This is a genomic window from Streptomyces sp. NPDC051677, assembly GCF_044453465.1.
Lineage (GTDB): Bacteria > Actinomycetota > Actinomycetes > Streptomycetales > Streptomycetaceae > Streptomyces.
This window is the reverse complement of sequence record NZ_JBITCT010000055.1, coordinates 1213-58883: the sequence shown is the minus strand read 5'-3', so window position 1 is coordinate 58883 and position 57671 is coordinate 1213. Positions and strand designations below refer to the sequence as shown.

34 protein-coding genes and 1 pseudogene (1 of these 35 running past the window's edge) are annotated in these 57671 nt (G+C 72.7%); 21 read left to right on the top strand and 14 right to left on the bottom strand.

What is annotated here, in order from left to right:
• Positions 1 to 280, bottom strand: the start of a protein-coding gene (locus ACIBAF_RS41370; protein ID WP_399470575.1) for an SDR family oxidoreductase. 497 nt of this gene lie to the left of the window's left edge; 280 of the gene's 777 nt are visible here — the first part of the coding sequence; it begins with the start codon at positions 278 to 280; its stop codon lies beyond the left edge, outside the window.
• A 15-nt stretch (positions 281 to 295) separates the two neighbouring features.
• Positions 296 to 1474, bottom strand: coding sequence for a phytanoyl-CoA dioxygenase family protein (locus ACIBAF_RS41365; RefSeq protein ID WP_399470573.1), 1179 nt, complete (start codon positions 1472 to 1474; stop codon positions 296 to 298).
• A 142-nt stretch (positions 1475 to 1616) separates the two neighbouring features.
• Here ACIBAF_RS41365 and ACIBAF_RS41360 point away from each other — a divergent pair, with 142 nt between their 5' ends.
• Positions 1617 to 2651, top strand: coding sequence for a LacI family DNA-binding transcriptional regulator (locus ACIBAF_RS41360; RefSeq protein ID WP_399470571.1), 1035 nt, complete (start codon positions 1617 to 1619; stop codon positions 2649 to 2651).
• A gap of 81 nt (positions 2652 to 2732) precedes the next feature.
• Here the strand turns inward: ACIBAF_RS41360 and ACIBAF_RS41355 are convergent, their stop codons facing one another.
• Together ACIBAF_RS41355 and ACIBAF_RS41350 are read right to left on the bottom strand one after the other, a co-directional pair.
• Complete coding sequence (locus ACIBAF_RS41355; RefSeq protein ID WP_399470569.1) at positions 2733 to 3401, bottom strand: hypothetical protein; 669 nt, start codon at positions 3399 to 3401, stop codon at positions 2733 to 2735.
• Positions 3402 to 3549: 148 nt separating this feature from the next.
• On the bottom strand, positions 3550 to 4743 hold the full coding sequence (locus ACIBAF_RS41350; protein WP_399470567.1) for a Gfo/Idh/MocA family protein: 1194 nt from the start codon (positions 4741 to 4743) through the stop codon (positions 3550 to 3552).
• A gap of 121 nt (positions 4744 to 4864) precedes the next feature.
• Here ACIBAF_RS41350 and ACIBAF_RS41345 point away from each other — a divergent pair, with 121 nt between their 5' ends.
• The 8 genes from ACIBAF_RS41345 (at position 4865) to ACIBAF_RS41310 (ending at position 12619) form a co-directional block, all read left to right on the top strand.
• The gene (locus ACIBAF_RS41345) at positions 4865 to 5902 is read left to right on the top strand and encodes a LacI family DNA-binding transcriptional regulator (RefSeq protein WP_399470565.1); all 1038 of its coding nucleotides are present in this window, start codon (positions 4865 to 4867) and stop codon (positions 5900 to 5902) included.
• Between the two features lie 111 nt (positions 5903 to 6013).
• Complete coding sequence (locus ACIBAF_RS41340; protein WP_399470563.1) at positions 6014 to 6664, top strand: GntR family transcriptional regulator; 651 nt, start codon at positions 6014 to 6016, stop codon at positions 6662 to 6664.
• A 64-nt stretch (positions 6665 to 6728) separates the two neighbouring features.
• Complete coding sequence (locus ACIBAF_RS41335) at positions 6729 to 7484, top strand: PIG-L deacetylase family protein (protein WP_399470561.1); 756 nt, start codon at positions 6729 to 6731, stop codon at positions 7482 to 7484.
• Positions 7481 to 8212, top strand: a complete 732-nt coding sequence (locus ACIBAF_RS41330; protein ID WP_399470559.1) for a 4-carboxy-4-hydroxy-2-oxoadipate aldolase/oxaloacetate decarboxylase — start codon at positions 7481 to 7483, stop codon at positions 8210 to 8212. Before ACIBAF_RS41335 ends, ACIBAF_RS41330 begins: the two co-directional genes overlap by 4 nt.
• Positions 8209 to 9321: a 4-oxalomesaconate tautomerase gene (locus ACIBAF_RS41325; RefSeq protein ID WP_399470557.1), complete on the top strand. Its 1113-nt coding sequence runs from the start codon at positions 8209 to 8211 to the stop codon at positions 9319 to 9321. The genes ACIBAF_RS41330 and ACIBAF_RS41325 overlap by 4 nt, the downstream gene beginning before the upstream one ends.
• Positions 9318 to 10271, top strand: a complete 954-nt coding sequence (locus ACIBAF_RS41320) for a catechol 2,3-dioxygenase (protein ID WP_399470555.1) — start codon at positions 9318 to 9320, stop codon at positions 10269 to 10271. The genes ACIBAF_RS41325 and ACIBAF_RS41320 overlap by 4 nt, the downstream gene beginning before the upstream one ends.
• Positions 10272 to 10352: 81 nt before the next feature.
• Positions 10353 to 11702, top strand: a complete 1350-nt coding sequence (locus tag ACIBAF_RS41315; RefSeq protein WP_399470553.1) for an MFS transporter — start codon at positions 10353 to 10355, stop codon at positions 11700 to 11702.
• Positions 11703 to 11830: 128 nt separating this feature from the next.
• Positions 11831 to 12619: an alpha/beta fold hydrolase gene (locus ACIBAF_RS41310; protein ID WP_399470551.1), complete on the top strand. Its 789-nt coding sequence runs from the start codon at positions 11831 to 11833 to the stop codon at positions 12617 to 12619.
• A 15-nt stretch (positions 12620 to 12634) separates the two neighbouring features.
• On the opposite strand, the gene ACIBAF_RS41305 is transcribed toward ACIBAF_RS41310, so the two are convergent.
• From ACIBAF_RS41305 to ACIBAF_RS41275, 7 genes are all read right to left on the bottom strand, one after another.
• Positions 12635 to 13585 carry an alpha/beta hydrolase gene (locus tag ACIBAF_RS41305; protein ID WP_399470549.1) on the bottom strand — a complete coding sequence of 317 codons (951 nt, stop codon included), beginning with the start codon at positions 13583 to 13585 and terminating at the stop codon, positions 12635 to 12637.
• A gap of 100 nt (positions 13586 to 13685) precedes the next feature.
• On the bottom strand, positions 13686 to 14771 hold the full coding sequence (locus ACIBAF_RS41300; RefSeq protein WP_399470547.1) for a class I SAM-dependent methyltransferase: 1086 nt from the start codon (positions 14769 to 14771) through the stop codon (positions 13686 to 13688).
• Entirely contained in the window at positions 14768 to 15940 is a 1173-nt protein-coding gene (locus tag ACIBAF_RS41295) for a glycosyltransferase (RefSeq protein ID WP_399470545.1), read from the bottom strand. Before ACIBAF_RS41295 ends, ACIBAF_RS41300 begins: the two co-directional genes overlap by 4 nt.
• Positions 15937 to 16752, bottom strand: coding sequence for an alpha/beta fold hydrolase (locus ACIBAF_RS41290; RefSeq protein WP_399470543.1), 816 nt, complete (start codon positions 16750 to 16752; stop codon positions 15937 to 15939). Before ACIBAF_RS41290 ends, ACIBAF_RS41295 begins: the two co-directional genes overlap by 4 nt.
• A gap of 3 nt (positions 16753 to 16755) precedes the next feature.
• Entirely contained in the window at positions 16756 to 17082 is a 327-nt protein-coding gene (locus ACIBAF_RS41285; RefSeq protein WP_399470541.1) for an acyl carrier protein, read from the bottom strand.
• Entirely contained in the window at positions 17079 to 21545 is a 4467-nt protein-coding gene (locus ACIBAF_RS41280; protein ID WP_399470588.1) for a beta-ketoacyl synthase N-terminal-like domain-containing protein, read from the bottom strand. Before ACIBAF_RS41280 ends, ACIBAF_RS41285 begins: the two co-directional genes overlap by 4 nt.
• Before the next feature lie 80 nt (positions 21546 to 21625).
• Positions 21626 to 28636: an SDR family oxidoreductase gene (locus ACIBAF_RS41275; RefSeq protein ID WP_399470539.1), complete on the bottom strand. Its 7011-nt coding sequence runs from the start codon at positions 28634 to 28636 to the stop codon at positions 21626 to 21628.
• A 1083-nt stretch (positions 28637 to 29719) separates the two neighbouring features.
• Here ACIBAF_RS41275 and ACIBAF_RS41270 point away from each other — a divergent pair.
• Positions 29720 to 30991 carry an amidohydrolase family protein gene (locus tag ACIBAF_RS41270; RefSeq protein WP_399470537.1) on the top strand — a complete coding sequence of 424 codons (1272 nt, stop codon included), beginning with the start codon at positions 29720 to 29722 and terminating at the stop codon, positions 30989 to 30991.
• Here the strand turns inward: ACIBAF_RS41270 and ACIBAF_RS41265 are convergent.
• Complete coding sequence (locus ACIBAF_RS41265) at positions 30979 to 31737, bottom strand: SDR family NAD(P)-dependent oxidoreductase (RefSeq protein WP_399470535.1); 759 nt, start codon at positions 31735 to 31737, stop codon at positions 30979 to 30981. The two genes, ACIBAF_RS41270 and ACIBAF_RS41265, sit on opposite strands and share 13 nt — an antisense overlap.
• Before the next feature lie 36 nt (positions 31738 to 31773).
• Positions 31774 to 32265: pseudogene (locus ACIBAF_RS41260) on the bottom strand (acyl-CoA dehydrogenase family protein); the annotation flags it as partial.
• Positions 32266 to 32520: 255 nt separating this feature from the next.
• On the opposite strand from ACIBAF_RS41260, the gene ACIBAF_RS41255 reads away from it, so the two are divergent.
• Positions 32521 to 33237 carry a transposase gene (locus tag ACIBAF_RS41255; protein WP_399470533.1) on the top strand — a complete coding sequence of 239 codons (717 nt, stop codon included), beginning with the start codon at positions 32521 to 32523 and terminating at the stop codon, positions 33235 to 33237.
• A gap of 144 nt (positions 33238 to 33381) precedes the next feature.
• Here the strand turns inward: ACIBAF_RS41255 and ACIBAF_RS41250 are convergent, their stop codons facing one another.
• Positions 33382 to 34311: a LuxR C-terminal-related transcriptional regulator gene (locus tag ACIBAF_RS41250; protein ID WP_399470531.1), complete on the bottom strand. Its 930-nt coding sequence runs from the start codon at positions 34309 to 34311 to the stop codon at positions 33382 to 33384.
• A 194-nt stretch (positions 34312 to 34505) separates the two neighbouring features.
• Here ACIBAF_RS41250 and ACIBAF_RS41245 point away from each other — a divergent pair, with 194 nt between their 5' ends.
• The 10 genes from ACIBAF_RS41245 to ACIBAF_RS41200 all read left to right on the top strand — a co-directional run bounded on the left by ACIBAF_RS41245 (position 34506) and on the right by ACIBAF_RS41200 (position 57530).
• Positions 34506 to 34730: a hypothetical protein gene (locus ACIBAF_RS41245; RefSeq protein WP_399470529.1), complete on the top strand. Its 225-nt coding sequence runs from the start codon at positions 34506 to 34508 to the stop codon at positions 34728 to 34730.
• A gap of 170 nt (positions 34731 to 34900) precedes the next feature.
• The gene (locus ACIBAF_RS41240) at positions 34901 to 36184 is read left to right on the top strand and encodes a M18 family aminopeptidase (RefSeq protein ID WP_399470527.1); all 1284 of its coding nucleotides are present in this window, start codon (positions 34901 to 34903) and stop codon (positions 36182 to 36184) included.
• Positions 36185 to 36291: 107 nt separating this feature from the next.
• Entirely contained in the window at positions 36292 to 43494 is a 7203-nt protein-coding gene (locus ACIBAF_RS41235) for an amino acid adenylation domain-containing protein (protein ID WP_399470525.1), read from the top strand.
• On the top strand, positions 43494 to 44774 hold the full coding sequence (locus tag ACIBAF_RS41230) for an MFS transporter (protein ID WP_399470523.1): 1281 nt from the start codon (positions 43494 to 43496) through the stop codon (positions 44772 to 44774). Before ACIBAF_RS41235 ends, ACIBAF_RS41230 begins: the two co-directional genes overlap by 1 nt.
• Positions 44775 to 44891: 117 nt before the next feature.
• Positions 44892 to 46385: an argininosuccinate lyase gene (locus ACIBAF_RS41225; RefSeq protein ID WP_399470521.1), complete on the top strand. Its 1494-nt coding sequence runs from the start codon at positions 44892 to 44894 to the stop codon at positions 46383 to 46385.
• Positions 46382 to 47386 carry a kinase gene (locus ACIBAF_RS41220; protein WP_399470519.1) on the top strand — a complete coding sequence of 335 codons (1005 nt, stop codon included), beginning with the start codon at positions 46382 to 46384 and terminating at the stop codon, positions 47384 to 47386. The genes ACIBAF_RS41225 and ACIBAF_RS41220 overlap by 4 nt, the downstream gene beginning before the upstream one ends.
• 10 nt (positions 47387 to 47396) lie before the next feature.
• Entirely contained in the window at positions 47397 to 49679 is a 2283-nt protein-coding gene (locus tag ACIBAF_RS41215; RefSeq protein ID WP_399470517.1) for a pyridoxal-phosphate dependent enzyme, read from the top strand.
• Entirely contained in the window at positions 49676 to 50734 is a 1059-nt protein-coding gene (ltaE, locus tag ACIBAF_RS41210; RefSeq protein ID WP_399470515.1) for a low-specificity L-threonine aldolase, read from the top strand. Before ACIBAF_RS41215 ends, ltaE begins: the two co-directional genes overlap by 4 nt.
• Positions 50724 to 57275, top strand: a complete 6552-nt coding sequence (locus tag ACIBAF_RS41205; protein WP_399470513.1) for an amino acid adenylation domain-containing protein — start codon at positions 50724 to 50726, stop codon at positions 57273 to 57275. Before ltaE ends, ACIBAF_RS41205 begins: the two co-directional genes overlap by 11 nt.
• 60 nt (positions 57276 to 57335) lie before the next feature.
• Complete coding sequence (locus tag ACIBAF_RS41200) at positions 57336 to 57530, top strand: MbtH family protein (RefSeq protein ID WP_399470511.1); 195 nt, start codon at positions 57336 to 57338, stop codon at positions 57528 to 57530.
• Positions 57531 to 57671: the final 141 nt, after the last annotated feature.

Below are 57671 nucleotides of genomic sequence, written 5' to 3'. Positions count from 1 at the left end.
TGAGCCCGGCCGAGTTCACCAGGCAGTCGACCCGGCCGTACGCGGCGGCCGTCTCGGCCACCGACGCCTTCGCCTGCGCTGCGTCCGCCAGGTCGGCCCGGACGAAGAGCGCCTTGCCGCCCGTTGCGGTCAGCTCCGCCACCAGGGCCTCGCCCGGTTCCGGCCGCCGTCCGGTGACGGCGACGAGCGCGCCCTCCCGGATCGCGGCCCGCGCGATGGCCGCGCCGACTCCCTGGCTGCCGCCGTTGACGAGGACGACCTTGTCGTCGAGAAGTCCCATGTGCGGAGGTTCCTTTCAGCTGGTGCGCCGCATGGCGCCGGCCCGCAGCTCGTCGCGGAGCGCCTGCGGGGTCCACTCCTCGTGCAGCGCGCGCCGGACGACGTCCGCCTGCGAGGGCGGGGCCAGACCGTCGACGGGCGGGTCGCTGTCGAGGTTGGTGGGGAAGGGGTAGCCCTCGGCGCTCGCCGCGATCACGTGCTCCAGCCACTCCTCGCCCACGCCCTGTGCCCGGCGCTCCAGCAGCACGGGGAAGACCGCGTTGGCCACCGCCTCCCGGTCCACGGTCTCCATCGCCCGCCCGAAGGCCGAGGACACCTGGAGCAGGTTGGCCATCCGCCGTACGTCGGCGGTGCGGTTGGCGCCGGCGGCGTGCAGGACGGCCGGGTTGAAGAAGGCCGCGTCGCCCTTCGCCAGGGGCAGTTGGACGTGGTGCTCGTCGAAGTACTCCTGGAACTGCGGCAGCCGCCACGCCAGATAGCCGGGCTCGAAGGTCTGCGAGTACGGCAGATACAGCGTCGGGCCGGACTCCACCGGCATGTCGCAGTGCGCGACCGCACCCTGCAGCGTGAGCACCGGGGAGAGCCGGTGGACGTGCGCCGGGTAGGCGGCGGCCGCCTCGTCGGAAAGGAACCCGAGGTGGTAGTCGCGGTGCGGGCGCTGCGCCGCGCCGCCCGGGTTCACCACGTTGACCTGGGAGGTCACCTGGTAGCCGGGACCGAGCCAGGCCCGGGAGACCAGCGCGAGGACGTCGTTGGCGTAGTACTCGGCGAACGCCTCCGGGTCGTACCGGGCGGCCTTCTCCAGGGCGTTCCAGACGCGGTCGTTGGCGCCGGGCTTCGCGAAGTGGTCGCCGGCGGTCGCACCCGAGGCGTGCTGCTCGGCGATGAGCGCGTCGAAGACGGCACTGGTCCGGTCGACGACCGCCGGATCGGGGAAGGCGCCCCGGAAGACGACGACACCGGGGCCGTCGGTCAGGGCCCGCACCAGCTCGGCGCGCACCGCACGCTCCGCTCCGGCGGCGCGCAACCGCTCACCGTCGTAGACGAGGACGTTCTTCTCGACGGCAGTGGCGTGCGGGAAGTCGCGGGGGTCGGTTCCGCGCTCGACGAGCGGGCGGAACACGTCGAGGTCGCAGTCCTGCTCGGTCAGCCAGGCACGGTCCCCGGCACGGCCCTGCGCGGAGGAGAAGGACATCCTTGTCCCTTCGATGACAACGGCGGCTCAGCGCTGCCATTCTTGTCATGACAAAACCATCGAGCAACCAGCAGACAGCCATCAAAAACCCCTCAAGCAGACCTCTCGCCGAACCCTCCACCAGACCTCCCAGGAGCCTTCCGTGGGCCACCCCTTCCCCATCCGCGAGATCGCACGTCAGGCGGGTCTCAGCGAGGCCACCGTCGACCGGGTCCTCAACGGCAGGGGAGGGGTGCGCGAGTCCACCGCGCAGGAGGTCCAGCGGGCCATCGCCGACCTCGACCGCCAGCGCACCCAGGTCAGACTCGTCGGCCGCACCTTCATGATCGACATCGTGATGCAGGCGCCGGAACGCTTCACCACCGCCGTCCGGGCCGCCCTGGAGGCCGAGCTGCCGTCCCTGCACCCGGCCGTGCTGCGCTCCCGCTTCCACTTCCGGGAGACCGGACCGGTGCAGGAGCAGGTCGCGACCCTGGACCGGATAGCCCGGCGCGGTTCCCAAGGAGTGATCCTCAAGGCGCCGGACGTCCCCGAGATCGCCGCCGCCGTCGGCCGGCTGGTGGCCGTCGGCATCCCGGTCGTCACCCTCGTCACGGACCTGCCCGCCAGCGCCCGCCTCGCCTACGTCGGCATCGACGACCGGGCCGCCGGCGCCACCGCCGCCTACCTCATGGGCCAGTGGCTCGGCGACCGTCCCGGCCATGTGCTGACAAGCCTGAGCAGCGGGTTCTTCCGCAACGAGGAGGAGCGCGAGATGGGCTTCCGGAGTGTGATGCGGGCCCGCCATCCCGAGCGGGCGCTCGTCGAGATCACCGAGGGGCAGGGGCTGGACGCCACCCAGTACGACCTCGTCCGGGCCGCACTGGAACGCGATCCGGACATCCGCGCCGTCTACTCCATAGGCGGCGGCAACATCGCCGCCCTGCGCGCCTTCGCCGACCTCGGCCGCGAGTGCGCCGTGTTCGTGGCGCACGACCTCGACCACGACAACACCCGGCTGCTGCGCGAGCACCGGCTGTCCGCCGTACTCCACCACGACCTGCGCCACGACGTGCGCGAGGCCTGTCACACGGTGATGCGGGCCCACGGCGCGCTGCCGCCGGCCGGGCCCCTGCTGCCGTCGGCGATCCAGGTGGTCACCCCGTACAACATGCCGCCCCAGGCGACGGCCGGCTGACGCGGGCCGCCGCCTGGGGCGCGGGCTGTGCACTGCGCGGGGCTGTGTTGCCCGGTGCTCCTCGGTGCGGTGCTGATCCGATCAGTGCTGCAGTGCCGGCGCCTTGGCGGCCGGGGTGACGCGGGTCGCGCTGCGGTACGTCGAGACGCCCACGGCCAGCAGCCAGTAGCTGAGGACGGCCCCCATCAGCGCGGTCGTGCCCCAGCCGTTCGCCGCGTAGAAGAAGGCGGGGTCGTTGCCGAAGAACAGCGACGGCACGAACGCCAGGTTGATCCCGGCCAGGACGTACGCCGAGCGGCCGGTCCAGCGCGGCAGCAGACGGGTCCGGGAGACGGCGTACCCGAGGGCGGTCAGGAACAGCGCCAGCATGAGGCGGGAGATCGACCCGTACAGGATGTAGGTGCCGCTGACGTCGATGGTCGGATCGATGGGATGGTCGACGGCGATGACCGCGCCGGCCTCCAGGCCCATCGAGACCAGGGTGACCGTGGCGTAGACGAGACCGGTGGAGAAGGCGATCGAGCCGACCCACTCATGGGCGGGGCTGACCCGCCGCACCAGTTCGCGCAACGCCGTCACGAACACGACCAGCGCGGCCAGCGCGACGATCCCGATGAGCAGCCGGGACAGCACGTTGCCGTCCGGCGGCGGGCCGTCGTAGACGAAGTACAGCGGCACCTGGACGATGAGCGCGACCGCGGCGACGACGGCGGCGAGGCCGGTCAGGCGGCGGGCGACGACTTCGGACATGGGGCTCCCCCGAGTTCTCGGTGTGGCGGAATCGGTGTCGGCGTCCGCGTGTTCGTGCGCTCGCTCGCCGACCCTTGAAGCCTGCCGTCTTCGGGGCGCGCGGTCCCTGGGCCTGAGGACCGAACCGGGGGTGTTCCCAGGGCCACCCCTACGGGTGGACGTCCACCCAGGAGCCGCTCCGGGCGGACCGGGTCATCGCCTCCAGCACGGTCGCGCTGTGCACCGCGTCCGCGAGCGTCGCCCCGTGCGGGGCGCCCTCGGCGACCGAGCGCAGGAAGCGGTACGCCTCCACGACCTTCAGGTCGTCGTAGCCCATGGCGTTCGCCGCGCCCGGCTGGAACGCGCCGAACTCGCCGTCGCCCGGGCCGACGTACACCGTGCTGACCGGCTGGTCCTGGTACGTCGTGCCACGGCTGACGCCCAGTTCGTTCATCCTCCGGAAGTCCCAGAACACCGCGCCCTTGGTGCCGTGCACCTCGAAGCCGTAGTTGTTCTGCTCGCCGACCGAGACCCGGCAGGCCTCCAGCACACCCCGCGCGCCGGAGGCGAAGCGCAGCAGACAGTTGACGTAGTCCTCGTTCTCGACCGGGCCGAGCTCGCCGCCGGCGGCACGGCTGTGGCCCGCCGTCGCCCCTGTCGGGCGGGCCCGCTCGGGCACGAAGACCGCGGTGTCGGCCGTCAGGGACGTGATGTCGCCGAGCAGGAAGCGGGCCAGGTCGACGCCGTGCGAGGCCAGGTCGCCCAGGACTCCGCTGCCGCCCCGCTCCCGCTCGTACCGCCAGGTCAGGGCGCCGTCCGGGTGGGCCGCGTAGTCGCTGAAGAGGCGGATGCGGACATGCGTGACCGTGCCGAGGTCACCGGAGGCGATCAGGTCGCGGGCGGTCTCCACGGCGGGCGCGTTGCGGTAGTTGAAGCCGACCGTGCCCTGGACGCCGGCCTTGGCCACCGCGTCCGCCACGGCCCCGGCGTCCTGCGGGGTGAGGCCGACCGGCTTCTCGATCCAGATGTGCTTGCCGGCCTCGGCCATCGCGACACCGATCTCGCGGTGCAGGAAGTTCGGCGCGGTGATGCTCACGGCCCGCACCCGGGGATCGGCGGCCACCTCACGCCAGTCGCGGGTGGTGGCGGCGAAGCCGAACTGGTCGGCGGCCTCCTCCGCCCGGCCGGGCACCTCCTCGGCGACGGTCACGAGCTCCGGACGCAGGGCCAGCCGCGGATAGTGGTGCCGGACGCGGGCGTACGCCTGGGTGTGCACCCGGCCCATCCAGCCGAACCCGACGACGGCGACGCCGATCGAACCCACCGACCCCGCTGAACTCACCGAACCCACCGACCCGACCATTGACAGCCCCTCTTTGGACCGATCCATCTACTTTCCCGGCCACCCTGAGGGCGGTTCGCCAAGGGTGTCAAGCCTTGCGGGACCCTTTGACAACCGCTCAGCCGCATGGAACGGTCCAATCATGAGACCGCCGACCATCCGCGACGTGGCCGTCCGGGCCGGAGTGTCCAAGTCGTTGGTCTCCCTCGTGCTGCGCGGCTCCGGTCAGGTGCGCGCCGAGAAGCGGGAGGCCGTCCTGCGGGCCGTGCGCGAGCTGGGCTACCGGCCCAACGCGGCCGCGCGCAGTCTCAGCGAGCAGCGCACCCTCCCTCACTCCGGGCTGCGCTCAGGCGGGGGGACCCCCATGGTCGGCGTCCTCCTGCACGACCTGCGCAACCCCTGGTACGTCGATCTCCTGGACGGCCTCAACTCGCTGCTGCACGCCGCCGGCCTGCACATGCTGCTCGCGGACGCCCGGCTGAACCGCCGCGTCGGGCAGGACCCGGCCGGTCCGTTCCTCGAACTCGGCGCCGACGGCCTGGTCGTGGTGGGGACGCTGCCCGACCCGGCGGCGCTGGGCGCGGTCGCCGAGCGGATCCCGGTCGTCGTCGCGGGCGCCCGGGAGCCCGTCCCGGCCGGGGTCGACGTCGTCGCGGGCGACGACGAGCAGGGCGCGCGGCTGGTCACCGAGCACCTCCTCGGCCTTGGGCACCGCCGGATCGCGCACATCGCGGGCTACGGCGCGGTCGGCGAGCTGCGTCGGCGCAGTTTCGAGGCGGCGATGCGGGCGCACGGGGCGGGCGAGGCGCTGATCGAGCTCAGCGACATGACGGAGGAGGGCGGTCACCGGGCCGCCGTACGGCTGCTGAGTCGTCCGGACCGGCCCACGGCCGTGTTCGCCGTCAACGACATCGCCTGCGTCGGCGCCCTCTCGGCGGCCGAGGAGATGCGCCTGCGGGTCCCCCGGGACCTGTCCGTGGTCGGCTACGACAACACGAGCACGTCCCGGCTGCGGCACCTCTGGCTGACCACGGTCGACAACGCCGGCCACGAGGTCGGACGCCGGGCCGCCCGCTTCCTTCTGGACCGGTTCGAGGGGCACGGGGGAGCGGGACGCGTGCGGCTGGCCGCGCCCGTGCTGGAGATCAGGGACACCACGGCGCCCCCGCTCGGGGACTGAGCGCACACGCACACGGGGGACTCCCGTGCGCCGGACACGGCGGACAAAATTGTTGACAATCTTGTCTGGCTAGATTTAGGTTCGACACGCACTCACTCAGGGAGGGCAGCCATGCCGAAAGAAGCCCGTCCGAGCACCGGGGAGCAGGCCAAACAGCATGCGCTCGCGCAGCTGCGGCAGGCGATCCTGCACGGCGAGATGGCGCCGGCGCAGCGGTTGGTGGAGAACGAGCTCGCCGAGCAGTTCGGTGTGACGCGGGCCAGCATCCGCGCGGCTCTGATCGACCTGGAGTCCCAGGGACTCGTCGAGCGGATCCGCAACCGGGGTTCACGGGTGCGGCTGGTGACCGTGGACGAAGCGGTCGCCATCACCGAGTGCCGCATGGTCCTCGAAGGGCTCTGCGCGGCGAAGGCCGCCGTCGCCGCCAGCGACGAGCAGCTCGACGAGCTGACGGAGCTGGGCACGGCGATGACCAAGGCCGTGGCCGACGGTGAGCCGGTGACGTACTCCGAGCTCAACCAGGAACTGCACGCCAAGGTGCGCGAGTTCTCCGGCCAGCAGACCGCCGTGGACCTGCTGGAGCGGCTCAACGCCCAACTGGTGCGCCACCGCTTCCAGTTGGCGCTCAGGCCGGGCCGGCCGCAGCACTCCCTGAAGGAGCACCTGGCCATGATCGAGGCGATCAGGGCCAGGGACCCGCAGGCGGCCGAGACGGCCGTCCGCGCCCACCTCACCAGCGTGATCGAGGCGCTGCGCGACTGACAGCCGCGCGGCCGAGAGCCGCTGACAGGGCGGGCGTCAACCTGTCACCGAGGAGACCGCAGCAATGACCCAGGCCAACGCGCCCGCCACGCACCCGCCCCGATCGACCCTGGTCGTCACCGCGCACGCCGGGGACTTCGTGTGGCGGGCGGGCGGCGCCATCGCCCTGGCCGCCTCCCGCGGGGAGAAGGTCACCATCGCCTGCCTCACCTTCGGCGAGCGCGGCGAGTCCGCCAAGGCCTGGCGCGAGGGCAGGAAGCTGGAGGAGATCAAGGCGATACGCCGGGACGAGGCGGAGCGCGCCGCCGCGGCCCTCGGCGCCGAGGTCCGCTTCTTCGACGCCGGGGACTACCCGCTGGTAGCCACCGCCGAGTTGACCGACCGACTCGTCGCCGTCTACCGCGAGACCCAGCCCGACGTCGTCCTCACCCACCCGGTCGAGGACCCCTACAACGGCGACCACCCGGCCGCCAACCGCATGGCGCTGGAGGCCCGCGTCCTCGCCCAGGCCGTCGGCTACCCGGGCGAGGGCGAGATCATCGGCGCCCCGCCGGTCTTCTACTTCGAGCCGCACCAGCCCGAGATGAGCGGCTTCAGGCCCGAGGTGCTGCTCGACATCACCGAGGTGTGGGACGCCAAGCGCAAGGCCATGGAGTGCCTCGGCGCCCAGCAGCACCTGTGGGAGTACTACACCGACCTCGCCGTCCGCCGGGGCGTCCAGCTCAGGCGCAACGCCGGCCCCAATCTGGGCCTGGCTCACAAGACCATGGCCGAGGCGTTCATGCGTCCCTACCCGCAGATCGCGAGGGAGCTGGCGTGAGCGGCGTGATCGTCACCAACCCGCCGAAGGCGGACCTGAAGGACGTCGACGCGCTGGCCGGTTTCGGGGTGGCCACCGTCAGCGAGGCGATGGGCCGAACCGGCCTGCTGGGCCCGCAGATCCGGCCCGTCCAGCAGGGCGTGCGGGTCGCGGGCACCGCCGTCACGGTGCTGAGCTGGCCCGGCGACAACCTCATGATCCATGCGGCCGTGGAGCAGTGCGGCGAGGGCGACGTCCTGGTCGTCACCACCACCTCGCCGTGCGCGGACGGTCTGTTCGGCGAGCTGTTCGCGACCGCCCTGAAGCAGCGCGGGGTGCGCGGTGTCGTCATGAACACCGGTATCCGCGACACCCAGGAGCTGCGGGAGATGGGCTTCGCCGCCTGGTCCCGGGCGGTCTCCTCGCAGGGCACGGTCAAGGCCACGGGCGGCTCGGTCAACGTGCCGATCGCCGTCGACGGCCAGGTGATCCGCCCGGGCGACGTGGTTCTCGCCGACGACGACGGCGTGGTCGTCGTACCCCGCGAGCGCGCCCGCGAGACCGCCGAGAGGTCAAAGGCCCGCGAGGCCAAGGAGGCCGCCACCCGCGCCGCCTTCCTCGACGGACAACTCGGCCTGGACCGCTACGGGTTGAGGGAGACGCTCAAGCGGCTCGGCGTCGAGTACAGGACATACGAGGAGTACACGACATACGAGGAGCGCGACGAGCATGAGGGGGAGCGGTCGTGACCGGAGGGCCCGAGGGGGTGCCCTGCCTGCTGATGCGGGGCGGCACCTCCAAGGGCGCCTACTTCCTCGCCGACGACCTCCCCGCTGAACCGGTCCTGCGCGACGACCTGTTGCTGCGGATCATGGGCAGCCCGGACCCGCGCCAGATCGACGGCCTGGGCGGTGCGCACCCGCTCACCAGCAAGGTGGCCGTGGTCTCGACCTCGCCCGACCCGCGCGCCGACGTCGACTACCTCTTCCTTCAAGTGGCCGTCGACAGGCCCGAGGTGAGTGCCCGTCAGAACTGCGGGAACATCCTCGCCGGCATCGGCCCGTTCGCCGTCGAGCGTGGACTCGTCGCGGCGGGGGAGGAGTCGACGTCCGTCCGCATCCGGATGGTGAACACCGGCGACTACGCGACGGCGACCTTCCCGACCCCCGGCGGCCGTGTCGACTACACGGGAGACGCCGAGATCTCGGGTGTGCCGGGGCGGGCCGCGCCCGTGATGATCGAGTTCCCGCCGGGCGCGCGCCCGCTGCTGCCCACCGGCAACGTCCGGGACGAGATCGACGGCGTCCCCGTGACCTGCGTGGACAACGGCATGCCGACCGTCCTCGTCGCGGCCGGCTCGCTCGAGGTCACCGGATACGAGTCGCCCGGGGACCTGGAGGAGGACGGGGCGCTCGCCGACCGGCTGCGCACGATCCGGCTGGCGGCGGGCCGGCTGATGGGCCTCGGCGACGTCTCGGACGCCACCGTCCCCAAGGTCACCCTGCTCGCCCCGCCCCGGGGCGGCGGCGCCGTCACCACCCGCACCTTCATCCCTGTGCGCTGCCACCCCTCCATCGGTGTCCTCGGCGCGGCCGGCGTCGCCGCGAGCCTGCGGATCGAAGGGGGCGTGGGCGCGGAGATCGCGGAACTCAAGCCCGACAGCGACCGCGTGCGCATAGAACACCCCACCGGATTCCTCGACATGGAAAGCAGCCTCGGAACCACTCCCGACGGCCTGCCCGCCGCCCGTCGCACGGCCGTGGTCCGCACGGCCCGCAAGCTCTTCGACGGCGTCGTCTTCCCCCGACCGGCCGAGACGGCGCCGATGCCCCCGCAACCCCTTGGAGGTCAACGATGACCCCGCCGCTCGGCGACATCGCCCACATCGGCCACGCGCAGCTCTTCACCCCGGACCTGGACGCCAGCGTCGCCTTCTTCACCGACTACCTGGGGCTCACCGTCAACGAGCAGCGCGACGACACCGTCTACCTGCGGACCTTTGACGACTACGAGCACCACAGCCTGGTGCTCACCGCCCGCGAGCAGCCCGGCCTCGGCCGGCTCGCCCTGCGCACCTCCAGCGAGGAGGCCCTCCACCGTCGTGTCGAGGCGGTCGAGGAGGCGGGCGGCACGGGCCGCTGGGTCGAGGACGAACCCGGCCTCGGCAAGCTGTACGTCACCGCCGATCCGGACGGCCATGAGCACGCCCTGTACTGGGAGAGCGAGCACTACCGGGCCCCCGACGAGCTGCGTCCCGCGCTGAAGAACCAGCCGCAGGCCAAGCCCAACCGGGGCGTGGGCGTACGGCGGTTGGACCACGTCAACTTCCTCGCCGCCGACGTGCTCGCCGGCGCGGAGTTCCAGCAACAGGTGCTGGGCGCCCGGCCGACGGAGCAGATCCGGCTCGACTCCGGTCGGATCGCGGCGCGTTGGCTGACGTACACGAACAAGTCGTACGACGTCGTCTACACCGAGGACTGGACCGGCGCCAGCGGCAGGCTGCACCACATCGCGTTCGCGACCGACACCCGCGAGGACATCCTGCGGGCGGCCGATCTGGCCATCGACAGCGGTGTGTTCATCGAGACGGGCCCGCACAAGCACGCCATCCAGCAGACGTTCTTCCTGTACGTCTACGAGCCCGGCGGCAACCGCATCGAATTGTGCAACCCGCTCACGCGGCTGGTGCTGGCGCCGGACTGGCCGCTGATCACCTGGACCGAGGAGGAACGGAAGAAGGGGCAGGCCTGGGGGCTGAAGACCATCGAGTCGTTCCACACCCACGGAACGCCACCTGTGTGTCGATGAGATTGTTGACAAAAACGTTGACGAATAATGACGGGAGTATCTAGCGTCGGGGCACCCCGCCCGCACGAGAGGAAAACAAGGATGTCCTCCTCCCCGTCCCCGTCCCCCTCCCCGTCCCCCGCTCCGTCCGCCCGTGGCGGCAGGCTGGCCCTGCTGGTCGTCGGTCTGTGCTGGCTGGCCGTGCTCTTCGACGGCCTCGACATGTTCATCTACGGCTCGGTGCTGCCGCACCTGCTGGAGACCAAGACCTTCGGCCTCACCCCGGACACGGCCGGGGACCTCGGCAGCTACGCCACCTTCGGCATGTTGGTCGGCGCCCTGACCGCGGGCACCGTCGCCGACCGGATCGGCCGCAAGAAGCTGATGGTCGGCTGTGTGGTCCTCTTCTCGCTCGCCTCCGGCGTGTGCGCGACGGCAGCCGGAGTCGAGGTCTTCGGCCTCGGCCGGACCCTGGCGGGCGTCGGCCTCGGCGGTCTGCTGCCCACTGCGATCAGCATGGTCTCCGACTACGCCCCGCGCGGCCGCGGCGCCCTGATCATCGGTCTGCTGATGACCGCCCACCACGCAGGCGGCATCCTCTCCGCCTACGTCGCCAAGTGGCTCATCGACCCCGTCGGCTGGCGGGCCGCTTTCTGGGTGTGCGTGCTGCCGCTGCTCTTCGCGCCGGTGCTCGCGAGGCTGCTGCCCGAGTCGCTGAGCTTCCTCGTCGCCAAGGGCCGCATGGAGGAGGCCCGCGCACTGGCCGCCCGCCACGACGTCGAACTGCCCGCCACGACGTCCGGCAGGCAGGGCGCGGCCGACCGCTGGAACGCCCTGCAGAACCTCTTCCGCGGCGGCGAACGGACCCAGACCCTGCTGTACTGGCTGGCCTCCTTCGGTGGCCTCCTCCTCGTCTACGGCGTCGCCACCTGGCTGCCCACCCTGATGCGCGCCGAGGGCTACGCGCTCGGCTCCGCCCTGTCCTTCGTGGTCGTCTTCAACCTCGGCGGCATCGTGGGCATGCTGATCGCCGGGCGCGCCGCCGACCGGTTCGGCGCCCCGCGCATCTCGGCGGTCTGGTTCGCGCTGACGGCCGCCGGCGTGTTCCTGCTGAGCGTCCACATGCCGACGAGCGTCACGATGATCGTCGTCTTCCTCACGGGCGTCTTCCTCAACAGCGCCCAGACGATGATCTACGCGACGGTCTCCATCCGCTCCCACCCCGACAACCGGGCCACGGCCGTCGGCTGGACCTCCGGCATGGGCCGCTTCGGCGCCGTCTTCGGCCCGTGGCTCGGCGGTCAGCTGCTCGCCGCGAACCACGGCGACTGGGGCTTCACCGCCTTCGCGATCGCCGGCCTGTCGTCCATGGTCTTCATCGGCATCGCGGCGCTACGCAGCTCCAAGCAGGCGCCGCAGGGCGCCGACCAGGAACTGGTGGGCGCCCACTAGCCGACCGGGAGTTCGCCGGCTGCGGGCGCGTGGGGGCTGGTCGCACAGTTCCCCGCGCCCCTGGGGACCCTGTCCGGCGCCGGTCCGTTCGAGGTGCGGTGGGGTGCGCCGGGCGTCACGCTCGTCGTATGGGTGAGCGTTGGGATGTTCGCCGGGCGGGCGCCAGAAACGCCTCGCACCGGGTGCTGATGATTCCGGGCGGCATGTGCACGACCGAGTTCTACGCGGACGTCATGGCCGAGCCGGCGGTGGCGGGGCTCGGAATGGTCGCGGTGACCCAGCCGGGGTTCGGCCGGACCGAGGCGCCCGAGGACGTGTCCATGGAGCACTACGCCCGGCTGCTGGCGCACTTCGCCGCCGAGGCCGGCTGCGACGCCGTCGTCGGGCACAGCCTGGGCGCGAACGTGGCGCTGGAGATGGCCGCGCTGGGCCTCTTCGACGGCCCGCTGGTGCTGCTGTCGCCGACCTTCTCGCGCGGCGACGAGGCGAGGTTCCTGACCGTGCTGGACGCCGTCGGCCGGGTGCCCGTGCTGGGCGGCGCGGCCTGGACGGCCATGCTCGGACTGATGCCCCGGGCGATGAGACGCGAACTGCCGCCGCAGCGCGCCGAGGCGCTGGCGGCGGTCATGGGCGGCAACGACCCGGTGGCCTGCCGCCGGATCGTACGGGGCTACTACGCCTACCTGGCCCGGTATCCGTCGCTGGCCCCGAGACTGTGCGGGGCGGGTGTGCCCGCCTGGGTGGTGCGCGGCGACCGGGACATGATCGGCCTGACGGACGGCGAGCGGCGTGACCTGCAGGCCTGCCCGCACGTCCGCATGGTCACCGTCGCCGACGCGGGGCACCTGCTCCTGGTCGAGCAGCCGGCCGCCGTCGCCGAGATCGTCGCGGAGGCGGCCACGGCGTCGGTGCGCTGAACGAGCCGTCGGGCGTCAGGCGTCGGGCGCCTCGGTCTGGGCCACCTGCCTGAGGTGACGGGCGATCAGGTTGTAGGTGGCGCGGGCCTTTACGTCGTCCTTGGCGTCGTAGCCGTGGTCGGCTCCGCTGACGTCGTGGAGTGCGACGAGGGCGCCCGCCGCGTCGAGCCGCTCGGCGTACCGTGTCGCCTCGTTCCTGAGCAGGTCGTCGTGGGCCGTGATCACCAGCGCCGGGGCGATGCCCTTGAGGTCGGCCGTGTCCGCGGCGCCCGCGGGCGAGACGAGCCGGTGGGCGCGCTCACGGGGGTCCGGGACATAGGAGGAGTCGAAGATCTCCCCCATCCAGGGTCGCAGCATCGGCTTGGCGACGGCGGCCTGCTTCTCCCTGGCGGCGGTCGCGAGATCCAGCGGGGGATAGTGCAGCACCTGGAGCGCGATCGACGGACCGCCCTGCTCCAGGGCCTGCCGGGCCACGGCGGCGGTGAGCGCGCCGCCCGCGCTCTGCCCGCCCACGGTGAGCCGCCCGCCGTCCCAGCCCTGCTCGGCGCCGTGCTCGGCGACCCACCTCACGACGTCGTACGCCTGCGTGGTCGGGGCCGGGAACGGGTGCTGCGGGGCGACGACGTACTTGACGTTGACCACGACCGCTCCCGCCTCCACGGCCAGCAGCCGGCACAGCGCGTCGTCCATCTCCGGCATCGACAGGACGAAGCCGCCGCCGTGGAAGTTGACGTGCACGGGGGGACGCGGCGCCGTCCCGGTCGGCGGCGCGTACACCGTGACCGGGGCCGGGGCGACGGAGGTCGGGATCGTCAACTGCCGTACGTCGCGCGGGTATTCGGGGAAACGGGACTGCCAGGCGGCCGTGGAGCCGGGGCCGCGGGAGCGCCGGCTCGCCAGCCGGTTGAGGCCCTGCATCGTCGTGGCGGCGCGGGCGGCCACCGCGGGTCTGGCCATGATGGACATGCGGGTTCCGTTCGTCGAGCCATACCGTCGATCGCCAGGATTCCTGTCGATGGAAACATCGTGAAGCTAGCACGGCGGCGCCCGCGTGCACACCCACCCGTCAGTCGCGTCTGGCGACGATCCGGTACGCGTTGGACACGCCCAGCCGGTGCGACAGCGGCCGCACCGCGAACCGGTCGAGGAGGGTGCCCGCGATCAGCGCCGGGACCCCGGCGAGGAGCAGCGCCGCGCGCAGCGTGCGCCGCAGCGCGCCGGGCGGTTCAGGCAGCCAGGGCGCGTCGTCCCGGGGCGCCGCGTGGTCCAGTGCCAGCCAGACGGCGGCCAGCAGATCGACCGGGTCGTGCGGCTCGGCGTGCTGCTCCGCCACCACCGTGAAGCCCAGCCGCGCGAGCCGTTCCCGCAGGTTGGCCACCGGCACGAAGTGCAGATGCTGCGGCTGGAGCCAGGGCAGCCACCAGCGGCCGAGGAGGCGGGCGTAGCGGCTCTCGGGGTCCGGCACCTCGATGAGCAGATGGCCCCCGGGGCGGACCGTCTCCCGTGCGGCGCGCAGCTCACGGTCGGGGTCGGTGCTGTGCTCCAGGTAGTGGAACATGCTCACCACGTCGTAGCCGGCGGCCAGCCCCGGCGCGAGGTCGGCGAAGCTGCCCCGGTAGCCGTGCTGCACCCGGCCCTCCCGCTGGGCGAGCTCGACGCCGTCGGTGAAGTCGAGCCCGTCGAACGTGGTCCCGGGCAGCACCTCCTGGGCGACCGCACAGAAGTGGCCGTGTCCGGTGCCGACGTCCAGCCAGGTCTTCGGCTCGGGGTCGTGCGGCAGCATCGACTCGGCCCGCCCGCGGTACATCTTCGTCCGGCTCCCGAAGGTGTCGCCGAGCTTCTTCTCGCCGAGCCCGTCGTAGAAGTCCCGGTAGTAGAACTCCAGGCCCTCCGCGCTGAGTCGGGGGTTCTGGAAGGTGTGCCCGCAGGCCTCGCAGCGGTCCAGGACGAAGCGGCCCGGCTTGTGCTGGAGCAGGTCGGTGGTGCGCAGCCGGGTGGTCAGCTCGTCCGAGCCGCACCAGGGGCAGGCGGTGCTCCGGGGCTCGAAGAAGCGGTCCAGGCCGGCCGCGATGTCCGCCTGGTAGCCGGGGCGCAGCTTGGCGATCCGCTCGGCGGCTGTGGCGGACTCGGTGTCTTGGCTCTTTTCGCTCATCTGAACTCCCTGGCCAGTTCCTCGAGATGGACGGCGGCGGCCGAGGCGCCGCCCGCGGCGCGAAACGCCGTACGGATCCGGTCGGCCGCGGCGCGGTGGGCGGGGTCGTCCAGGACGGAGTCGAGCGCCGCGCCCAGCTTCTGCGCGGTGACCCGGCCGAACCGCACCCGCACCCCGGCCCCCGCGTCCACGACCTGCCCAGCCACGACCGGCTGGTCGTCTCGGATGGGCGCCACGACGAGCGGAACCCCGTGCCACAGCGCCTCGCACACGCTGTTGTGCCCCGCGTGGCAGACCACGGCGCCGACTCCCCGTTCCAGCAGGGCGAGTTGCGGCACGGACGGCACGACCAGCACGTCCTCGCCGTCGCCGTCGCCGCCCGGCTCCAGCGTGCCGCCGGGGTCGACGATCACCCCCTGCACCCGGTCGGCCCGCTCCCGCAGTGCGCTTCGGCACGTGTCGAGGAACCGGCCGCCGACGTCGGTGTTCGCAGTGCCGAGCGTGACCAGCACGGTGACCCGGCCGGGGTCGAGCCACTCCCAGGGGAAGCCGGCGGTGGACGGCCGGGCCGTGATCGACGGACCGACCCAGCGGACCGCGTCGCGGGAGCCGCCCGCCAACTCCGGGGTGCTGAAGGCGAGGACGAGCCGCGGGGAGAAGCGGGGGTCGTCGACGCCCGCCGGATCCCCGACGGCGACCCGGAGTTCGGCCAGCCTCTCCGTCAGCCACCGACTGACCTTGGGCAGCCCGGAGAGGGGGTCGGTGAACTCGGCCGACGTGGTCGCCGAGGTCGCCCAGGGCAGGCCCAGCCGCTCAGCGACCAGCGCGCCGGCGAAGGCCTGCTGGTCGGCCACGACCACGTCCGGCCGGAACGCCTCGACGGCCGCCCGCACGCCCGGCGCCATGGCCAGAGCCAGCGGGAGCAGGTACCACTCCCACAGGAACTTCAGAGCCTCCGGGCCGCGCAGATCGGCCGGCCGCTCACCCTGCGGGGTCCCGGCACACGCGAAGACCGTCCCGGCTCCGGGACCCGCGAGCCGGCCCACCAGCTCCGGATCGGGGCAGGCCCACGCCACCCGGTGCCCGCGCGCGGTGAGTTCGGCGGCGACGCCGACGGTCGGGTTGATGTGCCCGACCAACGGCGGGACGACGAACAGCAATCGGCTCACCCGGCCGCCTCCGCCGCCACCCGCCCGGCCTCCTCGACCAGGTGCAGGATGTGCCCGCCGACCGTCCCCGGGGCCTCCACGAGAACCGAGTGCTCGTGCCCCGGGATCACCACGGTCCGGCAGTCCGGCAGCACCGCCTGAAACCAGGGCGCGAGCGCGGCGAGATCGGAGTCGCCGCCGTACAGGCCCAGCACCGGGCAGCGCACCGCCGCGATCTGATCGTCCGTCAGCACCTGGCTGGCCGGGATGTCCCGGCCGAGGCTGGTCTCGCGGGCGAGCCGGGCCGCGCCCTTCGCCAGGCGGGCGGTGTTGTGGCTGCGGTTCGCGGTGATCCAGGCGATCGCCTCCGGCTCGTTGTGCGCGAGCTGCGTCACCACCCGGTCCAGGATCCCGCCGAGCTTCACCGCCCAGGCGGCGGTGGCCGGTTCCGACTCGATGAGGCTGACGCTCGCCGCCCGCTCGGGATGCCGGGCCGCGTAGCCGAACGCGATCGTCCCGCCGTAGGAGTTGCCGACGAGATGGACCGGGCCCCTCACCGCCAGCCGGTCGAGCAGCGCCTCCAGGTCGTCGACGCCGTCGTCCAACGTGTAGCCGGCGGCGGGGCGTTCACTGCGTCCGTGGCCGCGCAGGTCGTACATGACGACGTCGAGGCCGGCGGCCGCGAACGCGGGCGCGACGGTGAAGTAGTAGCTGGCCAGGCTGTCAGTGAGCAGACCGTGCACCAGCACCACGGTGGCGGTGGCCGACCGGCCCTCCCGGGGGCCGATCCGCTGTACGTGCAACCGGACGGCGCCGGTGTCGACCATCGCCATGGCTCAGCTCGCCCCCGCGCCCTTCAGGCTCGTCACGACGTACTCGACGAGTCGGCCGACGGTCAGCTCGATGATCTCGTCGAACTCCATGCCGGCCAGGAACTCGGCGAAGTTGACCCGGTCGCCGTACCGCTCCTGGAGCAGACCGGCCAGGGTGACCAGGTCGATGCTCTCCAGTTCCAGGTCGCGGTTGAAGGTCGTCCGCATGCCGATCTCGACGTCGTCGAGGCCGTACTCGTCCTCCAGGAGCCGCGCGAGCATGCCGGTGAGGTCGGCGAGGACGGCCTCCTCGTCGGCGCTGACGGAGGTGTGGGGGGTGGGGGAAGTCATCGGGCGTCGTACTCCTCAGGGGTCGGGTGTCCCGTCGTCCAGGCGACCGCGTACGAACGGTCGGGCAGCCGGGGCGGGTTGGCGGCCGAGGTGCAGTGCACGGTGTAGGCGTGTGCCAGGCGGCCGGCGACGGTCAGCCGGTCGCCGGCCGGCGTCGCGTCGAGGACCGTGAAGTCCCGGGGCCTGCCGCCGAATCCGGTGCCCTCCGCCTTGGCGACGGCCTCCTTCGCCGCCCAGAAACGGGCGAACCACAGGGCCTCGGACTCGCCGCTCTGTTCCGACAGGCCGTGCAGAAGGCGCAGTTCGTCCGTGCCGAGGGCGGCGGCGAGGGTCTGCGGGGTGCGGTCGGTGACCTCCTCGATGTCGATCCCGGGCCCGGGGCCCGAGACGTGCGGCCGGACGATCGCGACGCCCGCCTCCGCACAGTGGGCCAGCGAGACGTCCAGCGCGGGCAGGACACGGCCGTGCACGCCGGCGACGTACGGGCGGCCCGCCGCGTCGTTGTGCACCCGTAGCTCCGCCGGGAAGACCGGCCCCTCGCCCTGGTCCCACAGCCACTGCCGGACCGCGTCCTTGACCGCGATCCGGCCCAGCAGCCACTGCCGGCGCCCGCGCGGCGCGTGCTCCGCGTACTGTGCACGCTCCACGCCGCCGAGGGAGTTGCGCATGATCAGCTCCCGGGACGCCAGGTCCGGCCACCGCTCGTGCAGCAGCTGCCAGCCGCCCGGCCGGGTCTCGGAGAGGATGTTGAACTCCGGGAAGCGCTCGACGGGCCTGGTCGTGGGGTCGTTGTCGAAGCGGCGGTCCTGCCAGCCGTGCAGCTCCGCCCACACCGTGCCCCCGACGGTCAGCTGGACCTCGGCCTCCAGGAACGTGTCGGTGAGGTCCGTGATCCGCACCAGGCAGCCCACCGCGGTCCCCGGCGTCGGATGCGGCCCGTGGAACCGCATCTCCCGCATCCCGACCGGGAACACGACGGTCCGCTCCGTACGGGTCGCCATGATCCAGTAGCCGAGGATCTGGCCCACGTTGTCCAGCAGCGCGCCGGGCGCGGGCGGCGCGGTGATGACTCCCCGGACGTGGCGGTCGCCGATCGCGGTGAGCTCGGTGACGCCCTGGAACGCCGGGCCGTGGAACATCCAGCGCTCGGCGTACAGCTGGGCGGCGGTGTGCTCCGGGGTGCGCTCGGCGCCGGGGTCGGTGCGCCACGGGGCGGGGGGCGGGGCGGGGTACGCCGCGGCGAGTTCCACCGTGGCGCGGGCCCGGGGACCGAAGGAGACGGCCAGCCGGTCCGGGGCTTCCGGGTCCTGCGGGGTCACAATCACGGGCACGTCGACGGCGGGGGTGGCGGTGAGCCACTCCTCGAACCGCGCGCCGTGCACGGCGACCGGCACCCTCCCGGGGGACGACTCCTGGGCCGCGTCCACCGCCGCGTCCACGATGTGCTGCACGATCGTCGTCGCCGGGACGACCGGCCACCGGTCGGCGACGTCGGGCCAGCCGGGGCGCTGCGGGAAGAAACAGTGGTCCAGGAGGTAGGGCATCGTGTCGGGGGAGACGCGGACGGTGCTGTGCCTCGGACCGATCGGCCGTGGACGTACGGGAGTTGACGCCCTCGTGGTCATGAGGGCGGCGGCCGTGTCCGCCGTCTCGCGGAGCAGTGCGCTCAGCTCGGCGGCCACCGGGGAGCGTTCGACGAGGGCGTCCAGCGGCGAAGGTCCGCCGGTGTCCGCCGTACGGGCCGGGGCGACGGCGCGCAACTCGGCCCGCAGCGCGGTGAGGTCGTGAGGAGCGAGGGACACCAGCGACCCACTCAAGTCCAGGTGCACCGAAGGTCGTTGGGCCTTCGACGGCTCGACCGGCGGCAGAGCGGGCGCCACCGTCGCGCCCGCCGTCCACAGCGCGGCGGCCACCCGGCGGAGCTGGCCGAGGCCCGTGCGGTGGGGTGAGTTGGCGGCGACGACGAGGTGGTCGTGGCCGCCCAGGGTGTCGCCGACGAGGGAGCCGAGCTGACCGGGGCCGACCTGGACGTACACCCGGTGGCCGGCCGCGTGGAGGGCCTCGGCGAGCTGCCGGAAGCGGACGGGTTCCAGCAGGTGCCGGAGGAACAGGGACCGTATCCCCGCCTCGTCCGCGGGGAACGGCGCGGCGGTCGTTCCCGACCAGACCGGAGTGTGCGGGCGATGCAGCCGGAACCGGTCGGCAGCCTCCTTGATCGGGCCGAGATGCGGCTGAAGCATCGGCGTGTGGAAGCCCGACCGGAACGGCAGCACCTGGCTGAGCACGCCCCGCGCGCGGAAGGCCCGCACGAAGTCCTCCACCGCCGCCTCCGGGCCGCACACCATCGACTGGCCGGGCGCGTTGTCGTGCGAGAGCACGAGACCCGCCTGCGCCCTGCCCTCGTCGCGCAGGGCGGCCAGGACCTGCTCGGCGGACGCGCCGATCGCGCCGAAGGCGAGGCCGGGGACCGTCACCGAGTCCGGGTCGAAGCCCGCCATGAACGCGTCGACCTCCTCCCCTGCGTACAGTCCGGCCGCCGCCATCGCCGTCCACTCGCCCACGCTGTGCCCGGCGACCGCGTCCGGCACGATGCCGCTGCGGCGCAGCGCGGTGTCGAGGAGCCGTCCGACGGCGACGACACCGAACCCGTGCCTGCCCACGTCGCCGGTCCGGCCCCCGTCGAGGGAGAGGGCGGGCAGGCCGAAGTGGGCCGCCACGTCGTCGACTTGGGGGGTGAAGTCGCCCTCCAGACCGGGGAACAGGAACGCCAGCCTGCCGTGGCCGGCGCCCAGCAGGGGGCTCGGCCGGAACCAGACGTCGCTGCGACCGTGCCAGGGCCGTTGCCGCGCGACCGCACGGCGGGCCAGCGCGAGGCGCTTGGCGGTCGGGTCGACGATGCCGAGCCGGGCCGGGCCCGCGTCCGGGTGCGCGTGTCCGGGATCGAGCCCCGCGGCCCGTACGGCGCTGTCGTCGGCTTCCAGGAGCGCGGCGAGGCGGGTGGGGGAGTCGGCGGCGAGCAGCAGGACGCGCTCGGGTTCGACGACGTCCACGACCGGACGGGCCGGACCTCTCGCGCGGGTCCCGCGGGCCCCCGGGGCCTCCTCCAGCACCACGTGCGCGTTGATCCCGCCGAACCCGAACGCGTTCACGGCGGCCCGGCGCACGGGCTGTCCGGCGCAGGTCTCCCAGTCGGCGGCCTTCTCCACCGTGCGGAACCGGGTGCGGGCCAGGGCGGGGTGCGGGTCGTCGCAGTGCAGCGTCGGGAGCAGGGTGCGGTGGTGGACGGCGAGCGCGGCCTTGACCAGCCCGGCGACTCCGGCGGCCGGCATCGTGTGCCCGATCATCGACTTGACCGACCCCAGGACAGCGTCACCGTCGCCGGGCCCGAACACCTCGGCCAACGTGGTGAGTTCGGCACCGTCGCCCGCCGGGGTGGCGGTGCCGTGCGCCTCCAGCAGGCCGATCGAGCCGGGCGCGGTCGGGTCGAGCCCGGCGGCTCGCCAGGCCTGCCGCACGGCCTGCGCCTGACCGCCCGGATCGGGGTTGACCAGCCCGGCCGCCCGCCCGTCGCTGGCCACTCCGGTGCCGCGGATCACGGCGTAGATCCGGTCGCCGTCGCGCTCGGCGTCCACCAGCCGCTTGAGGACCACGACACCCGTCCCCTCGCCGATCAGGATGCCGTCGGCGTCCCGGTGGAACGGGCGGATGCGCTGGGTGGGGGAGAGGGCTCGGAGCTGGGAGAAGACGCTCCACAACGTGATGTCGTGGCAGTGGTGGACGCCTCCGGCGAGCATCAGGTCGCAGCGCCCCGAGGCGAGTTCGCCCACCGCCTGGTCCACGGCGACCAGCGACGAGGCGCAGGCCGCGTCCACGGTGTACGCCGGTCCGCGCAGGTCCAGTCGGTTGGCGACGCGGGAGGCCGCCAGATTGGGCACCAGGCCGATCGCCGACTCGGGGCTGTCCGGCCCGAGCCGCTCGGTGAACGCCGTCCGTACCCGGTCGAGTTGGCCGCCTGTCAGGTCGGGCAGCAACTCGCCCAGCGTGCGGACGAGTTGGCCCGCTGTGCGCACCCGTTGGTCCAGCCGGACCAGGCCGGGGGTGAGGTAGCCGCCCCGGCCGAGCACGACGCCGACCCGCCCTCGGTCGGGGAGGCGGTCCGTGCCGCCCGCGTCGTCCAGGGCGGCCGAGGCCACGTGCAGGGCGATGAGCTGGTCGGGCTCGGTGCCGGCCACCGAGTTCGGCATGATCCCGAACCGGGTGACCTCCACCTCCGCCAGCCCGTCCACGAACCCGCCGCGGCGCGCGTACACCCGGTCCGCGACGGCCGCGTCGGACGCGCTGCCGGGACGGTAGTACGCGGGGTCCCAGCGCCCGTCCGGGACCTCGCCGATCGCGTCCACGCCGTCCCGCAGGTTCCGCCAGTACGCGTCCAGGTCGGCGGCGCCCGGCAACAGCACCGCCATCCCGACGATGGCGACGGGAACATGACGGCCCGTCACCACACCCGGTCCGTCGACCGGGTGGAGTGACGTCACCGTGGCCGTCACCAGCCCGAGGCGGTGTAGACGACGGCGGTGGCCGACTCCTCGCCCCAGGCGAGCTCCCGCAGCAGCGCCGCGGTCCCCTCCTCGGGATCGATCAGCCGGATGCCCTGCCGGGCGTACTCGCGCGCCAGCTCCACCCCGACCATGCCCGCGTGACCGGCCGCGGGCGCCCACGGACCCCAGTGCACGGTCACCGCACGGTGCCCGGTGCGGGCGGCGAAGGCCGCGCCCAGGGTCTCCAGCGCGTCGTTGGCGGCGGCGTAGTCCACCTGGCCGCGGTTGCCCAGGACCGCGGAGATCGAGCCGAACAGCACGGTGAACGCGGGCGCCGCGGGCAACTCCTCCAGCGCGCTGAGCAGGGCGTCCGCCCCGGTCGCCTTCGTGCCGTAGACCCGCTGGAAGGACTCGGCGCTCTTCTCGGCGACGAGCCGGTCCTCGATCACACCGGCCGCGTGGACCACACCGTCGAGCCGGCCGTGTTCGGCGTGGATCTCCTTCACCGCCTGGAGCACCGCCTCGGGCTCCCGGAAGTCGACGGAGCGGTAGCGCACCCGGCTGCCCAGCGCGGTGAGTTCGCCCAGCGTCGCCGTGATCTCCCGCTGGGCCAGCAGGAGTTCGGCCGCGCGGTTGATCTCGGCCGGCTTCAGACCGCCGCGGGCGGCGAGCGCCGCGCGCAACTCGGCCGGGGTGCGCGCGGCGGCGGTGTCCGCGGCCTCGGGGCCGTCCGGCGCGGGCGTACGGCCGAGCAGTTCCAGACGGCAGCGGGCGGCGCCGGCGAGCGCGGCGGCGAACTGCGCGGTGATGCCCCGCGCGCCGCCCGCCAGCAGCACCACCGAGTCCCGGTCCAGCCCGAGCGCGGCGGCTTCCGCGGCCCCGTCCCCGGCCGGTCCCGCGCCCGTGCTGCCGAGCGCGCCGAGCGGCGCCTCCACCAGCTCGAAGCCGTGCCGGCCGGCCGCCGTCCGCAGCACGACCGGGGTGCGGTCCGTTGCGACGGCCTCCGTGACCACCGCGTCCGCGACGGCGGCCGGCGAGGCGTCGGCGAGGTCGACGAGGCGGGCGAGGGTCTGCGGATACTCGCGCGCCACGGTACGGAACAGCCCGCGCAGCCCCGCGGTCCGGGCGTCGGCCGTCTCGGCGCCCGTGCTCCGGACGGCCAGCAGCCACCGCGGCCCGCGAGCCAGGGCCGCCTTCAGGACGGGGAAGGCGTCGGGCAGGACGGGCGTGTCGTCGGCGCCCGCGAGGGCGCCGAGGTACAGCACCCCGTCCACCGGCCCGTCCGTCTCCGCCAGGACGTGATCACGGGCGCGTACGACGACGTCGGCGCCGTGCGACACCAGCCGGGCGGCGACCTCGGGGGCGTCCCCGAGGAGGGTCCAGCGGGTGCCGGAGAGGGCGGTCGTCGAAGCGGCGGCGACGTCGTCGAGCAGGACCGGCCGCAGCACGTGCCGCCTGGGCGGCTCGCCGGTCACCTCCTGAGTGACCTGCGCGGCCGGTACGGGCTCCCTGACCGCGACGGACTCACCGGCCGGCATCGTCGGCGCGGGTGCTGGCGCGGGTGCCGGTGCGGGTGAGAGCGCGGGTGTCGGTCCGCCCAGTCGGGCGGTCAGCCAGTCGGTCACCGCGGCGGCCGTGCGGGCCTTCGTCAGCTCCTCCAGCTCGTCGTCGTCCATCGCGGTGAGGTCCGCGCCGGCCCCGGCGCCGAGGCGCCTGGCCAGCTCGCCCGCGATCTCGGCGCGCTTGATGGAGTCGACGCTGAGGTCCGCCTCCAGGTCGAGGTCGGGCTCGATCATGTCGATGGGGTAGCCGGTGCGTTCGCTGATGATCTCCAGGACGAGCTGCTGGACGTCGGTGCCCCCGGTGGGCTCCTCGGAGCTGGACGGCGGGGCGGAGGCCGGGGCGGGCGCCGGCACCTGTGCGGCCATCTCGGCCTGTGCCGTGGGGAGTTGGGGCACGGCCTGGATGATCTGCGGTGCGGCCACCGGGGCGGGTGCGGCGATCTGCGCGCCCGGGGCGGACCCGAAGTAGGTGAGCAGCACGTCCCGTTGGGCGGCGATCATCTCCCGGCTGGTGCGCAGGAACTCGGAGATCAGCGCGTCCCGGTCGGAGGGGACGCCGTGCGGGGGGTTCGTCGTCACAGTCGTCACGGTCCTTTCGACGGGGTCCACGACTCGTCGGGCCGGTGCGAGCGCACCGGGGAGGAGGGCGCCGGCGGAGGTGCGGACCAGCTGTCCGTCGACCGTCCAGCCGGGCCGCTTCGGCACGGGGGTGCGGACGGCGTCCACCGCGTCCCGGCCGCGCAGAAGCCATCCGCTGCGCACCGGCAGCCCCGCGACGGCGAGCCGGGCCAGGGCGTCGAGCCAGCCGTGCAGTCCGCCGCCGGGCCGTGGCTCGCAGGCGACCGTGCGGTGCGGACGGTCGCCGAGGATCTGCCCGACCAGCCGGGTCAGCACCGACCCGGGACCGGCCTCGACGAAGATGCGCGCCCCCGCCTCGTACATCGCCTCGACCTGCTCGACGAAAGCGACCGGCGCGCCGATCTGGGCGGCGAGTTCGGCCCGCACCGCGTCCGCGTCGGCGGGGTAGGGGGTGGCCGTGCGGTTGGACCACACCGGGAACTCGGGCGCGTGCACCGGCCGGTCCGCGAGCGCTTCGGCGAACCGGTCGGCCGCGCCCGCGACCAGCGGGCTGTGGAAGGCGCAGGCGACCGGGATGCGCTTGGCCCCCAGACCGGCCTCGCGCAGCAGCCGTACGGCCTCGGCGACGGCGTCGGTCGGGCCGGAAACCACCGTCTGTGCGGGCGAGTTGCGGTTGGCGACGACGACGGATTCCGGTGCGCCCGCCGTTTTGAGAGCCTGCGCCACGTCCTCGGCGCCGGCCGCGACCGCGGCCATGGTCCCGGGATCCCCGCGGTCGGACCCGCCGGACCCGGCCGCTTCGAGGATCGCCGCCGCTCGCTCCGAGCTCAGCTCCAGCAGGGTCTCGGGGGTCAGGGCCCCGGCCGCGCACAGGGCGACCAGCTCGCCGTAGCTGTGTCCGGCCGCCATGTCCGGCCGTACCCCGGCCGCCGTGAGCACGGCGTGCGCGGCCAGCCCCGCGATGCCCAGGGCCGGCTGTGCAGCGCGGGTGTCGGTCAGGGCGGCCTGCTGCCGGTCGCGCCCGGCGTCGTCGAAGGCGGCCGGCGGGTACAGGGTGTCGGCGTGGGCACGGCCGAGCTCCAGGTAGGGGCGCAGCTCGGGGAAGGCGACGAACAGGTCACCGAGCATGCCGGTGCGCTGACTGCCCTGCCCGGGGAAGAGGAAGGCGGCCTTGCCGTCCCCGGCGTCGTCGGGCCCGGCCCGGTAGATCCCCTGCGCCGGATCGTGCCTGACGGGGTCGGCGGGGTCGGCGTGCTCTGCGGTGTCGGCGAGCGCCCGTCGCAGTTTCGCGACCAGGTCGTCCACGTCCGTCGCCACGAGCGCGACCCGTGCCGGAGCCGCGGTCGCGTCCGAGCGCCGCGCGGCGCCGAGCGCCAGGTCGCGCAGGCGCCACGGCCCGCCCTCCGCCTCCGCGGCCTTGAGGAGTTCCGCCATCGCGCGGCGGGCGGTGGCCTCGTCCCGCCCGCGGAAGACGAACAGTTCGGCGGGCCAGGCGTCGAGTCCGCGCACCGGCGGCACACCGTCGGCGTAAGCGCTCAGCACCACATGGAAGTTGGTGCCGCCGAAGCCGAACGCGCTGACCCCGGCGAGGCGTTCCTGCGGGGGCGCCGCCCAGGGCCGGGCCTCCTGGTGGAAGGCGAAGGGGCTGCGGTCCGCGTCCCAGGCCGGATTGGGGGCCTCGATGTGCAGGGTGGGCGGCCGGACGCCCGTGTGCAGGGCCAGCAGGCTCTTGATCAGCCCGGCGAGTCCGGCGGCGCACTTGGCATGCCCGATCTGTGACTTCACCGAACCGATCACACAGCCGCCCGGCTGCGCCCCGGCCTCGCCGAACACCTCGCTGAGGATGCGGAGTTCGGTGCGGTCGCCGACCACCGTTCCGGTGCCGTGCGCCTCGACGAGTCCGACGTCGGCCGGGGAGACGCCCGCGTTGCGGTAGGCCCGCTCCAGGGCGGAGCGCTGTCCCTCGGGCCTGGGGGCGGTGAGGCCGAGCGAGCGGCCGTCGCTGGAGGAGCCGAGGCCCTTGATGACGCCGTAGATCCGGTCGCCGTCGCGTTCGGCGTCCGCGAGCCGCTTGAGGACGACGCAGGCGACGCCCTCGCCGAGCGCGATGCCGTCCGCCGAGCCGTCGAAGGCACGGGAGCGGCCGGTGGGGGACAGGGCGTGCACGGAGGAGAAGAGGGCGTAGTCGTTGATGCCGTTGTGCAGGTCGGCGCCGCCGCACAGCACCACGTCGGACGTGCCCCCGACCAGCTCCTTGCAGGCGACGTCCACCGCGGCCAGCGAGGAGGCGCAGGCGGCGTCGACGGTGTAGTTGGCGCCGCCGAGGTCGAGCCGGTTGGCGATCCGCCCGGAGATGACGTTGGCGAGCATGCCGGGGAAGGAGTCCTCCGTGAGCTGCGGGAGCTGGTCGTCCAGGGCCGCCGGGACGTGGCCGTAGTACGAGGGCAGCACGGCTCGCAGCGTGGCCGCGTTCGACAGGTCGCTGCCCGCCTCCGCACCGAACACCACTGAGGTGCGGGAGCGGTCGAACTCCCGTCCCCCGTCGCCGTATCCGGCGTCCTCCAAGGCCCGCCGGGCGGCCTCCAGGGACAGCAGCTGCACCGGCTCGACGCTGCCGAGGGAGGCGGGCGGGATGCCGTAGCGCAGCGGGTCGAAGGGGATGCGGGGCAGGAAGCCGCCCCACTTGGACGGCGTCGACTCGCCGTGGTGCACGGCCGGATCCCAGCGGTCGGCCGGGACCTCGCCGACCGCGTCCACGCCCCCGACGACGTTCGCCCAGAAGGTCGGCAGATCCGGCGCCTGCGGGAACATACAGGCCATGCCGACGACGGCGATGTCCAGCGGGGCGGGGGCCGTCGGCTCCCGCACCTCCCTCTCCAGGCCCAACTCGGCGGCCCGCAGGGCGAGATGCTCGACCGCGCCGGCCGTCACCGACGCGTGCAGCGCCGCGAGCGTCGTGGTCGCCGAGCGCAGCACGGCCACCTCCCCGGCCATGAACATCCCCTCGGCAAGCTGGCGTTGCTCGTCGACGGCGGCGAGGGAGCCGTCGGTGTCCCGGGTGACGCCCTTGCTGGCCAGGCGCAGCCGGCCGACGTTGAGCCGCTCCAGCTCCTCCCAGATCCGCCGGTCCGGCACGCCCTCGGCACGCAGCCGGGCCTCCTGGTCGCGATAGCCGGCGGCGAACGGGCTCGGCACGCACCGTGTGGCGTGACCCGGCGCCGACTCCAGGAGCGTGGTGCGCTCGGCGTCCATGACCTGCCGCTGGAACACCGGCCGGATGGCGCCGTGCGCCACCGCCTCCTCGGTGAACAGGTACGCGGTTCCCATCAGCACGCCGACGGCGGCTCCGCGCGCGGTCAGCGGCGCGGCGAGCGCGGCGACCATCGCGGCCGACCGCTCGTCGTGCACACCGCCCGCGAAGAACACCTCGACGTCCGACGCGTCGCTTCCGCCCAAGTAGTCGTCCAGTACGGCCAGTTGGGCTTCCCAGAGGGGAAAGCTGCCGCGCGGTCCGACGTGCCCGCCGCACTCCGAGCCCTCGAACACGAACCGGCGCGCCCCGGCTTCGAGGAACTGCCGCAGCAGCCCCGGCGACGGGACGTGCAGGAACGTGCGGATGCCGTCCCGCTCCAGCGCCTGTGCCTGGGAGGGCCGTCCGCCCGCGATGATCGCGTGCGTCGGCCGCAGCTCCCGTACGGCCTCCAGCTGGGCGGCGCGCACGTCCTCCGGCGCGAAGCCGAGCACGCCCACGCCCCAGGGCCGGCCGGCCACCGCGTCCCGGGTCTCGGCCAGCATCTCCCGCGTCCGCGCGCCGTCCGCCAGCGCCAGGGCGAGGAACGGCAGCGCTCCGTCCGCGGCCACCGCCGCGGCGAACGCGGCCCCGTCGCTCACCCGCGTCATCGGCCCCTGCGCGACGGGCAGCCGGGTCCCGAGCGCCCCGCTCATCGGCGACTCGGCCCCCAGCGCCCGCACCGCCGCGTCGTCGCCTACGGCGTCCAGGACCGCATCGCGCAGCCCGCGCACCGTCCGCCGGACGTCGCCCCAGCGTTCGGCGAACCGGGCGGCGAGGAAACCGTCCTGGCCCACGGGGAGCAGCTGGGTGCGCGGGTCCTGCGCGCCGAGCAGTGCCGCCACCGCCTGCGGGCCGGCGTCCTCCACGAGGTGCGGGGCGTCCGGCCCGCGTCGCAGCAGGACGCGGTGACCGGCCACGACGGCGGTCTCCGAGCCGTCCAGGGTGCGCAGCGCCGCGGCGGCCGGCTCGGGCAGCGCCGACTCGGCGAGCAGCGCGAGCTGGCTGTCCAGGACGACACCGGCCGCCCCGCCGGCCACCGCGGCGGCGGCCGTACGCGGGCCGATGCCCCCGCACGCCCACACCGGCACGGTCACCTCGGGCGCGGCGAGCAGCTGCTGGAGCAGCACGAAGGTGCCCAGCTCCCCGATGCGGCCACCGCACTCGGCGCCGCGAGCGATCAGGCCGTGCGCCCCGGCGCGTACGGCGTGCCGCGCGTCCGCCAGGTCGGTGACCTCCACCAGCACGCGGTGGCGCGGCGCGAGGTCGGCGATCGGCCACGGCACGGCGGAGTCCGCGCCGGTCGGCGAGTCCACGGCGTCCGCGGTCAGCACGACGGTGTGCGGGCCGTCGGGGCCGAGGTCAGCGGGGGTGAGTCGGCAGAATGCGCCGACCCGGACGCCGAAGCCGCCCGGAGACGCTCTGCGCAGGCGGGCGAGGGCCTCGCGGGCTCTTCGGTCGCCGGAGCCCAGGTCGAGTACGCCGAGACCGCCGGCCCGGCCGACCGCCAGGGCGAGCCCGGCATCGGGTTCGCCGAAAGGAGTGATGCCGATGATCATGTCCTCGGAGCGCACAGCGGACGTCATGATTCTCCGAATCAAGGGTGAGACTGCACGGTGGGGGGTTCGGGACAGCAAAGGCGGCTCACCGGATTCCGGCGGGTAGAGGACCACCGCGGAACGCCGTTCTAAAGCGCGTGCTCGAAACGCGTTGAAAGGTAGTGCGCTTGTTACTCACTGGTCAACGATCGAACGACCGGCCGGTAACCAGCCGCAATGATTCGGTCAGTTGCGGCTGGAGGGCCAGGGCGTAGGAAATCGGTTGAATTCCTTTCGGACGCTGTCCCGTTCACCCTCTACTCACATGGTGGAAACATGAACGACCGCAGGAAATGGGTTCCTTTGGGCCGCATGGTCCGCATCGGAACACCCATTTCCGGCACGGCGTAAGGGGACGGGAAATTCTGCATGTCGGTCGTGGAGTGACCGGGAAGGGTTTGTGGAGCCGTCCCGTGGGACAGGCCTTGACGTGGCCCGCACTGCCGCGAAGACTGGAATGACCACTAGTCAAGCCGGTCCTCGGGAGGTCGTCGACCGGCTTGACTACGTGGTCGTCGAGCCGACCCCGTCGCGGTCCCGGGGACCGACCTACCGTTCGTCGGCCTGTGTGCCCCGGTCGACACGGCACGCGGGCGCGGCGCCGTCGTCCAGGCCGCACCGTGTGGCGCGCCCGAGCCCGAGCCGCCGCTGCCCGCCGAGGGCGACTGGACGACCGCCTCCGGATACGCGGCGGGCCGGGAGCTCGCCCGGCTCCCGGACGTCACCGTGGTGTTCGCCGGCAACGACGACACGGCGATCGGTCTGCTCCGGGCCTCCGCCGAGGCCGTCACCGGCCCAACCGGCCGACCCGGCCGTCGAGTTGCGGGTACGCGGCTCCACAGCACCGGTAGGCGCACGAGCCCCGCCCGTGTGTGCGGCGGCGCTCGCCGAGTCGGGGTCGGGCCGCGATGATTCCAGGGGCTGTGGAAAGGAGGGGCGGGTGCTGTGGAGTGACGGGGTCCTGGCCCGGTGTGCGGGTTCACTGGTGTCCGTGCCGGACGCTGAGGGCGGCCCGGGGGCGCCGTGCGGGTTCGCGGTCGTCCGGGCAGTGGCACGCGCACGGTCCCGGGTGTGGGCGTGCTGATCCGGGACGTGGAGCTGGCGGGCCGGGGCCGGGTCGACGTACGCGTCGAGAACGGGCGGGTCGTGGAGATCGGACGGCGACTGGCCGGGCCGGTGGACGTGGACGGGCGGGGCGGCGCCCTGCTGCCGGGGCTGCACGACCACCACGTGCACCTGGCCGCCCTGGCGGCCGACGCGGCCTCGGTGCGGGTCGGCCCCGCCGACGTGCACGGCCGCGCCGGGTTCGCGGCGGCGTTGCGCGGCGGCGCCCCGGGGGAGTGGGTGCGGGCCGTCGGCTATCACGAGAGCGTCGCAGGCGAGCTCGACCGGTGGGTGCTGGACGACGTGGCCGCCGACCGGCCGGTGCGCGTCCAGCATCGCAGCGGCGCGATGTGGGTCCTGAACAGCGCCGCGCTGCGCGCGACGGGCCTCGACGGCCACGGTGACGGCGGCCGCGACGGGCGTTTCTGGCGGGAGGACGAGCGGCTGAGGCACCTCGTCCCGCCCGTACGCCTCGACCTGGAGGGGGTGGGCCGGCGCGCGGCCCGGCTCGGGGTCACCGGGTTCACCAACGCCGACCCCCACCCCGGACACGGCCTGGCCCAGATCCTGTCGGTGCTGCCCCAGCGGCTCGTCGTGATGGGCGTCGACCCGCCGGTGAAGCTCATGCTCGACGACCTGACCCTCCCCACCCCGGCCCAACTCGCCGTCACTGTGGCCGGGTTGCGTCCCCGGCCGGTGGCCGTCCACTGCGTGACCCGGGTGCAGCTGCTCGTGACCCTGCTCGCCCTGGACGAGGCCGGCCCGGCCGTCGGCGACCGGATCGAGCACGCGGCCGTCGTCCCGGAGGAGACGATCGACTGGATCCGGCGGCTCGGCGTCACCGTGGTGACCCAGCCGCACTTCCCCGTGGAACGCGCCCGGGCCTACGCCGCCGACGTCCCCTCCGACGACCGGCCGCACCTGTACCGCTGCCGCAGCCTGGCCGAGGCGGGTGTCCCGGTCGCCGCGGGCACCGACGCGCCGTACGGCGCCCATGACCCGTGGGCGGTGATGCGGGCCGCGGTGGAGCGGGGCGACGGGGAGGCCGTCACCCCGGAAACCGCGCTGAACCTGTTCCTCGGCCGCCCCGAACAGCCCGCGGAGGCCCGCAGGCTGGAGATCGGCGCCGCCGCCGATCTGTGCCTGCTCCACGTACCCCTGCGCGAGGCGCTCGACGCCCTCGCCGCGGACGTCGTACGGGCCGCGTACGTCGGAGGGCGGCCGATTCACACGCTGTAGCCGCCGTCCACCCCCAGCGCCTGCCCGGTGATGAACCCGGCCCGGTCCGAGGCGAGGAAGGACACCGCCTCGGCGATGTCGGCCGCTTCCCCGAACCGGCGCAGCGGGATGTTGCGCCGGGTGACGGCGAGAGCGTCGTCGTCCAGTTCGCCCGACGCGATCAGCCGGCCCGCGCTGCCGTCGGTGAGCATGCCGGGCGCGACGCAGTTGACGCGGACCCCGTAGCGTCCCTCCTCGGCGGCCAGCGCGCGGGCGACGGCCTCGACGGCGCCTTTCGCGCCCGAGGAGAGCCCGTCGCGCACCGGGAAGCGCCGGGTGGCGACGGTGGTGACGGCGACGATGCTGCCCCGGCTGCGGCGCAGAACGGGCAGCGCCGGATGCACGAGGTTGAAGAACGCCACGGCGTCCGCCTCGAGTTGGGCCCGGTACTCGCCCGGCGTCACCCGGCTGAGATGCCGCATCGGGACATGCGGGCCGGCCGCGTACACGAGCGTGTGGATGCCGCCGTACGCCTCGGCGGTCCCGGTCACCGCCCGGGCCGTGGCCGCCTCGTCCGTCAGGTCCAGCGGAACGGCCAGGGCGCCCTTCACCTCGTCGGCGAGGGCCTGCGCCGTCTCCCGTCGGGCCCGGTAGGTGAACGCCACCGCGCTGCCGCGTGCCGCCAGCGTCCGTACGACCGCGGCGCCGATCGCGCCCGTTCCCCCCGCGACGAGCGCGACGCCGGGCCGGTCCGCGAAGTCCTCCATGCCGCACCGTCCTCCCTGTCCCGTCGTCCCCACGTCTCACAACCCCAGGGACTTGGCGATGACGACCTTCATGACCTCGCTCGTCCCGGCGTAGATGCGCGTGATGCGCGCGTCCGCGTACAGCCGGGCGATCGGGTACTCCAGCATGTAGCCGTATCCGCCGAAGAGTTGAAGACACCTGTCGACGGCACGGGCCTGGGTCTCGGTGCAGAAGAGCTTGACCTTGGCCGCGTCGGCGCCGGAGAGCCTTCCCTCCACGAGTTCGAGGACAGCCCGGTCCAGCATGGTCTGTGCCGCCTCCAACTCGGCTGCCACAGAGGCGAGTTCGAACTTCGTGTTCTGAAAGGAGGCGACCGTCCGCCCGAACGCCTTGCGCTCCTTCACGTACTCGATCGTCGTGTCCAGTGCCGCCCGGGTCTGCGCCACCGACCCCACCGCGACGGTGATCCGCTCCTGCGGCAGGTTGTGGCCCAGGTACCCGAAGGCGGCGCCCTCCTCGCCGAGCCGGTTCGCGACCGGCACCCGTACGCCGTGCTGGCGGTGAGCAATACTCGATTCTGCCGAATGCGTCCACTGCATCAATACACACAGTGACCACCGGCGGCACGACCATTTTCGCTTGCGCGATCTGCGCGGGTTGTCAATCCCCTCGCGCAGAGCTTGGCCATGGTCCTCGATCAGTTCGTGAAGTAGCTGTTGACCATGTCTGTGGCGAGGACCGTAGGGGGATGGAGCGACAGGCAATTGAGGAACTGAACGCGGGCCTCGCCGAGTTCACGGGCGATGTCTTCGCGTACCTGGCCTACGCGGGCCAACGTGGTTACGGACGGCAGTACCTGCGCGGGCCGATGTTGGACGGCAGACGCAAGTCGGCGGAACCGATGGCGGAGCGCCTGGGCATCTCCCGGCAGAACGTTGGTCACTTCGTCGCCCAGTCTCCCCTGGGACTACCGGGAGGTGATGCGGCGTGGGGCGGCCCGTGCGCACTGGGTGCTGAGGCCGTCGGCCTGGCTGATCGACGATCACCCCTTCGTCCGCTACGGGCATGGCGCCGCCGACGCGATCGTGCCGTACTGCGGCGAGCGCGAGCAGCACTTGTGCCAGGTCGCGGTGTCTGTGCACGCCGTCTCAGGCCGGGGGTCGTCGCCGCTGCACTGGCGGCTGTTCCTGCCGCAGAGCTGGGCCGAGGACCGGTCACGCTGCGCGAAGGCAGGTGTTCCGCCCGAGATCGCGCACCGCACCAAACAGCGGATCACCCTTGACCTGCTCGACGAACTCGGCCGGTGGGGCCTGGCACCACCGCTTGTCGTCGCGGACAGCGACTACGGCACCAACGTCGCCTTCCGCACCGGGCTGAGCGCACGGGGCATCCGCTGGCTGCTGGCGGTCACGGGCCACACCGTGGTCCTGCCCGCCACCGGAGCCCCGGTCACGGCCTGGTCTCGCAGGCGTCCCAGCATCACCGTCGACCAGGTCGCCGCGGATCACCGTTACATGTGAACGTGGGTGGGCGCGAGACCTGCGCCTTGGCCGTAACCTCCGTGCCCCGTGTCGTATGTGAAACAAGACCAGCGCAGCCGTGGGCTCCAGCCGGGCCCTGTTCCTCGACGCCGTCGAAGGCTGCGGTAAGGGGCGGGCTCCCGCTCACCCCAACTGTGCCCCGCCGTCCTCGTCGAGAAAACCCGAGAGCGCCAGAAGGTAGCCCAGTTGTGCCCGGCTGGTGCTGCTGAGCTGCTGGGACACCTTGCGGACGTGCTCGGCGACGCTGCGTCGGCTCATTCCCAGGCGACGCGCGATGGAGTCGTCGGTCTCGCCGGAGACCACGGCGGACAGGATGGCCCGCTGGATGTCGGAGGTGATGACCGGCGGTCGGACCGGTGACTGCTCCGGCTCGATGGGCACCGAACGTGCCCACGCGCTTTCGAAGGACTGGGTCATGAAGCGCAACAGAGCCGGGTGCCGTACCTGCAGTGCTGCCGCGCCCCGGTCGTCCGAGACGGGGATGAAGGCCACCTGACGGTCACAGATGATCAGCCGTTCGAAGACCTCGGCCAGGGTACGGACCTCGGCTCCCGCCGAGGCGACTTTCTCAATGTAGGAGAGGGTCGCGCGGTGAGCGCGGACGGTGTGCTGGTAGATCGTCCGTTGCCGCACTCCGCGGTCGAGCAGTCGCAGATCCCTGGCAAGCGCCTCGCCCAGCACGTGGGGAGCCCGGCCACCGCCGGGTTGAGCGGTCATCAGCTCCTCGTGGCAGTTCTCGACCGCGTCCTCCAGTGCCTTGTTGATCAGCTCCCCGCCCTTCAGCAGCGTCAGCGTGGGCAGTTCGTCCTTCCTGCTATCCGCGTAGATCTCTTCGAAGGACGCGAAGGTCGCCTGAAGGGAGCGGACCGTGCGCTGCTGCTGTTCGATCACATCCTGCAGGGGGTTCAGGACCGAGTGAGCCGCCGGTCCCGGGGGGACGGCGACGACCCGGCCCGGGGCGTGGGGGTCCGCCATGACCAGCTGCAGGTCATGCAGGCAGTCGGGCACCTCCTGGGAGGGCAGTCGCTCCCCCTCCAGCACGCGTCGGTACATCTCTGCCGCGCGTGTGCACGGAGCAGCGCCGGTCGATATGTCGCATTTACAAGGAGTAACGGCGGATTGCTCTTGGTTCACAAGTATGCAGGTTACATTCATGGCCCCTTCCGGGCGTGGGTGAAGCCGTTCCCGTCCGTAAGCATGAAGTCACCGCAAGAGAACTGGCCCTTACAGCCCGAAAGTGGTGTTTCATGCGTCGTCTGTTCCGCCCCGCCGCCCTGTCCTGCGCTGTTGTGTCACTGTCCGTTCTGGGCGTGTGCGCGTCCGGTGTCGCCGGCGTCGCTAACGCGGCCCCGGTGGCCGACTCCGGCTGGGGTCCGCACTCTGTCCAGGCCGCGGCGGGTGACGACTCCGGCTGGGGCGCCGGCGCGCAGCAGATCGCGGACGACTCGGGCTGGGGTGACCGGGCGCAGTAGGCGATGCGGCCGCGGGCTCCCTCCGACTCCGGTGCCACGCCGTCCGGCTCCTGACAGAGGTGGGAGGACCGCGCCCCACTCCCGATGCAACCACAGCGAAGACGCAGCCGACCCTCTGCAGGCAACCGGTTGCAGCCATCCGACGCAGCCATAGCGAAAGGCGGAACCTCGTGGCTGACAGAAGTCACTGCGATGACCTGATGACGTTCATCGCGGCCAGCCCCTCCCCGTATCACGTGGTGGCGAGCGCGGCGGACATGCTGGGGAGGGCGGGGTTTCGCCGGCAGCGGGAAGCGGACGCCTACTCCGGTGCTACGGGGGGACACTTCGTCGTCCGCGGGGGCGCCCTGGTCGCCTGGCACGTACCCGCGGGCACCGGCCCGCGGACTCCCTTCCGTATCGTGGGCGCTCACACCGACTCCCCGAACCTGAAGATCAAGCCGTCCGCGGACACCAGCACGCTGGGGTGGCGACAGGCGGCCGTGGAGACCTACGGGGACGTGCCCCTCGACTCCTGGTTCGACCGGGATCTGGGGATCTCGGGCCGACTCGCCCTGCGTGACGGATCGACCCGGCTGGTCTGCATCGACCGGCCCCTTCTCCGCATCCCACGTCCGGCCGTCGGCCCCGACGCCGGTGCGGGAGGCCCCTTCCGGCTGGACCCGCGACGGCACAGCGCGCCCGTGTGGGGCCTGGGCGGTGCCGAGGACGGGTCGCTGCTCGGCCGTATCGCGGACGAGTCGGGCACGGACCTGTACGAGATCCTGGGCTGGGACTTGATGCTCCACGACATCCAGCCGCCCGCCTATCTGGGCGACCGGGAGGAGTTCCTCGTCGCCTCCCGGCTGGACAACCTCGTGGCGGTGCATGCCGGGATCACTGCCATAACCGACGTCGCCGCTCTCGGGGCGGTGTGTTCGGCTCCCGTGGCGGTGCTCGTCGCCTTCGATCACGAGGAGGCGGGCGGCGGGTCCGGAGCGGGAGTGCGTAGCCGGCTGCTGGAGGAGGTCCTGAGCAGATCGGTGACCGCACGCGGAGGCGCGGCGGAGGACGAGGAGCGGGCGCTCGCGCAGTCGTACTACGTCTCCACCTCCATGACCCATGCCGTGAACCCGAACCAGCCGGAGTGTCACGATCCCGACTACTGCCCGCTGCCCAACGGAGGGCCGGTGGTGAAGACGAGTGCCAACCAGGCTTACGGCACCGACGGGCAAGGACTTGCCATGTTCGCCCGGATCTGCGAGCGGACCGGGACGCCGTGGCAGCAGTTCGTCGCCGACGGCTCTCTCAGCTGCGGTACCACGCTGGGCCCCGCGGTCGCGGCCCGGCTGGGCGTGCCCACCATCGACGTGGGCGTGGCGGGACTGTCGATGCACTCAGCGCGCGAACTGTGCGGCGCGGACGACCCGTTGCTGCTGACCACCGTACTGGCCGCCTTCTTGTCCGCCGCCTGAAACATCCACCGCACTGCGTACGAGCAAGCGGCCGTCCGCCGGGGTGCTCACCAGGAACGCAACAGGCTCCGGCCGCACGGAATTCGTCCATCTACGAGGGGGACCTTGTGACTGTCGGTCATGCTGATCTGTTCGAGGGAGAGACCTACGAGTTCCAGGCCTCTCGCGCACAGCAGCGCATGTACGTACTCGAAGAACTGGCGCACGGTTCGCCGACGTACCACGTGCCGCTGTGCTACGAACTGGACGGCCCCCTGGACGAGTCCGCGCTGCGGGCCGCCGCCCAGGGGCTGGTGGACCGGCACGAGTCGCTGCGTACCCGGTTCGCCGTCCGGGACGGCCGTCTGGTGCAGCTGATCAGTGCCCGTGCCCGGCTGGACTGGCAGGTCGACGAGGCCGGGGAGGACGCCACCCCGGACCGGGTCCGCGACTGGCTGCGGGCGCGAACCCGCCGCCCCTTCGACCTCGAACGCGGTCCGTTGTTCCGCGTCTTCCTGCTGCGGGTCACGGCTACCCGCCGGATCCTGGTGCTCCATCTGCACCACATCGTCTGCGACGGCTGGTCGGCGGGGGTGCTGCTGCGCGAACTTACCGCTGGCTACCGGGCGCTGACCGAGGGACGGCCCGATGACCAGAAGCCGCCGGAGTTCCAGTACGCCGACTACTCCGCCTGGCAGGAGGAGTGGCTGGCGAGTCCGGCCGCCCGCCGGCACGAGGAGTACTGGCGTGCGCAGTTGGAGGGAGACCTGCCTCTCCTACGGCACCCCACGAGCCGCACGGGACCGGAGGCGGGACCCGAACGCCCGGGCGCCGTCCACCGCTTCACACCCCCGCGGCAGGCGGTCGAGCAGCTGGCCGAGTTGTGCGTGGCCTCCAACAGCACCCTGTACATGGGGATGCTGGCCGTCTTCGACGTGCTGCTGAGCCGGTACACGGGGCACACCGACATCGTGGTCGGCACCCCGGTGGCCAACCGCAACCGCGCCGAGTTCGAAGACACTGTAGGGCTGTTCGTCAACACGTCGGTCATCCGTGCCGACCTGTCCGACGACCCGACGTTCGCGCAGCTCATGGCCCAGGTGCGGGGCACCGTGCTCGCCGCTCAGGACAACCAGGACATTCCCTTCGAGTGGATCGCCGCCCTGAAGAACACCGATCGGAGCGAGGGAACCTCGCCGGTCTTCCAGGTGATGTTCGGCATGAACCAGGACGGCGACCTGCGCTGGGAACTGCCCGGCGTCGAGCTCACGCAGATCTCCTCGGAGCTGCGCAGCGCCAAGTTCGACCTCCTCTTCGACGTGTACCAGACGCCTCAGGGAATCGAGTGCTCCATCGAGTACCGCAGCGATCTGCTGGACGCCGCCACCGTGGAACTCTTCGCCGAGCACTTCGGCCGGCTCCTGGAGTCCGCGGTGCGCGAGCCCGGCACGCACGTCTCCCGTCTGGACCTGCTCACCGACCAGGAGCGCTCACGCTGGCTGCGGACGCCTGACGACGCCGCTTCCTCAGAGCATCTCCCGCTTGCGCACGAGCAGTTCGCGCACTGGGCTCGGGTGACGCCCGACCGCACGGCCGTCACCTTCCAGGGCGAGCACCTCAGCTACGCGGACCTCGACCGCATGGCCAACCGCATCGCCCACCACCTCCGGGACCTGGGCGTCGGCCCGGACACCCTGGTGGGACTGAGCGTCGACCGGTCGGCGGACCTCGTGGCCTGCGTCCTGGCCATCCACAAGGCGGGCGGCGCCTATCTGCCGCTGGATCCCGCCTATCCGGCGGAGCGTCTGCGGTTCATGGCGGAGGACTCCGGCATCACCACCCTGCTGGTCAACGACGCGGCCGCCGCCCAATGGACGGACTTCAAGGGCCACGTGGTGCACCTCACCCAGGACGCGCCCGCCATCGACGCCCGCCCGGACAGCGCGCCCGACGTCACCGTGAGCGGCGACCACCTGGCGTACGTCATCTACACCTCGGGTTCCACGGGCCGCCCCAAGGGGGTCCTGGTGCCGCACCAGAACATCGTCCGGCTGTTCTCGGCGACAGACGCCTGGTTCGGGTTCGGGACCGAGGACGTGTGGACGCTCTTCCACTCCTACGCCTTCGACTTCTCCGTGTGGGAGCTGTGGGGCGCGCTGGCCTTCGGCGGCCGGCTGGTCGTCGTCGACTACGAGACCAGCCGGACCCCGGTGGCCTTCCACGAACTGGTGCGGGCCGAGGGCGTGACCGTGCTCAACCAGACTCCGTCGGCCTTCACCCAGTTCGTCCGCGCCGACCTCCAGGCAGTCCCGGACACGGCCGGCCGGCTCGCGCTGCGCTATGTGGTGTTCGGCGGCGAGGCCCTCGACCCCGGGGCGCTGCGGCCCTGGTTCGAACGGCACGGCGACGAGGCCCCGCTCCTGGTCAACATGTACGGCATTACCGAGACGACCGTGCACGTCACCTACCGGCCGATCCGGCAGGCGGACCTGGACTCCGGCCAGGGCAGCGTGATCGGCGTGCCCATCCCCGACCTGCGGCTGTACGTGCTGGACGGGCGGGGCAAGCCGGTGCCCACGGGGGCGGTCGGTGAACTGTACGTGGGCGGGGCGGGCGTCGCGCTCGGATACCTGAACCGGCCGGAGTTGACCGCGCAGCGCTTCGTCGCCAACCCCTTCGCGCCCGACAGCCGGGACGACCGGCTGTACCGAACGGGTGACCTGGTGCGGATCCTCCCCGACGGCGACCTCGAATACCGGGGCCGTATCGACAACCAGGTGAAGCTGCGCGGCTTCCGGGTGGAGCTGGGCGAGATCGAGTCGGCTCTCGTGTCCCACGAACGGGTCTCCGCGGCCGTGGTGACGCTGCGTACGGACGATGCCGGACACTCGTACCTCGCCGCCTACACGGTGGCGCGCACGGACGGTGCCGCCCAGCACCCGCTGCCCGACGAGGAGTTGCGGCGGCATCTGTCGGGTCTGCTGCCCGACTACATGGTCCCGAGCGTGTTCTGCCCGGTGGACGACTTCCCGCTGACGGCGAACGGCAAGGTCGACCGGTCCAGGCTGCCCGATCCGCGCAGGACACCGACCGCCACCGCGACGACGTACACGGCACCACGCACGGCGCTGGAACACCAGCTGGCGGAGATCTGGGCGAGCGCCCTGGGACAGCCGCAGGTGGGCATCGACGACGGATACCACTCCCTGGGCGGCGACTCGATCCGCAGCATCCCGCTCCTCGCGGCCGCCCGGGCGGCGGGCGTCGACTTCTCCCTCATCGACCTGCTGACCTGCCAGACCATCCGCCGGCTCGCCGAGGTGGCCACCGTTCGTGAGGCGGCCGCCGAGGTGCCGCGGGCCGAGCCGTTCCGTCTGGTGGCGGCCCAGGACCGCCCGCGGCTGCCCGCGGGCCTGGCGGACGCCTACCCGATGACCCGGCTGCAACTGGGCATGTTCTTCCACACCAGTCTGTCGGCGAGCGGCACCGGCGTCTACCACAACACCTCCGCCTACCGCCTGCGGGCGGCCTGGTCCGAGGACGCCTGGGTCACGGCCGTCGCCGCAGTCTGCGCCCGGCACGACGTGCTGCGTACCTCCTTCGCCCTGCACGGGTTCAGCGAGCCGCTGCAGCTGGTCCACGCCGCCGTACCGCCGCCGGTGACCTTCGAGGACCTGCGGGGGCTGACCCCCGGCGAGCGGGCAGCCGCCGTGACGGCCCGGCGCGCCCACGAGGCGGCCACGCCGTTCGACCGCGAGCGGGCGCCCCTGATCCGGTTCCACGTGCAGCGGCTCAGCGAGGACACCTGCCAGCTGTTCGTCACCGAGCACCACGCGATCCTCGACGGCTGGAGCGAGCGCTCGCTCTTCGCCGAACTGCTGCTGCGCTACGGCGACGCTTTGCACGGGCGCCAGGAGCGGCCGAGGAACGCCCTCGCGTCGCGTTTCTCCTCCTACGTCGCTCTCGAACGGGAGGCCGTCCAGGACGAGGACGCCGCCCGCCACTGGATCTCCCGCCTCGACGGCATGGCTGTGACCGAGCTGCCTCGGCTGCCGGAGCGGGCGGACACGGCTGGCGGGGCTTCCCGCGCGGCCTTCCACGCGGCGCCGCTGCCGGCCGCCCTGCACGGGCGTCTCACCCGGCTCGCCGACCGGCTGGGCGTCTCGCTGCGCTCGGTGCTGCTGGCGGCACACGTGCGGGTGCTGGGGGTGCTGGGTGGGACCGACGATGTGGTGTCCGGAGTGGTCTACAACGGTCGGGGCGAGGAGCGGGACGCCGAGAAGTGCCTGGGTCTGTTCCTCAACACCCTGCCGTTGCGGGTCCGGCTCGGCGGTGGCAGCTGGGCCGACCTCGTCACGGAGGTCGCCGCCGCGGACACCGACGCGCAGCGGCACCGCAGGTTCCCGCTGGCGGACATCATGCGCGTCACCGGGCATCCGTCGCTGTTCGAGGCGTTCTTCAACTACACCCACTTCCACGTCGAGACTTCCCTCGCCGGTCACGCGGAGATCGACGTGCTGGAGTCCGAAAGCTCCGCCGGCACCAACTTCGCCTTCGGCGCCGAGTTCGCGGTGAACACATCCGACGGCCGACTCACCCTGGGGCTGCGATACGACCCCGGCCAGTTCGGCCGTGAACAGGTTGAGGGCTTCTTCGGGCTCTACGCCGAGGCGCTGGACGCGCTGGCGACGCGCGCCGACGAGACGTACCACCACACCGGTCTGCCCAGCGCCGGGGACCTGCGGCGGCTGACCGCCTGGAACGCCACCGGCCGCGACTACACCAGTCCCTCCCTGCTGCACCGGCTGGTGGAGGAGCAGGTGGCCCGGACCCCCGACGCGGTCGCCCTGCGCTGCGAGGGCGAGCAGCTGACGTACCAGGAGATGGACAGCCGGGCGGCCCGCCTGGCCGGGGTGCTGCACGCCCATCGGGTGGGCCGCGGTGACTTCGTCGCCGTCGTCATGGACCGCTGCGTGGACCTGCCCGTCGTGCTGCTGGGCATCCTCAAGGCCGGTGCCGCCTACGTGCCGCTCGATCCGGACGCCCCCGACCTGCGGGTGCAGGGCATCCTCGCCGACGGCGCCATCGACACGGTGGTCACCACCCGGGAGCAGGCCGGCCGCTTCGACGTGCTGCCCGGCGTCCGCGTCCTGGTCGCCGACGACGCGCTCGCCGCGCCCCCGTCCGGTGACGGCGTCCTCGCCTGCGCGGAGCCCCTCCCCGACGAACCGGCCTACATGATCTACACCTCCGGATCGACGGGCCGCCCCAAGGGCGTGGTCGTCTCGCACCGGGCCATCGCCAACCGGCTGCTGTGGCACCAGGAGACGTTCGCGCTGCGGCCGGGCGAGGCCGTGCTGCACAAGACGCCGTACACCTTCGACGTATCCGTGTGGGAGCTGTTCTGGCCGCTGCTGGCGGGCGGCGTGGAGGTCCTGGCACGACCGGGCGGCCACCGCGATCCGGCCTATCTGGCACGGCTGATCACAGCTGAACGCATCACGACTGCGCACTTCGTGCCGTCGATGCTGCAGGCGTTCCTGGAGGATCCGGCCGCCGACCGGTGCACGGGTCTGAAGCGGGTCTTGTGCAGCGGCGAGGCACTGCACACCGAGTTGCAGGACCGGTTCTTCCGGGTGCTGGACGGCGTGGAGCTGCACAATCTGTACGGGCCGACCGAGGCGGCCGTGGACGTCACGCACTGGCAGTGCGCGCCCGGCGCCCGGACGGTGCCGATCGGTCGGCCGGTGGCCAACACCGGTACGCACGTCCTGGACGCCCGGGGCCTGCCCGTGCCGGTCGGTGTCACCGGGGAGCTGTACCTCAGCGGCGTCCAGCTGGCCCTCGGCTACCACCGCCGGCCCGATCTCACCGACGCCGCGTTCGGAGAGCGGACGGACGAGAGCGGGCGGCGGCTCCGGATGTACCGTACGGGCGACTTGGCACGCTGGCTGCCCGACGGCACGCTGGAGTACCGGGGACGCCGAGACTCCCAGATCAAGCTGCGTGGCTTCCGTATCGAACTACAGGAGATCGAGCGGACGATGACCGCCCATCCCGCGGTGCACGAGTGCGCAGTCCTGGTGCACGGCGAGCACCTGGCGGCCTACGTCACCGCCGCCGGAACCGTGCCTGACGCCGAAGAGTTGGCCGCGTTCGCCGCGCAACGGTTGCCCGGATACATGGTCCCGGCCCACTGGGTGCCGCTCGCGGCGATGCCGCTGACCACCAGCGGCAAGCTCGACCGCAAGGCCCTGCCAGCGCCGCAACGCGGCACCCCTCAAGTCGGCCGGCCAACCGCGCCGTCCGACGCGACCGAGGAACGGCTGCTCGGCATGTGGAGGCGTCTGCTGGACATCGACCGCCTCGGGGTGGAAGACGACTTCTTCCGCTGCGGCGGCCACTCCCTCACCGCCGTACGGCTCGTCGCGCAGATCAACGCGGAGTTCGGCACGGACCTGCCGGTCTCCTTCGTGCTGTCCCGTCCCACGGTGGCCCGGCAGGCCGAGCTCCTGCGCCGCGGCGCCCCGGACACCATGCCGTCGTCGCGCGCCGTGCGGCTGGGCGGGGACGGTCCCGCGGCTCCGCTGTTCCTGGTGCACGCGGCCGGCGGCGGGGTGCTGTGCTACCGCGACTTCGCCACCGCACCGACCGGACGCCCCTGCCACGCCCTGCCGGCGCCGGGTCTGGAGCCCGGTGAGCGGCCGCTGGACTCCGTCCCCGATCTGGCCGGGTACCACCTCGAGACGGTCCGCGGGGTGGCGCCCTCGGGGCCGTACCGGCTGGGCGGCTGGTCGTTCGGCGGAGTGGTCGCCCACGAGATGGCCCGGCGGCTGCGCGCCGCAGGCGAGACGGTGGAGGTGCTGGGGCTGATCGACAGCGGATACCCGGACCCCTCGCTGGAGCCCGCGGCACCGCACGGCATGCTGCTCGCGTTCGCCGAGGACACATTGCTCTCCGCCGGCCTGCCCGTGGACGAGGCGCTGCGCCGGGGACTGGCCGCCGCCCGCGACCACGAGGAGGGGCTGCGCGTCCTGGCCGCCCGGCTGCGCGAGCTAACGAGCCTCGACCACCGTCAACTGATACGGCACTACTCCGTCTTCGAACGCAATCTGCGGGCCATGGCCGCCCACCGCCCCGCCCCCTACGACGGCCTCGTGCACTTCTTCGCCGGCACCGCCACGGTCCGCACCGGCGCGGCGGCGCGCTGGCAGGCCCTGGCCCGAGGCGGGTTCACGGTGCACACCCTGGCCGCCGGCCACCACGAGATGGTGCGCGAACCTCACGCTGCGACCGTCCTGCACACCCTCGACTCCGCGAGGAGGGTCTGATGGCCCGTTTCATCCCGGTGCCGCGGACGGGGCTGTGGCGCAACACCGACTTCCGCAACCTCTGGTTCGGTTTGACGGCCTCCCTGTTCGGCGCCAAGATCACCGCGATCGCGGTCCCCCTCATCGCCAGCCGCACCCTGCACGCCAGCCCGCTGGAGATGGGTGCCCTGGTGGCGATGGAGTACGTGCCCTACCTCGTCCTGAGCCTGCCGGCCGGGGTCTGGTTGGACCGTCGGCCCAAGCGGCCGTTGCTGATCCTCAGTGATGTCGTCCGTGCCGGGCTGCTCATGTCGATTCCGGTGAGCTGGCTGCTCGACCTGCTGTCGGTGCCCGTGCTGCTCGTAATGGCGCTGCTCATCGGGTTCTGCACGGTCGTCTCGGACATCGGCAGCGCCTCGTACCTGCCCTCGCTCGTCGGCCGCGACCAGCTCGTCGAGGGCAACAGCAAGCTGGAGCTGAGCAGTTCGGCCTCCAACATCGGCGGGAACGCGCTGGGCGGCGGGGTGCTGCAACTGGTCTCGGCGCCGCTGGCGCTGTTGTTCAACTCCGTGGCCTACCTGCTGTCCGCAGCGTTCACCTTCCGCATCCGGCACCGGGAACCGGCGCCGCGGGGCCCAGCGCCCGAAGAACGGCCCAGCGCGCTACGGGAGATCCGGGAAGGCGCCCAGGCGGTCTTCGGGCACCGCACCATCCGCAGGCTCGTGCTCGCCACCGTGATCTTCAACTTCTTCACCTTCGCCGTCGAGCCGGTCTTCCTGCTCTTCCTCACCCGCAGTCTGGACCTGCCGGCGTTCTCCATCGGCCTGGTCTTCTCCGCCTCCGGCGCGGGAGCGCTCGTCGGCGCCCTCATCGCCGCTCGGGTCAGCCGCCGGTTGGGCCTCGGCCGGACCCTCGTCGGCTCGCTACTGCTGGCAGGCTCGGCCGCGCTGCTGATCCCCACCGCGACCCTGGTACCGGCCTGGTCCGCGCCCTTCCTGATCGCCGTCATGTACTTCGTCGACTCCATGATGGTGATCGTCTACAACATCAACCAGCGCAGTCTGCGGGCCGCGTTGACCCCGGACCGGCTGCAGGGCCGGATGAACGCCTCGATCCGCATGGTGGTCATGGGCGTGGCCCCGGCCGGCGCCTTCACCGGCGGCGCGCTCGGAGGCTGGCTCGGCACGCTTCCGGTGCTCGTGCTCGGCGCGGCCGGAATCCTGCTGGCCGGGGGCTCCCTGCTCTTCTCCCACGTCCGGGCGATCGCCGCGCACCCCGTGCCGGAGTCCGCCGCCGTCTGAGCGTCTCCCCCTCGTCTCGCCTCCTCTCCCCCTCTCGTTGCCCCCGCGCGCCCTCGGCCCGATCGACGCGAGCGCGCCCTCCCGCGCTGCCCACACAGCAGCAGAAACGGATCTCTTGTGCCCCCTGACCACGACAACGGCGCGAACCCGGCACTCCCGCTGAGCGGACGCATCGGCAACGGTCCGAGCGACCTGCTCAGGGAGGAGGTCCTGGATCCGCAGTTCCACCACGAGGCGGCCAACCTGCTGCCGTACTACATCGCCGTCGAACAGGCACTGGTCGCCGAGTACCTGCGACTCGGCCTGGTCACCGACACGCAGGCGGCCGAACTGGACCGGCTGCTCGGCGCCGTGACACGCGAGGAGCTGCTGGCCGAGCGGCAGGCGAGCATGTCCGACATCGCCTTCACCCTGGAACGCCATGTGGAGGCGCAGCTGAGCGAACCGGTCCCGGCCTGGCACGTGGACCGCAGCCGCAACGACCTCCAGGCGTGCGCCCAGCTGATGTACGGCAGGGCGCGGCTCGCCGACGGCGCCGGCACCCTGCTCGACCTCGGGCAGGCGGCCCACCGTCTGGCCGGCCGGTACACCGAGGATCCCATGCCCGGCTACACCCATCTGCAGGCCGCCCAGATCATCACGCCCGGCTTCTACCTCGCGGCCCTGCTGGAGCAGGTCCTGCACACCGCGCGACGCCTGTTGAGCACCTACGACGGGATCGACGCGTGCCCGCTGGGCGCCGGGGCCATGTCGGGCCAGGAACTCGCCTGGGACCGGGACCGGCTCGCCCGGCTGCTCGGCTTCGGCCGGGTCCAGCCGCTGGCCCTTACCTCCATCGCCTACCGCGGCTGGACCCTGGAGACGACCGCCGAGTTCGGCATCTTCGGGGTGGCCCTCAGCCGATTCGCCACCGACCTGATGACCTGGGGCAGCAGCGCCTACGGCTATCTGGACCTGCCGGACGAGCTGTCGGGCATCTCCTCGGCGATGCCGCAGAAGAAGAACTTCCCCATCCTCGAACGCATCCGGGGCAGGTCCGCGCATCTGGCCTCCTGCCACACCGACGCGGTCCTCGGCCAGCGCAACACTGCCTTCTCCAACTCGGTGGAGGTCTCCAAGGAAGCCGCGGCCCAACTCCCGTACGCCTTCGACAGCTTCGAGAGTGTGCTACGGCTGACCACGGCCGTCCTCGAACACGCGCGGTTCGACACCGAGCGGATGGCCGCCGCCTGCGAGGAGGAGTTCCTCGGCGGTTTCGCCCTGGCCAACGCTCTCACGCTCCGCGAAGGAGTGTCCTGGCGGCGAGCCCAGGTCATCGCGGGCCGCTACATCGTCGCCGCCATGGCCGCGGGCCGGACGCCGACGCAGACCGACCCGGCCCTGCTGAAGCAGGTGGCGGCGGATCTCGACACGGACCTGGCCGCGCCGGAGGAGGTACTCAACGGGATCTTCGACGTCCGGCAGGCCCTGCGCACGCCACAGTCCGCCGGCTCGGCACACCCGGATGCGGTCGCGACGGTCCTCGACGCGCAGCGGGACGAACTGGAACGGCTGAGCGGGGAATGGGCGGCACGCGCCCGCCTCGCGCACGGCGCAGGAGGAGAAGCATGACAGCGCATCTGCGCACCAGGCAGCACCGGACACTGGCCGACGTCACCGAGCTCAGGCGCCGCGTCCCGGACGCGGGCGTCGGGCGCGCCTTCGGCACCTTCGGGGAACTCCTGCAGGGCGTGCTGCCCGAAAGCGGCGAGCACTTCATGGTGACCCTGCCGGTGGCCGTCTGGGCTACCGCGACCTTCGCCTACGAACCGGGCGCGTCATCCGTCGACGTGGCACCGGCGCACAAGCGCAAGGCGGCGCGCCTGGCGCAGGCGGCGCTGCGGGCCGCGGGCCGCCCCGGCGGCGGCCGGCTGCGCATCGGCAGCGACCTGCCCGAGGGCAAGGGCATGGCCAGTTCCTCCGCGGACCTGGTGGCGACCGCCCGGGCGGTCGCCGCGGCGGTGGGCGTCACCTTCGCCCCGGCCGACATCGAGTCGCTGCTGCGCGGCATCGAGCCGTCCGACGGGGTCATGTACGACGAGATGGTGGCCTTCAGCCACCGGGAGGTCCGGCTGCGCGAACGCCTGGGCACCGTACCCGCGATGACCGTCATCGCCTACGACGAGGGCGGCCAGGTGGACACCATCGGCTACAACCGGACCACCACCGCGCCCGGTGCCGCGGAGACACGCGAGTACGCCCGACTGCTCGACCAGGCACGCGAGGCGATCCACCACGCCGACCTGGGCGCGCTCGGCCGGGTCGCCACCCGCAGCGCGGAACTGAACGCCCGTCACACCTCCCGTCCCGCACTGCCCGTGCTCCAGCGCATCTGCCGGGAGATCGACGGACTCGGTGTCGCCTGCGCCCACAGCGGCACCATGCTCGGCATCCTGCTGCCCCACGGCGACCCGGAGGGATGGGCGAAGACCGACGCCGCGCTCGCCGCGTGCGCCTGGTTGCCCGGAACCACGATGCTCTACCGCTCGCTGGGCCACGACGACGACTGGTCCCTCGGCACCCCCCACCCCATTGCGACCTCCCCACGCACCACTGACCCGGCCATCGCCTGAGGAAGTGAACATGCTCTTTCCCACCGTCCACGACATGGTCGGGCACACCCCTCTCGTCAGGCTCCGCCTCGATGTGCCGGAAGGCACCGAGGTCTACGCGAAGCTGGAGCTGGCCAACCCCTTCGGCATGAAGGACCGGGTGGCCAAGAGCGCCATCGAGGAGGCGCGCCGCATCGGCGCCCTGCTGCCCGGCGCCCCGATCGTGGAGAGTTCCTCCGGCACGCTCGCGCTCGGCGTGGCGCTCGTCGGCCGCTCGCTCGGTCACCCCGTGCACATCGTCACCGACCCACGGATCGACGCCACGACCCTCGCCAAGCTGCGAGCCCTGGACGCCCAGGTGCACGTGGTCCCGCGGATGACCGAACAGGGCTGGCAAGGTGCCCGCCTGGAGCGCCTCGAGGACCTGCTGCGGGAACTGCCGGGCGCCTTCTGGCCGCAGCAGTACACCAATCCCGACAACCCCCGCGCCTACCGCTTCCTCGCCGACGAACTGCTGCGGGACCTGGGCACGGTGGACGTGCTGGTGGGAGCGGTCGGCAGCGGCGGCTCGCTGTGCGGCAGCACCCGCGCGCTGCGCCGGCAGCTGCCCGGGCTGCGCTCGGTGGGCGTGGACTGCGTGGGCAGCGCGCTGTTCGAGCAGCCCGACGTTCCCAAGCGGCTGCAGAGCGGCCTCGGTAACAGCCTCTCGCCCCACAACCTGGACCGGGGCGTCATCGACGAGGTGCACTGGCTCAACGACCACGAGGCGTTCGCCGCGGCCCACGCCCTGGCCCGGGAACAGCAGATCTTCGCCGGCAACACCTCGGGCTCCGTGTACCGGGTGCTGACGGACGTCGCGCGTCGCGCCGCCCCGGGCAGCCGCATCGTCGGCATCCTCCCGGACCGCGGCGACCGGTACGCGCAGACCGTCTACAGCGACGCCTACTGGGCCGAGCACGGCGTGACCGATCTGCCACTGGCCTCCCGACCCGAGGAAGTCGCCTACGGCACCCCGGTGAAGCAGTGGTCGCGCGCCATTCTGCGCCGACCGGCCGACCTGCCGCGACGCATCCTGTTCGTCGAGGCCAACACCTCGGGCACCGGCATGATCGCGCTGCGTACGGCCCGGGAACTCGGCCTGGTCCCGGTCCTGCTCACCGGCAGCCCGGAACGGTACGCGGGACTGTCCGAGGCCGACGCCGAGATCCTCATCTGCGACACCAACTCCCTGGCCGCGCTGCGAGAAGTCGTCCAGCGGACGTTTCCCCGCCAGGAACTCGTCGGCGTCACCACCACCAGCGACTTCTACGTGCCCGTCGTCGCCGAACTCGCCGACTGGCTGGACCTGCCCGGCAACACGGCCGAGGCGGTCGTGGCCTGCCGCAACAAGGCTGTCATGCGCACCACACTGCGGGACGCCGGAGCCCGCCAGCCGCGGTTCGCGCTGGTCACCGATCCGGCCGGAACGGCCGGATCGGTGCGCGAGGTGGGTCTGCCCTGCGTGGTCAAACCGGCCGACGACTCCGGCTCGAACGACGTACTGCTGTGCCGCACCGCCGAGGAGGCGGCCGCGCACGCCGCGGCCGTCCTCGCGGTACGGACGAACGTACGCGGCCTGCCCACCGCCGGGACCGTCCTGGTGGAGGAACACCTCGCCGGGCCCGAGTTCAGCGTGGAGATGTTCAGTGACGGCGGTGTCCACACCTGCGTCGGCATCACCGCCAAGGAGGTGACCGACGGCCCCTACTTCGTGGAGACCGGGCACCTGTTCCCCGCACCGCTCACCGAGGCGGTCGCCGCCGACATCGTCGAGACCGTCAGCGCCGCCCTGAAGGCGGTCGGCTGGGAACTCGGCGCCACCCACACGGAAATACGGCTCACCGAGCGCGGCGCCACCGTCATCGAGATCAATCCCCGGCTGGCCGGCGGCATGATCCCGGCGGCGGTCCACCGGGCCACCGGCCTCGACCTGCTCCAGCAGCAGCTACGCGCCGTCACCGGCATACCGCTCGACCTCGCCCCGCGACGCGCCGGGTCCGCCGGCATCCGGTTCCTGCTGGCCGAGGAGAGCGGAACGCTTCGGGCCGTCGAGGGCGTCGAGGCCGCGCGCGCCGTCGACGGCGTCGCCGCGGTCACCGTGACCGCCGCCGAGGGGGCGGCGGTACGCCCCGCCCAGAACGCCTACGGACGCCTCGGCCATGTCATCGCCGCGGGCCCGGACGCCGAGTCGGTGCGCCGCGCCCTGGCCGCCGCCACGGGCGAACTACACGTCCACGTCACCACCGAACCCACCCCCGGGGATGAAGTCCGATGATCGAACTGCGCAGCGACACCTTCACCACACCGACCGACGCGATGCGCCGGGCCATGGCCGAGGCCGAGGTCGGGGACGACGTGTACGGCGAGGACCCCACGGTACGGGCGCTGGAGGAGCGGGCCGCGGAGCTGACCGGCAAGGAAGCCGCCTGTCTGATGCCGAGCGGCACCATGGCCAACCTGTGCGCCCTGCTCACCCATGCACCGCGCGGGTCGAAGATCCTGGTCGGCGACGAGACCGACATCTACATCTACGAGGCGGGAGGGGCCTCCGTCTGCGGCGGCGCGGTCTACGAACCCCTCCCGAACCAGCCCGACGGACGGCTCCTGCCGAGCGACCTGGAGCGTGGTTTCCCGGACGACCCGGACGACCCCCAGTTCGCGCTGCCGGCCGTGATCTGCCTGGAGAACACCCACAACCGGTGCGGCGGCGTGGTGCTACCGCCCGAATACACCCGTGAGGTGAAGGACTTCGCCGACGCGCGCGGCGTGCCCGTCCACCTCGACGGCGCACGCCTGTTCAACGCGGCCGTGGCACTGGGTGTGCCAGCCGCCGAGGTGGCACGGGACGCGGACTCGGTGCAGTTCTGCCTCTCCAAGGGGCTGGGCGCCCCCATCGGGTCGATGCTGGCCGGCGGCACGGACTTCGTCCGGCAGGCCCGCCGCTTCCGCAAGATGCTGGGCGGCGGCATGCGCCAGGCCGGTGTGATCGCCGCCGCCGGACTGCTCGCCCTATCGGACACCGAGCGCCTCGCCGAGGACCACGACAACGCCCGGCACCTGGCGCTGGGCCTGGCGGACACCGATGGCATCAGCACGGACCCCAAGGACGTGCAGACGAACATCGTCATGTTCCGGGTGACCGACCCGCGGTTCACTTGGCAGACCTTCGTCCACGCCGCAGCGGCCCAGGGACTGGCCCTCGCCGAGCTCGGTCACGGCCGGCTGCGTGCGGTCACGCATCGCGACGTCGGCCGGGCGGACATCGACGCGGCCGTGCGGATCGTACGGCGTGTCCTGGCTCAGGGGCCGGAGGCGCGTCATGAGCGCTGACCCGATCCCGAGCAGCATGAGCGAGGGCAGGGCGGAGCTGCTTCGCCGCCTGCTGAGCGGCCGGGGTGCCGCCCCCACGGCGGCCACGGTGGTGCACGCGCCCCGCACGGGCCGGCTCCCGGCCTCCAGCGCTCAGGAACGGCTGTGGTTCCTGGAGGAGTTGCACGGCGCCAACGCCGCCTACAACGTGCCCCTCGTGCTGCGGATCGACGGTGCCCTCGACCTGCCGACACTGCGCGAGAGCCTGACGGTCGTGGTGCGCCGGCACGAGGCGCTGCGCACCACGCTCGCCCCGGACGACGACGGTCTGCGCCAGCTCGTCGCACCGGCGTGGTCCCCCGAGATCACCTGCGTGCAGACGCGGGACATCGCGGAGGCCGACCGTGACATCGAGCGTGAGGCGCAGGTGCCGTTCTCGCTAGCCTCCGCCGAACCGCTGCTCCGCGCCCGTCTTTACCGCACCGGCCCGGACCGCCACTCCCTCTTCCTCAACCTCCATCATGCGGTCACCGACGGCTGGTCGGAGGGCGTCCTCTTCCGCGAACTGTGGCAGGCGTACCGGCAGTCGGTGTCCGGGGAATCGGTCGAGCTGCCGCGGGTGCGGATGCACTACGCGGACTACGCCCACTGGGAGGCCGCCCAGCGCGACTCGGAGGATGCGCGCGAGCAACTGCGGTACTGGAGGCGGCGGCTGGCCGACCCACCGGTCCTGGACCTGCCGGCCGACCGCCCGCGGCCAGCCGTGCCCTCGGTGGACGGGGGCAGCTTCACCATCGACTTCCCAGACGAACTGGTGGACCGTCTCGAGGAGTTCGCCGAGGGCGAGGGCGTCACGCCGTTCGTCGTCCTGCTGTCGGTCCTGTACGAGCTGCTGCACCGTTACAGCGGGCAGGACGACATCGTGGTGGGCACCACCATGGCGAACCGCACCCGTGAGGAGTTCGAGGACACCATCGGCTTCTTCGTCAACACGGTGGCGCTGCGCCAGGACCTGTCGGACGTCCCGTCCTTCAAGGGTCTGTTGTTGGCGGTGCGGGACACGCTCCGCTCCGCACAGCAGCGGCAGCAGGTACCGTTCGCCCGGGTCGTGGAAGCAGTGGCCCGCCGGCGGGACGCCGCCGTCAATCCCCTCTTCCAGGTGATGTGCAGCTTCCACGACAGCCGGCTCGCTCTGGGCGACGACCCGGTCCCGGGTCTGCGGCTGGAGTTCGCCGAGGTACCCCAGCACACCACGCACTTCGACCTCAGCCTCAACCTGGAACGGCACTCCCGGGGCCTGGTGTGCCGCTTCGGCTACGCCCATGACCTCTTCGACGAGCCGCGCGTGCGGCGCCTCGCTGGGCACTACCTCACGCTGCTGCGGGCCCTAGTTACCGCCCCCGGCCTGACGCCGGCGCAGGTGCCGCTACTTGATGAGCGGGAGCTGCGCGAGCAGGCGGAGTGGAACGCCACCGGCCGCGACTACCCCGGCCCGTTCGTGCTGCATCACTTGGTGGCCGAGCAGGCCGCCCGCACCCCTGGGGCGACGGCGGTGCGCTACGAGGGTGCCGCGCTGACCTACCGGGAGACGGACACCCGGGCCGGGTTGCTGGCCCGCGCGCTGCGGGACGCCGGGGTGCGGCGGGGCGACGTCGTCGCGGTGGTGCTCGACCGGTCCCTCGGCCTTCCGGCCGCCCTGCTGGGTGTGCTGAAGTCCGGCGCCGCGTACGCACCGCTGGATCCGGAGAGTCCTGATCTGCGCCTGCGGGGGATCCTCACCGACGGGGCGATCCGCACGGTTGTGACGACCCGGGAGCAGACCGCCCGGTTCGATCTGCCCGGTGTCCGGGTGATCGCGCTGGAGGACGTCCCGGAGCATACCGGCGATGCCGGTGAGCCCTGGTCGTGCGCGCAGAGCGAGCCGGACGACCCGGCATACCTGATCTACACCTCCGGGTCGACGGGCAAGCCCAAGGGAGTGGTCGTCTCCCACCGCGCCATCACCAACCAACTGCTGTGGCGGCAGGAGGTGTTCGGGCTGGCACGAGACGAACGGGTCCTGCAGAAGACGCCGTACACGTTCGACGTGTCCCTGTGGGAGTTCTTCTGGCCGCTGATCGGCGGGGGCGTGGTGGTCCTGGCACCTCCCGGCGGGCACCGCGACCCGGCCTGTCTGGCGGAACTGATCCAGCGGGAACGGATCAGCACGGTGCACTTCGTGCCGTCGATGCTGCAGCTCTTCCTCGAAGACCCGGCCGCCGTCCGGTGCACCGGCCTGGCCCGGGTGCTGTGCGGCGGAGAGGCGCTGTCCGGCGAACTGCGGGAGCGGTTCTTCCGCACGCTGCACGGCGTCGAGCTGCACAACCTGTACGGCCCGACCGAGGCGGCCGTGGACGTCACGCACTGGCAGTGCTCGCCCGGCGAAGGTCCGGTGGTTCCCCTCGGCCGCCCGGTCGCCAACACGGGGCTGCATGTCCTCGACCATCACGGACGGCCGCTTCCCGTGGGAGTCACCGGCGAGCTGTACCTCAGCGGTGTGCAACTGGCCGCCGGCTACCACCGGCGACCGGACCTGACCGCCGAGGCGTTCGTACGGCTGCCCGACGAGACCGGCGGCTCCCGGCGGATGTACCGCACGGGTGACCTGGTGCGCCGGCTGCCGGACGGCACGCTGGAGTACCGCGGCCGCCGGGACGCGCAGGTCAAGCTGCGCGGCTTCCGCATCGAACTCCGGGAGATCGAGGCGGTGGTCGCCGGGCACCCGATGGTCGCCGACTGCGCGGTGCTCGTGCGTGAGCAGCGGCTCGTCGCCTATGTGACCGGGCACGGCGCTGGCCTCGCCGATCCGGGGGAACTTGCCGAGTACACGGCGGCCCGGCTGCCCGGCTACATGGTGCCGGCCGACTGGGTGCCGCTGCCGGAAATGCCGTTGACGAGCAGCGGCAAGCTCGACCGCAGGGCGCTGCCCACGCCATCGGTCATCGCGGCCCCCGCCGGACGCGAGCCGCGCGACGCGGCCGAACGCCTGCTGTGCACCCTCATCGGCGAGGTCCTGGACCGGCCCTGGACGGACGTCGACGCCGACTTCTTCGAGCACGGCGGACACTCCCTGCTGGCGATCCGGCTGGTCTCCCGCATCCGCGCCTCCTTCCGCACCGACCTGGCAATACGGGCCGTCTTCGAGCAGCCCACCGCGGCAGGACTGGCCCGGCTGCTCAGCGGCGGACCGGGCGAGCAGACCCCGCCCGGTGCCACGCCGCCGGACGGGGCGAGTGACAACCCGGCCCCGCTCGTCGCCGCACAGCGCCCGCCGCGGGTCCCGCTCTCCTACGGGCAGCGGCGGATGTGGCTGCTCAACCGGTTCGAGGAGCAGCGGGCGGCCTACAACATGCACACCGCGCTACGGGTGACCGGACCGCTGGACGTGACGGCCCTCGAGGCGGCCCTGGCCGACCTCACCGAACGGCACGAGATCCTGCGGACCGTCTATCCGGAGGCGGACGGCACGCCCCACCAAGTGGTCCTGGACGCCGAGACCCACCGGCCACGGCTGTGCCTGCACCAGGTCCACGGCGATCTCGCCGAGGCCGTGGCCGAGCACGCCAGCGAGGGCTTCGACGTCACCATCGACCCACCGCTGCGCACCCATCTGTTCACGACCGGCCCGGACGAGCACGTGCTGCTCGTCGTGTTGCACCACATCGCCAGCGACGGCTGGTCCTACGCCCCGCTGTGGCGGGATCTCGCGCTCGCGTACGAGGCCCGCAACGCTGGGCGGCCGCCCAGCTGGGAACCGCTGCCCGTCCAGTACGCAGACCACACGCTGTGGCAGCACCGGGTCCTGGGCGACCCGGCGGACCCGGACAGTGTCCTCGCCCAGCAACGGCGGTTCTGGACCGAGCGGCTGAGCGGTCTGCCAGAGGAGCTCAACCTGCCGGCCGACCGGCCGCGACCCGCCGTGGCCAGCCACCGAGGCGGAACGGTCCGCTTCCAGGTGCCGACCGGCGTGCACCGCGCGCTCGCCGCGCTGTCCAGGGACGCCTCGACCAGCCTGTTCATGACCTGCCAGACCGCCCTCGCCGCCCTGCTCACACGGATGGGCGCGGGCACCGACATCCCGGTGGGCGTGCCCACCGCGGGCCGTACGGACGACGCGCAGAACGACCTCATCGGCTTCTTCGTCAACACACTCGTACTGCGCGCCGACACCGCCGGCGACCCCACCCTGCGCGACCTCCTGAGCCAGGTCCGGGAGACAAGCCTGGCCGGCTACGGTCACCCGGACCTCCCCTTCGAACTGCTCGTGGAGGCGCTCAACCCAGCCCGCTCCACCGCCCGTCATCCCCTGTTCCAGGTGATGCTGGCCTTCCACAACACCGCCGGTACCGCGCCGGCGCTGCCCGGCCTGCGCGTCGAGGAGTTCGCCGTCGCCGAGCGGTTCGCCATGTTCGACCTGCTGCTGGAGATGCGGGAGCGCACCGACGGCCACCGGGAGCCCGCCGGACTGGACTGCCAACTCACCTACAGCACCGATCTGTTCGACCAGGAAACGGCTCGGGCCGTTACCGAACGGCTGTGCACCGTCCTGACGGCTCTCGCCGAGGACCCGGACCGGCGGCTGAGCGAGGTGTCCCTGCTCAGCCCGGCTGAGCGGCGGGCCCTTGAGGTGTGGAACGACACTGAGGCCCCCTGCCCGCAGCTGACCCTGACCGACCTCTTCGAACAGCAGGTGGCCCGCACTCCGGACCTTCCGGCCGTCGACCACGGCGGCCGCGTGCTCGACTACGCGGAGCTCAACGAGCGGGCCAACCGCCTGGCGCGGCACCTCGTCCAGCTCGGTATCGGACCGGACGACGTGGTGGCGCTGCTCCTGCCGCGCTCGGCGGAGACGGTGGTGGCGCTGTTGGCGGTGCTCAAGGCAGGCGCCGGATACCTGCCCCTGGACCCCGCTCATCCGGTGGAGCGCATCGCGACGGTCCTGGCGGACGCGGCACCGTCCCTGGTCGTCACGGCGCCGTCGATCGCCGCCGAGTTCCGGGACACGCACCCCGGGCTTCGATGGCTGTGCCCGGAGGAATCCGGGACGGCAGCGGAGGTCCTGGCCCGGCCGGCAGCCGACCTAACCGACGCGGACCGGGTGCGGCCACTGACCCCGCTGCACACCGCGTACGTCATCTACACCTCCGGGTCGACGGGGCTGCCCAAGGGCGTGGTGATGCACCACCACGCCCTGGTCAACCTGCTCATCTGGCAGGGCCGGACGGAACGCACCGGGCCGGGGCGCCGCACCGCGCAGTTCACCGCGCTCACCTTCGACGTCTCGGCCCAGGAGATCCTCTCCACGCTGGTCGCGGGCGCCACCCTGCTCGTCCCCGACCTCGACATCCGCAACGACTTCGTCGGCTTCGTCCGCTGGCTGGACGGCAGCGGAGCCACCGACCTGTTCGCGCCGAACGTGGTACTGGAGGCGCTGTTCGCGGTGGCGACGGACGAAGGGATCGCCCTCGCGGAGCTGACCCGTGTGGCGCAGGCGGGCGAGGCCCTGTTGCTGTCGGAGCAGCTGCGCGCGTTCGCGGCTGCCCGGCCCGGCCGCCGGATCTCCAATCACTACGGGCCCACCGAGACCCATGTGGTGACGGCGTACGAGTTGCCCGAGGACACCGAGGTCTGGCCGTCCCGGGCGCCCATCGGTGGGCCCGTCGCCAATATCCGGGCCTATGTGCTCGACGAGCGGCTGAACCCGGTCCCGCCGGGTGTGCCCGGGGAGCTGTACGTCTCGGGCAGCGGCGTCGCGCGGGGCTATCTGGGCCGGCCCGTACTTACCGCGGAACGCTTCGTGCCCTGCCCGTTCGCGGGGCCCGGCGAGCGCATGTACCGCACCGGCGACATCGTGCGCCGGAGCGCCGAGGGCAGCCTGGAGTTCCTGGGGCGCGCCGACCACCAGGTGAAGATCCGGGGCTTCCGGATCGAACTGGGCGATGTGGAGGTGGCGGTGGCCTCCCACCCCGCCGTCTCCCAGGCCAAGGTGCTCGCCGTCGACCATCCGACCCGGGGCAGGCAGCTGGCGGCCTACGCCGTCACCGCCGAGGGGGCGCTCCCGCCGACCGCGGAGGACCTGCGTGCCCATGTGGCACGCAAAGTTCCCGCCTACATGGTTCCGGCCACGTACGCGCTGCTGGACAGCATGCCCGTCACCGCTAACGGGAAGGTCGACCAGAAGGCGCTCGCGGACATGGGCGGCCAACTGCCGGAGGGTACTTACACGGCACCCCGCACCCGCACGCAGAGCGTGATCGCCGCGCTGTGGGAGGAACTGCTCGGGGTCGTCCCGGTGGGGATCCACGAGAGCTTCTTCGCGCTGGGCGGTCACTCCCTCCTGGCCACCCAGGCGGTTGCCAGGATCCGGTCTGTGCTGGGCGTGTCCGTGTCCATGACGGACTTCTTCGGCCGTCCCACGGTGGCCGAACTTGCCCGGCACGTGGACGACCTGACGACCGACCAGGCGTGCCCGACGCTGGAGCCCCGGATCGTCCCCCGGCCGCGCACACGCACGGCCGTCTGACCCGGCGGCCCGCCGACCGCACCTCGCCACGACTCACTGCACAGAAGACGGAGACCGAAGATGTCCAACCCGTTCGACGACGACAACAGCCGCTACCTCGTGGTGGCCAACGACGAGGAACAGCACGCGCTATGGCCGGCCCACCTGGAGGTCCCCGCAGGCTGGCAGGTTGTCCACGCCGAGGCCGACCGGGCCTCCTGCTCGGTCTACATTGAGCGCGCCTGGCAGGACATGCGTCCCAGGAGCATCCGCTAGCCACCGTCGTGGGGGGGGGGGGCCGGCCCCCCCCCCCCCCGGGGGGGGCCTGGGGTTGGTGGGGGGGGTGTACATGGTAACGCCTAAAACGTACACACCCCCGAGCAGGGGAGACCCAAACTGGGCGCCCCCCCCGACCAG

Excerpts from the sequence above, each read along its gene's own strand:
- ACIBAF_RS41365 (WP_399470573.1), bottom strand. The coding sequence starts at position 1,474 with ATGTCCTTCTCCTCCGCGCAGGGCCGTGCCGGGGACCGTGCCTGGCTG.
- ACIBAF_RS41355 (WP_399470569.1), bottom strand. The coding sequence starts at position 3,401 with ATGTCCGAAGTCGTCGCCCGCCGCCTGACCGGCCTCGCCGCCGTCGTC.
- ACIBAF_RS41350 (WP_399470567.1), bottom strand. The coding sequence starts at position 4,743 with ATGGTCGGGTCGGTGGGTTCGGTGAGTTCAGCGGGGTCGGTGGGTTCG.
- ACIBAF_RS41345 (WP_399470565.1), top strand. The coding sequence starts at position 4,865 with ATGAGACCGCCGACCATCCGCGACGTGGCCGTCCGGGCCGGAGTGTCC.
- ACIBAF_RS41340 (WP_399470563.1), top strand. The coding sequence starts at position 6,014 with ATGCCGAAAGAAGCCCGTCCGAGCACCGGGGAGCAGGCCAAACAGCAT.
- ACIBAF_RS41335 (WP_399470561.1), top strand. The coding sequence starts at position 6,729 with ATGACCCAGGCCAACGCGCCCGCCACGCACCCGCCCCGATCGACCCTG.
- ACIBAF_RS41320 (WP_399470555.1), top strand. The coding sequence starts at position 9,318 with ATGACCCCGCCGCTCGGCGACATCGCCCACATCGGCCACGCGCAGCTC.
- ACIBAF_RS41315 (WP_399470553.1), top strand. The coding sequence starts at position 10,353 with ATGTCCTCCTCCCCGTCCCCGTCCCCCTCCCCGTCCCCCGCTCCGTCC.
- ACIBAF_RS41310 (WP_399470551.1), top strand. The coding sequence starts at position 11,831 with ATGGGTGAGCGTTGGGATGTTCGCCGGGCGGGCGCCAGAAACGCCTCG.
- ACIBAF_RS41305 (WP_399470549.1), bottom strand. The coding sequence starts at position 13,585 with ATGTCCATCATGGCCAGACCCGCGGTGGCCGCCCGCGCCGCCACGACG.
- ACIBAF_RS41300 (WP_399470547.1), bottom strand. The coding sequence starts at position 14,771 with ATGAGCGAAAAGAGCCAAGACACCGAGTCCGCCACAGCCGCCGAGCGG.
- ACIBAF_RS41290 (WP_399470543.1), bottom strand. The coding sequence starts at position 16,752 with ATGGCGATGGTCGACACCGGCGCCGTCCGGTTGCACGTACAGCGGATC.
- ACIBAF_RS41285 (WP_399470541.1), bottom strand. The coding sequence starts at position 17,082 with ATGACTTCCCCCACCCCCCACACCTCCGTCAGCGCCGACGAGGAGGCC.
- ACIBAF_RS41280 (WP_399470588.1), bottom strand. The coding sequence starts at position 21,545 with ATGGCGGTGCTGTTGCCGGGCGCCGCCGACCTGGACGCGTACTGGCGG.
- ACIBAF_RS41275 (WP_399470539.1), bottom strand. The coding sequence starts at position 28,636 with ATGACGTCCGCTGTGCGCTCCGAGGACATGATCATCGGCATCACTCCT.
- ACIBAF_RS41265 (WP_399470535.1), bottom strand. The coding sequence starts at position 31,737 with ATGGAGGACTTCGCGGACCGGCCCGGCGTCGCGCTCGTCGCGGGGGGA.
- ACIBAF_RS41255 (WP_399470533.1), top strand. The coding sequence starts at position 32,521 with ATGTCTTCGCGTACCTGGCCTACGCGGGCCAACGTGGTTACGGACGGC.
- ACIBAF_RS41250 (WP_399470531.1), bottom strand. The coding sequence starts at position 34,311 with ATGTACCGACGCGTGCTGGAGGGGGAGCGACTGCCCTCCCAGGAGGTG.
- ACIBAF_RS41245 (WP_399470529.1), top strand. The coding sequence starts at position 34,506 with ATGCGTCGTCTGTTCCGCCCCGCCGCCCTGTCCTGCGCTGTTGTGTCA.
- ACIBAF_RS41230 (WP_399470523.1), top strand. The coding sequence starts at position 43,494 with ATGGCCCGTTTCATCCCGGTGCCGCGGACGGGGCTGTGGCGCAACACC.
- ACIBAF_RS41220 (WP_399470519.1), top strand. The coding sequence starts at position 46,382 with ATGACAGCGCATCTGCGCACCAGGCAGCACCGGACACTGGCCGACGTC.
- ACIBAF_RS41215 (WP_399470517.1), top strand. The coding sequence starts at position 47,397 with ATGCTCTTTCCCACCGTCCACGACATGGTCGGGCACACCCCTCTCGTC.
- ltaE (WP_399470515.1), top strand. The coding sequence starts at position 49,676 with ATGATCGAACTGCGCAGCGACACCTTCACCACACCGACCGACGCGATG.
- ACIBAF_RS41205 (WP_399470513.1), top strand. The coding sequence starts at position 50,724 with ATGAGCGCTGACCCGATCCCGAGCAGCATGAGCGAGGGCAGGGCGGAG.
- ACIBAF_RS41200 (WP_399470511.1), top strand. The coding sequence starts at position 57,336 with ATGTCCAACCCGTTCGACGACGACAACAGCCGCTACCTCGTGGTGGCC.